Raw genomic sequence first — 57,671 nt, forward strand, 5'->3', positions numbered from 1 at the left:
CCGGACGGCGGCGCCGTATCCTGCGGAGCGGTGCATCCACGAGCTGTTCGAGGCGCAGGTGCACAAGGCGCCGGATGCGGTGGCGGTGGTCTGCGAAGATGAGCAGCTGAGCTACGGCGAGCTCAATACGCGGGCCAACCGCCTAGCGCATCACCTTATCGCCCTCGGGGTCAGGCCGGACCAGCCGGTTGCTATCTGCGTCGAGCGCAGTCCGATGATGGTGGTGGGGCTTTTGGCGATCCTGAAGGCCGGCGGGGCGTATATGCCGCTGGACCCGGCCTATCCGTCGGCGCGGCTGCATCAGGTGCTCGACGATGCGGCCCCGCCGCTGCTGCTGGCCGATGTGGCTGGCCGTGCCGCCTTCGGCGCGGATGTGCCGGCCAATGTGAGCGTGGTGGAGCTCGATGCTGCGGCGCCGGCCTGGGCCAGCCTGCCGGAAGCGGATCCTGACCGGCGCGCGCTCGGCCTGACCTCCCGCAATCTCGCCTATGTGATCTACACTTCGGGATCCACGGGCACGCCCAAAGGGGCACAGAATGAGCATCGGGCTATCGTTAATCGCCTGATCTGGATGCAGAACGCCTATGGTCTGAAGCCAACAGACGTCGTGTTGCAGAAGACGCCATTTAGCTTCGATGTCTCGGCCTGGGAGTTCTTTTGGACTTTGCTTGAAGGGGCAACGCTGGTACTGGCGCCGCCCGGTGCGTACAGAGATCCCGATGCATTGGTCGACTTGATCGTCAGCCAGCACATCACGACGGTTCACTTCGTACCATCCATGCTGGTCAGCTTTTTGGATGCGAAGAGTGTTGACCGCTGCACATCGCTGCGGCGGGTTTTATGCAGCGGCGAGGCGCTCCCTGCCGCCAGTGTGTACACGGTTCGGCGCGTATTGCCCTGGACGGCCCTGCACAATCTCTACGGTCCGACTGAGGCCGCGATCGACGTTACATCCTGGAGCTGCCCGGCTGAGTTTGATGAGGCCATCGTCCCGATTGGCCGTCCTATTGCCAACACGCGGGTCTACTTGCTGGATGGTCATGGCGGGCTGGTGCCGTTCGGTGCGGTGGGCGAGCTCTGGATTGGCGGGGCGGGGGTGGCGCGGGGCTACCTGAACCGCCCTGAGCTGACAGCGGAGCGGTTCATCCCCAGTCCCTTTGTCGAGGGCGACCGGATGTACCGGACCGGCGACCTGGCACGCTACCTGCCGGATGGCAATCTGGAGTTTTTAGGCCGCAATGACGAGCAGGTGAAGATCCGCGGCTTCCGGATCGAACCGGGCGAGATCGTCGCGCGGCTTTGCGGCCACGCCTGCGTGCGCGAGGCGGTGGTGGTGGCGCGCGAGGATGGTCGCGGCGAGCAGCGCCTCGTTGCGTATGTCGTTGCCGCCGAAGCTGAGGAATCTGATCTTGCCGGCGGTTTGCGGGCGCATGTGAGTGCGGGGCTGCCGGACTACATGGTGCCGAGTGCGTTCGTGCGGCTGGCGGCGCTTCCGCTCACGGTGAATGGCAAGCTCGATCGAAACGCGCTGCCGGCCCCCAGCGACGAGGCGTATGCGCGTCGGACCTACGCGCCGCCACAGGGCGAGATGGAGACGGTGCTGGCGCAGATCTGGGCCGAGCTGCTGGGGCTGGAGCGGGTCGGACGGCACGACAACTTCTTCGAACTGGGAGGGCACTCGCTCTTGGCGGTGCAGATGATCGAGCGTCTACGGCGGCGGTCACTGCGCATCGAGGTGCGCACCTTGTTCGTCAAGCCGGTGCTGGCTGATCTGGCTGCAAGCCTGGGCCGCCATCACGAGGTGGCGGTCCCGGCCAACCTGATCACCGAGCGAAGTGCGGCGATCACGCCGCAGATGTTGCCGCTGATCGAGCTGGCGCAGGACGAGATCGACCGGATCATCGCCACGGTGCCCGGCGGGGTTTGCAACATCCAGGACATTTACGGCCTATCGCCGCTGCAGGACGGCATCCTGTTCCATCATTTGCTGGCGGCAAAGGGCGATCCATACCTACTGGTGTCGCAGATGGCGTTTGCCGAGCGTGGGCTGCTCGATCGCTATCTTGCCGCGGTCCAGCGGGTGGTGGATCGGCACGACATTCTGCGCACCTCGTTCGTCTGGGAGGGGTTGTCGCGGCCGGCCCAGGTAGTGTGGCGGGAGGCGCGACTGGAGGTGATCGAGGTTCAGCTGGATGGCGCTCATGGCGCTGGAGCCGAGCAGCTGAAGGAGCGGTTTGACCCCCGCCGGCACCGCATCGAGCTTGGCCGGGCTCCACTGCTGCGATTTATGATTGCGCGCGAGCCCGACAGCGCGCGCTGGCTGCTGCTGGAGCTGCAGCATCATCTGATCGGGGATCACACGACGCGGGACGTGATGCATGCTGAGGTCCGGGCCGAGCTGGAGGGGCGGGCGCATGAGCTGACCGAGCCACAGCCGTTCCGCAATCTGGTGGCGCAGGCGCATCTCGGCGATGATGCCAAGGCGCATGAAGCGTTCTTCCGGGAGCTGCTCGCAGACATCGACGAGCCGACCACGCCGTTCGGCTTGAGCGAGGTGCGTGGCGACGGCAGCGGGGTTCGAGAGGCGCAGCGGATGCTGCCGTCAGCGCTCCAAGCGAGGCTGCGCGAACAGGCACGGCGGCTGGGCGTGAGTCTGGCGAGCCTGTGCCATCTGGCGTGGGGACAGGTGGTGGCGCGCAGCAGCGGCCGCGAGCAGGTGGTGTTCGGCACGGTGCTGTTAGGCCGCCTGCAGGGCAGCGCTGGCGCCGACCGCACGATGGGGCTGTTCATCAACACCCTGGCGCTGCGGCTTGATCTTGATGGGACAGCGGTCGAGGCGAGCGTGCGAACCACGCACGCCCGGCTGGCCGAGCTCTTGGCGCACGAGCATGCCTCGCTGGCGCTGGCACAGCGCTGCAGCGCTGTTGCGGCGTCGGCGCCGCTGTTCAGCACGCTCTTGAACTACCGTCACAACACGGCGCCGGCTGTGCCCGGCTCCGGGATGGATGATGTCTTGTCGGCCATGGAATGGCTGAGTGAGGAGGAACGCACCAACTATCCCCTGACCCTGTCGGTGGAGGATTTTGGCGAGGCGCTCGGGCTGACGGCGCAGGTGGCGGAGCCTATCTCTGCGGATCGGATCTGCGGCTACATGCAGCGGGTGCTCGAGGAGATGGCAAAGGCGCTGGAGCATGCCCCGGATACGCCGGTACGCGAGTTGGACATCTTGCCAGCTGAAGAGCGCACCTATCTGCTGGAGGATCTGAACCGGACGGCGGCGGCCTATCCATCGGACCTGTGCGTCCATGAGCTGTTCGAGGCGCAGGTGCAAAAGGCGCCGGAGGCGGTGGCGCTGGTCTGCGAAAACGAGCGGCTGAGCTATGGCGAGCTCAACGCGCGGGCCAACCGGCTGGCGCATCACCTGATCACCCTCGGGGTCAAGCCGGACCAGCCGGTTGCGATCTGCCTCGAACGCAGTCCGGCGATGGTGGTTGGTGTCTTGGCGATCCTCAAGGCTGGCGGTGCCTATCTGCCGTTGGACCCAGCCTATCCCAGCGAGCGGCTGCATCAGGTTGTCGACGATGCCGCGCCGCGGCTGCTGCTTTGCGACGTCGTCGGTCGCGCAGCACTCGGCCCCGAGGTGCTGACCGATGTGACGGTCATCGATGTGGAGACGGCCACGCCCGCCTGGGCCAAACGGGCGGCTTCAAACCCTGACCGGCGCACGCTTGGCCTCACATCGGGCCATCTCGCTTATGTGATCTACACCTCAGGCTCAACCGGAACCCCAAAGGGGGTCATGGTCCAGCATCAAGGGTTGGTCAATCTGCTGTCGGCTCAGGTCGGCCTCTTTGGCGCTTCTTCCAACAGCCGCGTCGTGCAGTTCGCCTCCATTGCTTTTGATGCAAGCGCTTGGGAGCTTGTTATGGCGTTTGGCTCCGGAGCCGCTTTGCACTTGCCTGCGGAAGAGATCCGTCAAGCGAGTAACAAGCTATCGGATTATCTCCAAAGCGAAGCCATCACCCACGCGACATTACCCCCAGCGTTGCTTCAGACAAACAAGGATCCGAAATGTTTGGCTGTGCAAGTTCTCGTTCTTGCTGGAGAGCTGCCGAAGCCAGAACTCATCCGAAGTCTGGCCCCAACATCAATTGTCAATGCTTACGGCCCGACCGAGGCAACAGTCTGTGCGACGATCTGGACTTGCCCGGCTGATTTTAATGGGTCATTGGTCCCGATCGGGCGCCCAATCGCCAACACGCGGGTGTACTTGCTGGATGGCCATGGCGCGCCTGTGCCGTTCGGCGCGGTGGGCGAGCTTTACATTGGCGGGGCGGGGGTGGCACGGGGCTACCTGAACCGCCCTGAGCTGACCGCGGAGCGGTTCATCGCCAGTCCCTTTGTCGAGGGCGACCGGCTGTACCGGACCGGCGACCTTGCATGTTATCTGCCGGACGACAATCTTGAGTTCCTGGGCCGCAACGACGATCAGGTGAAGATCCGCGGCTATCGCATCGAGCCGGGCGAGATCGTCGCGCGGCTTTGCGAGCACGCCTGGGTGCGCGAGGCGGTGGTAGTGGCGGGCCAGAACGGCGCCGGCGACAAACATCTGATCGCCTATGTGGTCTGCGCGCCCGAGGCCGGCTCGGACGAGGGCGATGGAGGCGGGCTTGCGGGCGCCTTGCGGGCGCACTTAAGTGCGCGGCTGCCGGACTACATGGTGCCGAGTGCGTTCGTGCGGCTAGCGGCGCTTCCGCTCACGGTGAATGGCAAGCTCGATCGGAACGCGCTGCCGGCGCCGGCCGATCAGGCCTATGCGCTGGCGGCCTACCAGTCGCCGCAAGGTGCGGTCGAGACGACGCTGGCGCAGATCTGGGCCGAGCTCCTTGGTGTCGAGCGCATCGGGCGCAACGACCACTTCTTCGAACTGGGCGGCCACTCGCTCCTCGCCGTGCAGATGCTCAGTCGAGCATTAAATCTTGGGCTGAGTTTTAGCGCCACCGACCTCTTCCAAGCCCCTGTTCTAAAGGAGCTTGCATCGAAGATTCGTTTGCAGGTGCAGCCCAGTAACACGGCGGTGATTCCCGTTCGACCGACCGGATCGCAGCCACCTCTCTTCTTTGTCCCCACAGGTTTTGGGGATTGTTCGTATGTCCTCGGTTTGGCAGCGGAAATGGATGCAGACTGCTCGGTCTACGCTCTGCAATGGCCCCCTTTCGATGACATTCGTCCACCGACTCTTGAGGCGATGGCCGCGGAGGTGATTCTTGCGATTAAACAGATCCAGCCCCGTGGCCCATACCGTTTTGCTGGATACTCATCAGGTGCAATCCTGGCTTATGCAATTGCCGAGCAGTTACTGAGTGTTGATGAAGTTGTGTCATTCATGGCGTTCATCGATGTCAGTCTACCCGCGGCTTCTTCAAACGGATCACTGAAGAATTTGGCGCGAGAATTTGTTTTGGATCGTTGTGGAATCTTGCGCGATGAGTATCACGAGGTTCTGGAACGCGACACCGAACCATGTTCCATCTCTGAGTTGCTTGAAAAGGCGCAGCAAATAGGAGCGTTAGCTCCAGATCACGATCTTCGCAGTGACGTTTCAATGTATCAAAGGGCCGCGACATTTCACCGCGCGCTACAATCGTATCGCGTTCCGTCGCTCGCGATTGAAATGCATCAGTTCTATGCGAGTGAGCCTCTCGTCAGTCGTTGGGTACCACCTGACAAGCAACCCAATAGCGACTTGCCAAACCAGGGCTGGGACCGGGTCGTGAATGCTGGGGCTATTCGTGCCGTACCGGTTCCAGGCAACCACGCGACAATGGTGAGCAATCCAGAAAACCGCCGAGTTCTGGCTCGAGCCATTTCAACAGCCTTGATCGGGACTGTTGAATAGACCGAGAGAACCTTCTCCGAAAGCTGAGGGTTCGAAGCTTCGTCTCAAGCTCCAGCGCTGCTCGGAGAAGGGCGGAAGCTAATCATTTCTTTATGTTTATGTCAGCGATTGCTGAAATCCCGAAATGTTGGCGATCGCCGACCTTTTAGGGTATCAGCGATCGCTTACACATGCGAATGGACTATGTTCATGCGCACACCTGCTGATCTCGGCGCCGTCATTCGCGACAGGCGAAAACACCTCCAGCTCGACCAGGCGACCCTGACGACGAAGATCGGCGTCAGCCGACAATGGGTGATCGACATCGAGCGAGGCCACCCGTGCGCTGAACTGCTGAGCCTGGAGTTGACCCAGGCGATTAAGAAAATAGATGAATCAGTCGTTCCCTCCGTAAGCCAAACAGGGTTATTAGGCGAAGCAAACTGCCGCGATTTCCTTCAAATGGGGAGGCGACTGGCGAAGCCGAAGAGATCGTCGATCACATCGATCCTCCGATCCTCGGCCACCTCTGTGCCATTGCTTCTGAGGCGCGCCCAGTAGTTCTCGACCTCATCTTCCTTCGCGTCCGGTCAAACAACGAGACCCGTGAACAATCCGATGCACAGACGTCTTGAAGGTCGGCCTTCCAAAGGTCCTCGTCGTGATAGAAGGACGTGATCGATGTAGGCATGGGCGGATTTTACTGCGCCTGTTTGGCATCGCTTCGGAGGGCGCTATTCGCGAAGAGTTCAAGCTGGCCGTCGTGCGCCGGTTCGAACTCCGCCGTCCGCTCCTGGTCATTGACAGTTGGAAGCAGATGCAACTGGTTGACGTGCAGGACCCTTCCCGCAACAAAAATTTGGTAGAACTCAAATAGCATCTTCGGGCTTATGCCGCCGTCTCTCTCGTTGTTTGCATCGTAGGAGGTTTCGGCGAGGATTGCCTCGGCGTTACGGTCGATGTGGTCGCACAACGCGCGAAAGCGCTTGGTGATCGTGAGGACATTGGCTGCCTCGCTCTCGAACTCGTCCACTGTCGGCTCGCCGATGCGACGCTTGTTCAGTCGTGCCCGAACCTCACGGAATTCATAATTGACGCGCGAGAGGAAGATTACAAAAGCCGTCGGCACCCTCAGATGTTTAGCGTAGAGTTCGATGTGCCAAAAATACAGGGGACTACGATTGTTCTCAAAAGCACTGATTGTCTTGGGAGAGAGAGCTTCTCTCCCGTAATCATATTTCAGCCTCGCGAGTTTTCCCGCGAAGGCTTCCAGCGTCAGAACCCGGCCTGAGAAATTCTCCCGGATCGCGCGGAGCACCTGAGCGAGACTCTGGGGATTGCTACGATTAGGTGGAGAGGCAGAATCCGTTTTGGTTTTTGCACGCACTGTCACAGACAGCCATCCACGTCATCGCCGCACTATTTGAGAATTGGTTAACATCAGCTACTATAAAGCCGCCGCCTAGGGCGACGGCTTTATGTCATCGTGAGTAGCCGCTCACGACGCCCAAGGTGGCTTAGGCCCTAACCGTTGGAGGTTGAAATGGCCGTCTACTACCCTGTTCTAAAAAGTGTGATGCGTCCTCCAGTGGATGAAATCCTCTGGATTCTCCAAGTGTTGCACCTCTTAATTGAGGTCGTAGCACGATTCTTCAATCACTAAGATAGTGCGCCCAGTTTTCTCGTAACGCAAGAAATTCTTGAGACGCGAGAAAATTGGGCGTAACGGCGAGCGGCCGGACATTAGCATCCACAGCCCGCGAATCAAGGGCGATTCGCCGCGAGGAAACGAATCAGTTCGAAGCGGCGCCCTTTTAGCTCATCCCTGGCTCGACGCAATCCTTGGGCACTGCAGATTGCGAAATGAGCCTGGGTTAATCTCGGATGCCTGAAGTGGCGCTGCTGCCCTCAAGACCGGGCATTTAGCCAGGCGTTCCTAATAAGAAACGGGTCGCCTCTCCGGCCTTCGACGCAGCGGTGAAGATCGCCCGCTTGTCGGTTTTGAGCGTCTTCAGCCAGTGCGCCAAGTATTGCGGTCACAGCGATGAGCCGGGCCGGTCCAATGGGTCAGCTCATGGAGCAGGGTGGAGTAGTAGGCTTCGGTCGCGGTTGACGTCGCTGATCCAGTGAACGTCGCGCGGTCGCATGTGGATTTGATCCAGCTTCGGCAAATAGCAGGCGAGGCTTCCGCCATGGCCGATCGTTGCCCCGGTGCGTGCAACGAAGGATTCGATGTCATGCAGCTGCTCGACAGAAGACGTCGGACTCTTACATTCTGTTCGCAAACGAAAGCGGTGAGTTCGCGGTGGATTGCCTCGCGGGGCAATACATGTCGCGGGGCCTCCGTGAGCTGATCTGCTATTGCGTTCACTCTGGCATGCCACCTTAAGAAGCCGAGTGAGTGACGGTCAGTCCCTCCTTCAAGTTATGCTCTGTCTCGTCAATTTTGCGATGAAACTGCCAATCCTACGATCGAAGGAAGGAAAGGTTTACTTTCAATAAGGCGCTGACATCTTAGTTCGGTTTTTAACAGCCCCGCTGTGGCGTCGATGCCGCGTCGAACGCAACCTGAAATTACACCTGATACTCCACTTCGCCTTGCCGATGCTGTGAAGGTCGCATTTCCTTTGGGAGGAATGACCGTCGCGGGTTTGCGTCGTGAGCGCGACCGTAATCGACTGGTTATCGAGAAGATTGCGGGCAAGGAATTTACAACGCTGGCTCATATCGGACGGATGAGAGAGCTATGCCGCGAAGAAGCAAGGGCGCCCGACTTCAGCTCAAGGCTGCCCGCCGAAACAAGAGCGCATAAATCACTCACCGGGCAATCTGGATCATCAGAGACAACGGCCGGGATGTCAGCACAGGCTGCGCTGCAGATGAGATTGCGGCCGCGGAGGAAAAGCTAGGAGATTACATCAGCTCTAAACACAAGCCAAAGCGAAGAATCCTCCACATAGACGATATCGCTATCGCGGATGTCCTCTCGATTTATTTGGACGCGCAGTTAGACAATCTTCGCGGCCGTTTCAATGTCGATAGCGAGAGCAAAGATACGATCGCCAATATCCGCAACTTTAAGAAGCAGATCGAACCGTTGAACGGGTGGTGGGGGTAAAAATGCCCAAAGCCATCCCAGTCATCGTGAATGCTTGACGCGGGGCTGGCCGGTATCGAGAGGTACGTCGATCCGCTTGCCGCTCTGGTCAGCCGCTACGATCACGTGATCGGCGTACAGGGTGCCAGTCGTGCAATGTTTTGTTGCCATTGAGCTGTAATCCGGCTTGGTACGATCGCCGGCGCCGACGCCCAACTCTGTTATCGCGACTCCGATTATCGCACTATTCGCGATGGCTCTGAGCCACCGCGCTTGGTGGCCTCATCCTTGTTCAGGCGTAAGTCCTCGAGCAGGTCGAAGTGTGTCCTCTGCGCCTGTGGCAGATTGGAGTCCGTAGGCGCAAGTGCAATGAGCAGATCGAAGGTCTGACGAAGCGATGCGCCGAGACCACCGAACTTGACCGGAACCCGCAAGGCTCCAAACCCCGCCGCTTTGAGCAGCTTTATCGCTTCGAACGGGACAACGCGGTTTCGCTCGCGCTCCACCGCCCCCGCGGCGATCCCCTCAAGCACAGGCCGGAGCGAATCGCTTCTCGAATGGAATGCATTCAGTTTTACGCATTGATCGTATCCACGTCATGCGTTCGCCGCCCCGACTCTGCGATGACCCATTTCGCGCAGCTGATTTTTTTCCTTGAATGGCGCGCCGCCTCGAACGAATGTCTTGGATCCCGCAGAAATACAGTCTGGCTCTCCAACGACAGGGGAATATTCTTCGTGAGCGTGGATTTTCGGTCTACTGAGTTGCGCGGAGAGAAGCAGAACAATGACCATTCACCACGTGGGCCCCATTTCAGCGATGGAGAACTGGAGAACGGCTGAGCGTCTATTCCAAAGGACGGGTTGCCAAAATGCTGACCGGTTGGCTCAACTGTCTGTATGATCCGGCAGTGCTTACCGGCACCGTGCGAAGGCACATCGTAGCGTTCAGGAAATAGTGCTCGATAGCTGACTGGTGCGCCTCAGAGATGCGGACCAATTTATATCTGAAAGCCGGTAGTTGCTGCGCGAGCGATCCTGGCCTCGACCGAAGGGTCTTACGCCGTCCGCGATTTAGCTTTGCAGGTCAACGCTCGCGAGCCGCTGCCGGTCCAGAATCACGATCTCGCGTTGAGTATTGCCGATGAAATCGAGGACGCCATCACTGTGCAATTGCGATACTGCACGCGAAACGGTCTCGATGGTCAGGCCAAGGTAATCCGCGATATCACGCCGAGACATTGGCAGCGAGATAACGTCAGCAGCCGTGAGCCGTTCATCCATTTCGTGCAAGAACGCGGCAACGCGCTCCAGGGCGGTTTTGCGTCCAAGCAGCAGCATATGGTTTTCGGCGTGCTGCAAGTTATTCGTAGTCAGGCTGAGCAAGGTGCGCCAGACAACCGCGTCAGTCGCGGCCACCGTCTCAAGATGTTGCCGCCTGATCAGGCGAACAGTGGTTTGGATGATTGCTTCCGCCGTGAATCGGTGGGCTACGCCGTTCTCGAGGCCAAAAATATCACCTGGCAAATGAAATGCGCCGATCTGACGGCGTCCATCGGGGAGTAACTTGCAAGTCCGTACCGCGCCTTTTCTGACCTGATAGACGTACTCGGCTGGGTCACTCTCGATGTAGATCGTCTTACCTTTCTTGTAAGTGAATTCGCTCAAGCTGACGATCGGATTTGACCCGCTCGATATGCCGAGCTCACTGAGCGAATTGATGCGGGATCTTTGGTCTGTGGTGATGCTCACAAACATGGTCCGACACTCCTAAACCAGAATATGCGAAGGGAATTGGAGCCTCGCGAATAAATTGGGTGCAATCCATGGATGCCTGCACAGTGTTTAACAATCATCTATGAAAAAGAAGTCGTGTCGTTGTGACGCAGTGCCCGCGCAACAGTCGAGGCGAGGCAATTTTGGCCTTCGATCGTCGAGGATAGGTGCCCGGCAACACGCCTCAGAGCGAATGGAACGATCCTAGATTTGACTGCTGTACGAGTGTTCTGCTGCGCGAAGGCGCCAAGTCGCGCTTAAAAGGTGCGTTTCGCCGGGCGGTGTCGCTGGAAGGCTGCTTCGAAATGCCGGCGGGTTAGCCCAGGACCGAGGACGGGTCGAATAATCCGCTCCAACCCTCTCATTGCTCCCCACCCTTATATCCAACGTCCTGCTCAAGTGTCCCGCTCGGGTCTCTGCCCACGGGTGATGGTCTTGCTGACGATAGTCCGACTGGACCCACCATCTGCCATTGATTAAGATCAAACCGCTTTATTCGGATCCTCTATCCTTCAGCGAATTGACGGAGGCAAGAGATCTCATGCGCTACGTTCTCGCTATCGGAGTGCTAACACTTCCCATCCTCGTCGGCTTTGGATCAGGCTCGACCGCCGCTTCACGGGTTCATTCGTACACCCCACCGACCCGCCAAGACGTTTATTGCTTGCAGGGCCGAGCCTGGGGATATCCGGGCAACTGCCAGTTCTCAACCTATAGCCAGTGCATGGCTACCGCCTCTGGCACATATGCCTATTGCGGTATCAATCCGATCTACGCCTTCGAGCGACAGGGAAGGCAATTCGGCTGGAGCGAACGTCGTTAGGTCAGCCAAGGACGGCGTTGGATGAACGGGCGGGCCGTCCAGGCTCTTGTTGCCGTTCGCTCGATTCCGCCTATTCTGCGCTGAATCCGTTGGGGCGTTCGTTTGATTGCGTCCAGTGCCGAGCGTGCTTGCATGTTGGACGGCAATAGCAGGTCCGACCATGCGAATTCGATGTCTCCGATCTCTTCGGCAGAGCAAGTGATCTCAGATGCCGCGAATGCGATTGGAATATTCCAGTCAGCGGCCGAAGCCGCAGTATTTGGTGCAGATGGCTATCCGATGCCGCCGTAGGGCCGTGGCGATTTGAATGACCTTCTGCGCGGCGACGAAATGATCAGCTTGCACCCACACAGCAACAAACGATGCGTTCGCCGCTAAACAAAAGGAAGCTGATTTTCCCCGCGTGGCGAAAAATAGTTCGTCTTGGACTCGCATGGTCGAACAATCTCTGAGAGGATTGATCATCAGGAGATGGTCCCACTCAGGAGCGCGGACAATGCGCAACTACGTCTTCGACAACGTTACGCATTTGATTCCGAGCAAGCTCGTCGACCAGTTGTGTTCGTGTTGCTCCTGAGCGGCGTCTTAATTCATAGAGACGATCTGGCCTGAGATCGCTCTAGCTCCTCGAAATGAATAACGCAAACGCTGGCTGAACAGCAGTGTCGGCGCCCGTTCGTCTTGATCGGCGTGGTCGCATGGTGCTGCGCGCTCAGGCCGCGCCTACCTCGCAGTAAGTGTCATTCTCAAGGGACAAACCAGGATGTCTGTAAACAACGAACCGATCAAATTCGCCTACTGGGTGCCGAACGTATCCGGCGGGCTCGTGATTTCTTCGATCGAGCAGCGTACCAGCTGGGACATCGACTACAACCGGAAGCTCGCTCAGATCGCCGAAAAGGCGGGCTTCGACTACGCACTCAGTCAGATCCGATTCACGGCGGGTTACGGAGCCGACAAGCAGCACGAGCCGGTCAGCTTCTCGCATGCGCTGCTGGCTGCGACTGAAAAGCTCAAGGTGATCGCCGCTCTCCTTCCCGGGCCATGGAATCCGGCCGTAGCGGCGAAGCAGATCGCGACGCTCAGCCAGCTTACCAACGCGCGCGTTGCGGTGAATATTGTGTCCGGTTGGTTCCGCGGTGAATTCCACGCAATCGGAGAGCCCTGGCTCGATCACGATGAGCGCTACCGGCGTTCGGAGGAGTTCATCAATGCTCTGCGCGGGATTTGGACGGAAGAGAGCTTCACACTCAAGGGGGACTTCTATCGGTTCAACGAGTACTCGCTGAAGCCGAAACCGCTCGATCCGCTGCCCGAGATCTTCCAGGGCGGCTCTTCGCGCGCCGCCCGCGACATGGCCGCTCGCGTGTCCGACTGGTACTTCACGAACGGGAATACGCCCGAGGGGCTGAAAGCGCAGGTCGAGGACATCAGGTCCAAGGAGAAGGCTTTCGGCAAGAGCTTTAAGACCAAAATCGGAATCAATGCATTCGGCATCGTCCGGAAAGCCGAAAAGGAAGCCAAGGACGTCCTGCAGGAAATCCTCGACAAGGCGATTCCCGATGCAGTTCGCGGCTTCCACCATGAGGTCCAGAACGCCGGCAACGCCAGCCCCGAGCGAGAGGGCAATTGGGCCAAGTCCACCTTCCAGGATCTCGTTCAATACAACGACGGCTTCCGCTCGAACCTGATCGGCACGCCGCAGCAAGTCGCTGAACGGATTATCGAGCTCAAGCATGCCGGCGCCGACCTGATCCTGCTCGGGTTCCTGCACTTCCAGGAAGAGGTCGAATATTTCGGCAAGCATGTGATCCCGCTGGTCCGCGAACTCGAGGCAAGGACGCCCGTACGCGTTCAGGCTGCCGAATAGGTGTAAAGCGAGGGGCAGCCACGTGATGGCGATTGCGACAGGGACGGGGGCGTATCGGTTGGAGCAGATGCTTCCACGCCGCTACGCGGATGTATCGACAGAAACGCGCGAGGAGGCGCTGGACGGGGGCGCGGGCGAGTCTGCCAAGGCGCCCGTGCGGCCAATCCTCGGACTTGCGAACATTTCGCTGACATTCGGCGGCGTCGCAGCGCTACGCAAGATCGATCTGGAGGTCGCGCGGGGTGAGATCCTGGCAGTGATCGGGCCGAACGGTGCCGGCAAGAGCTCGCTCCTCAATATCGTCAGTGGAATTTACAGGCCCGATCGCGGCGAGGTGTTGTTTGGCGAGCACTCCTTTCGCGAAGTGCCGACATCGAAGCTGGCCCCCCTTGGTGTGGCGCGAACGTTCCAAAATCTGGCGCTCTTCAAGGGACTTTCCGTTTTCGACAATGTGCTGATGGGGCTGGCGCATCGCGTGCGTGCTGGATTTCTACGGCAGATCGTCGGCTCGCCACTGGTGAGACGGATGGAGGCGGAGAACCACGCGGCCGCGGAAGAAGTGATCGGGTTTCTGCATCTTGGCGAGGTTCGTGACCGCCTTGCTGGAACGCTTTCCTATGGGCTGCAGAAGCGCGTCGAGCTGGCGCGGGCCCTCGGCATGCGGCCGAAGCTCCTGCTGTTGGACGAGCCGTTCGCGGGCATGACCCTCACGGAGAAACGAGAGCTGTCGCAGCATGTGCGCAACGCTCGTGACAGTTTTGGCGCAGCAATCGTACTGATCGAGCATGACATCGGCGTGGTGATGGGACTGTCCGATCGCGTGGCCGTACTCGACTACGGGCGAAAGATCGCCGACGGAACGCCGGATCAAGTCCGTGCCGATCCTGCGGTGATCGACGCCTATCTCGGCGTCGCACATGAGGACGATAAGGAGCTTGCGATCTGATGCTCGATTACCAGTTTCTGCTTGAGGTGCTGATCGGCGGCCTGCTCTCGGGTGTGATGTACTCGCTGGTCGCAATCGGGTTCGTGCTGATCTACAAGACCTCGGGCATGCTCAACTTCGCGCAAGGCGCGATGCTGCTGTTCGCGGCCCTGACCTTCGTCAGCCTGATCGAGCGCGGCACGCCATTCGTTGCCGCACTAGCCGCGACGCTGGTCATCATGGTCGTGCTGGGAATCGCCACCGAGCGGTTGGTGCTGCGGCCGCTCGTCAACCAGCCGCCGATCACCCTCTTCATGGCGACCCTCGGGCTCTCCTACGTCATCGAGGGCGTAGCCCAGCTTCTGTGGGGCACTCAAGTTCACGGCCTCGACATTGGCATCAGCGACACGCCGTTCGAGGTGGCGGGCGTGCTGATCAGCCGGTTCGACCTGTTTGCGGCGGCAGTCGCCGGCAGCCTGGTCGCGCTGTTTGCACTCTTCTTTCGCTACACTCGCACCGGGCTGTCGTTTCGCGCTGTCGCCGATGATCAATTTGCGGCTCTGGCGGTCGGGCTCCGGCTACCACGGGTCTGGGCCGCGGTCTGGACGGTGGCAGGGATCGTTGCCCTGGGCGGTGGGCTCCTATGGGGCGCGCGGCTCGGCGTGCAGTTCTCGCTGTCGCTTGTCGTCCTGAAGGCGCTCCCGGTCTTGGTTCTCGGCGGATTCGACTCGATCACGGGGGCGATCGTCGGCGGCCTTCTGGTAGGCGCCATCGAAAAACTGGCGGAGGTCTATGTCGGACCATTCTTTGGCGGCGGCATCGAAGCCTGGGCCGCCTATGTCGCGGCACTTGCGCTCCTTTTGGTCCGGCCATCAGGCCTGTTCGGGCGGAAGCTGGTCGAGAGGGTGTAAGGCATGTTGGCTCTCCCTTCCGCCAAATCGAGCTGGTTGTTCAGCGAGCCGCTGTGGATCGGCCTCGTGATTGTGGCCGCCTACGGCATCGTTCCGCTCGCGGGGACGGACTATCTGCTCGACGCTGTGCTCACGCCGTTTCTTGCGCTTTCACTGGCCGCCGTAGGGCTCAACGTCCTGACTGGTTATGCCGGTCAGGTCTCACTCGGCTCTGCCGCCTTTCTCGCTCTCGGCGCCTACGCCGCCTACAATCTTCATCTTCGTATCCCGGCATTGCCGCTGCTCGTCGATTTGGTGCTGGCCGGAGGCGTGGCGGCGGCAATCGGCATCGTATTCGGGCTGCCGAGCCTTCGGCTACGCGGATTCTACCTCGCCGTTTCGACGCTCGCCGCGCAGTTCTTCGTGCAGTGGGTGCTGACCAAGTTCAGCTGGTTCTCCAACGACAATCCATCAGGAGTGATCGACGCGCCGATTCTCAGTATCGGCAGCATCGCGTTCACGACCCCCGCCGAACGTTACGTATTTTCGCTGACGATCGTGGTCGTTCTGACCCTGCTGACGCTCCGACTACTGCGTTCCCAATCTGGCCGCAACTTCATCGCGGTACGCGATCACGAGATCGCGGCCAAGGTGATTGGTGTGCCGCTCTTGCGCACCAAGCTGCTCGCCTTCGCGATCTCGTCCTTCCTGATTGGTGTTGCCGGCGTGCTCTGGGCATTCGCTTATTTACGCACGGTCGAGCCGGCCGGGTTCAATCTGGATCGCTCGTTCCAGATCCTGTTCATCATCATCATTGGAGGCCTGGCCTCGCTGCGCGGCTCCTTCATCGGCGCTGCCTTCATCGTTGTCTTCCCGCTCCTATTGTCGCGGATCGGTGCCGCGTTGCTTGGCAGCGTGTTCGATTCGGGTGTTCTGGAGATGAGCCAGCGCATCGTGATTGGTGGCCTCATTATCGCTTTTCTGATCGCAGAGCCGCGCGGGCTGATTGCGCTGTGGGACCGCGCCTGGGCCGCCATCCGGCCCGCCAGGCGCTCAGTGTGTCCGACCTGAGATTTTACTTAACCCAAAGGAGCTTGCAATGAACGTGATGAGACGTCTGAAGGTTGCGCTGGCTGGGGCACTCGCCGTAGGCCTTGCCACTACGTTGGCGGCGCACGCCGACGAACAGTTCTTTCCGCTGCAAAGCTACCGTGTCGGTCCCTATGCCGCGGGAGGAACCGGGTTTTTCGGTGGCTTCATCGATTATCTCAATCTGATCAACATCCGCGATGGCGGCGTCAACTGCGTCAAGCTCACCTGGGATGAGGGTGAGACCCAGTACGAGGTCGAGCGTGGTGTTGAGGTTTACGAACGGCTGAAGAGCCGTCCGGGAATTGCGGCGTGGAACCCGCTGTCGGTCGGCATCGCCTACGCCATGATCGATCGCATCACCAAGGACAAAGTGCCGCTGATCACCATCAATCATGGCCGCACCGACTCCACCGATGGCCGCGTGTTTCCTTTCGTTTTTCCGCTGCTTCTCAACCCCTACAGCGAAACGTCGGGAATCGTGAACTACATCGCCTCCAGAGAGGGCGGTCCGGACAAGCTGCAGGGTAAGAAGATCGTCGTGCTCTATCACGGCTCGCCCTACGGCAAGGAGACGATTCCGATCTATAAGCTCTTGGCCGACAAATACGGCTTCAGCCTGGAGCAGATCGAGGTCCCGCACCCCGGCAGCGAGCAGCAATCCCAATGGCTGTCTATCCGCAGGGCCAAGCCCGATTACGTGGTCTTGCGAGGCTGGGGCGCGATGAACCCGGTGGCCTTGAAGACCGCCCAGAAGGTCGGCTTCCCTGCCGACCACATCATCGGAAACGTCTGGTCCAACTCCGAAGAGGATGTCATTCCCGCCGGTGACGCCGCCAAGGGCTACATCGCGATCACGACCCAGGCCTCCGGCGCCGAATATCCCGTGCTCCAGGAGGTGATCAAGACTGTCTATGGCCCGAACAAGGGCAATCTTGAGGACAAGAAGCGCATCGGCAGCGTCTATCACAACCTCGGAATCGTAAACGGCATCCTCAATGTCGAAGCTGTCCGGATCGCGCAGGCAAGGTTCGGCAAGCGTACGCTGACGGGCGACGAGGTCCGCTGGGGATTTGAGCACCTCCAGCTCGACCCGGCACGGGTCGAGGCGCTGGGCGCGAAGGGCCTGTTCCATTCGATCAACGTCACCTGGGACAATCACGAAGGGGACGGCCGCGTCACCTTCCAGCAGTGGGATGGCAGCAAGTGGAAGGTCGTCTCGGACTGGATCGCGCCGGATTGGGCATCCCTGCGGCCCATCATCGAGAAGTCATCGGCCGCCTATGCGAAGGAGCACAACATCAAGATCCGCGCCTCCGGCGATGATCAGGTCGGCCAGTAGCGGAATGGCAGGAACTGGGTCACTGCGGGAGCCCGGCTCCCGCAGCTTTCAGGCGGGGTGAACCGGGGCATGAGTGACGTTCTGCTTTCGATCGAAGGCTTGGCGGCAACCTACAACCACGCCATTCGCGCCGTAAACGACGTGTCGTTTGCGGTTCGCCGCGGCGAAATCGTCGCCGTCCTCGGCGCAAACGGAGCCGGCAAGTCGACGACGCTCCAGGCAATCTCGGCGCTGCTGCCGGCTCGGCGCGGTCAAGTGGCCGCCGGGCGCATCATCTTCGACGGCCGCGACATCGTGTCCGCATCGCCCGCGAAGCTGGTCCGGGCCGGGATTGTTCCGGTGCTTGAGGGCCGGCATTGCTTCCCCTCGCTGACTGTCGAGGAGAACCTTATCACCGGCGCCATTTGCCGCGATGCAAAGTCTCGCCTGATCCGCGGCGACCTTGACAAGATCTACGAGCTTTTCCCGCGACTGAAGGATCACCGCAGGTCGATCTCGGGGCTCACATCGGGCGGCGAGCAGCAAATGACGGCGATCGGCCGAGCGCTGATGTCACGTCCACGTCTCTTGGTGCTGGACGAGCCGTCGATGGGACTTGCGCCGCTCGTTGTCGAGGGCATTTTCCGAACGCTGAAGCAGCTGAACAGCGAGCAGGGGCTTTCAATCCTGGTCGCGGAACAGAATTCGACGGTGGCGCTGCGCTTTGCCGACCATGCGGTCGTGCTTGAGAGCGGCCGCAGCGTGCTGTCCGGCTCGTCAGTCGAATTGCAGAGCCGCGACGACATCAAGGCCCTTTACCTCGGCGGTTCGCCGCAAACCGACGCCGCCGAGAAACCGCTCATCCATGCCGTTGTCGCAGTTTGACGAAACACAAGGGAGAATGACCAATGGCTAACGACAATCTTGCTCGCAAGATCGATTCTGACATCTATTCTCGGCTGGATGCCGCGATTGATGCGACCGTAAAGGTCAATGCCGATCGCAATGATCTGGAAAGTCGCTTTCCAAGAGAAAATCTGAGGGCATTGGCGGAAGCCGGCTGGACCGGCGTGTTGAATGAAACACGCTTTGGGGGCCTCGCTCTTGGCCATGTTGATTTTGCCGAAGCCGCTTACCGGATCGGACAGGCCGATGCATCGACCGGCCTCGTCTATGTCATGCATGTCGGCGCGGCTCAGACGATCAGCCTGTTTGGTAACGACGACCAGAAGGAGCGCTGGCTCAAGGCGAATAATGGCGCCCTGCTTGGCACATATTCGACCAGCGAGCGCGCCACCGGTGGGCACTGGTGGTACAACCTCTCCGAGGCATCGCGCGAAGATGACAATTATCTCCTCAACGCAGAAAAGTCGTTCACAACGAGTTCCGGCCAAGCTGATTTCTATGTCGTTCAGACACGCAGCCCGGATGCCAAGGACCAGACCGACATCGTCTTCTTCATCGTCGACGGCAAGTCTGAGGGCATCGAATCCAAGCCCTGGGATGCGCTCGGGGTCCGCGGCAATCACTCAGGGCCTATCCGCTACAACAACGTGCGAGTGCCGCGGCGTGACCGGCTCGGCATCGAGGGGCAGGGCAAGGAGATCATCTACGATGGCGTATCGCCGGTCTATCTGATCGGCCTCGGCGCCGTCTGGGAAGGCGTCGCCCGCGGCGCATTGAACGCAGCCGTCAAGCACACCACGAGTTTCGTCCATAAGGACCGAAACAAGAGCCTGTCGGATTACCAGGCCATCCGGCAGGAGCTAGGTGCGGCAAAGGTACTCGTCGAGACGTTGCGGCCCTGGCGGCTGGAGCTTGCGTCAAGGCTTGATGAGCTCTGGCGGGCCGGTAAGCCGCAGAGTGAGATCCTGATTCCTTTGACCGAGTTCAAGGTGCATGCCGCCGAGGTTGCCAACAAGGTCGCCGCAGCGGCGCTTACGGTCACGGGAGGCTACGGCTACCACCGCGGACCCATCGAGCGCGCCTTCCGCGACGCGCGCGCAGCCATCGCCATGGGACCGTCGAATGTGATTGCTCGGGACTGGATTGGCAAGGCACTAGTCGGCCTTCCGCTCGAGCTATTCTACGAGGGCGGTGAGTAGTTCTAGGTCGAACCTCTGTCCTCCGGCAACCAATTGCGGTGTTCGGACCCGTGGCCGACTACCGCGAGAGCATCAGCGCGCCCGCTCGCACGGGCTTGAGTAGGTCGGCCCGCCGGGAGCGGGACGACGCACCGTCCGAAACGGATCTTTCCGGCTCAGAAGGTCTCTCGCGGGCGCGCATTCGTTCCAGTATTGTCTCAATCCGTCTCAGAGTTCAGCGCGGCGTGCAGCCGAGCCTTCTCCAACCGAGACCTGAGCCCGCTCAAACAGCCCGCCAGTTTGGCGAACTCCTGAATGCTGAGATAATCAAAGACGAACTGCTCGAGCTCTTCCTGCTGCCTTGCAATGCTCGCGAGGCTCTTGCGAGCAACGTCCGTTAGCGACAAAAGGACGTACCGGGCATCATTCGCGTCAGACTTCCGGCGCACGAACCGCTTGCTCTCGAGCTCCTTGGAATGCTTGGTGATGAAACCCGATTCAACTCTCATCAGCTTCGCGACAGCGTTGACGGGAACACCATCATCTTCTTCCAGTTCCGTCAGCGCCATCAAGATCATCATTTGCGGACCTGTAATGCCGAGCGCATTCGCCTGGTAGGACCGAAGATCGTCAAGACATATGTCGATCGATCTGATCTCCCATGTGAAGCGCCTCAGTAGATCCTGACTCACGCGCAGCTCCTTCCGGAGGCGTGTTGCTAATCCAGGCAGCTTGGGTGGCATCTGATCTCAGGAGCTCCATCCTCGAAACGATTGGCTGCTGGCCAGGCTCAACAAAGGGGACCGATCTTCGCTGATCGCTTCGACGTCCCAAGCGCCCGATCTAAAATCAATCGCCACACTCGGACGAGTTCGTTCCGATTCGATATCTAAGAGGAGGAGCCCCGGTCCAACTTGGACTGTACCACGTAACTTCACCTAATCGTCGTAATTAAATCCGTCAAATACTTGAGAATGTCCGCAGGATTTTCGTAGTTCGCGCCGCTTGTGCGCAGTTATTCTGCAGACATATCCTTGATGTCGCGAATCATAGACAGCGAGTTCGAGCTCGGGTTGCGCGCAGGAGCACCCGATCCACTGTGCCCACCAACGCCAGTATCAAACCCACTGCTTTCCAAGCCTGCTAGGATTTGGACGCATCGTCTCGCAGTGATTTGGTCCTTTCAGAGCGATGTCCGTCTCGACGAGGCAAGTCATCCTACACGGAGATTTCTGCCGGCACTTTACCCGAGTTGCCCGTCTTGCGCTCGAAGCTGATCCGGGGCGCCTCAGCAAGAGCGAGTGTAGCCCGCCTTCTCGACTGCCCTAATGTGCCCAAATACGTCGGCTTCGCCATCATCGGGCCTGATAAAGCCATAGCCCTTTGTCGCACTAAACCACTTCACAATGCCGGTTGCCACTACAATATCTCCATTTCAAACGAGGCCGATCCAAGCATGGCTTACAGAGGCATCAAGGTCTTGCGCGTAGGCCATACGCAAGTTGCCGGCACGTATGCAGCCACATCGTGGTCGCTAGTCAGCTTTACAGAAGGGCTAGGTGGACCGGCCATCACGCGTCCTCAGGCGCTTACGTCGGCGATGCCTGCGACTGGCGCTGTGGCCTTGTCGGCCCGGGGAAAGCGTGCGAAGCTTACTTGCGAGAGGTTTCTCACCGCTGCCTTCGAGCGCTCGCTCCTGAGAGGTCGGTAGGCCTGTCTGTTCCAGCAAAGCAAGAAAGGCCCGGCCTTTTTCCGTTATGATCCACTGTCCGGGTTCTCGCACAACCAGCCCTTGCCCGAAAATATTGAGATCCGGTGCCCGCTCTGCCAATCGCTTCATACGAGCCGTCCACTCCGGACCGCTGGTGTAGAACACCGCCAGGTAGTCCTTCAGGACGGCAAGACTCGCACGGCCGTCCGGTTGGCCAGCGAGAATTTTAAGTATCGAGACCTGAAAACTCACTTTCTCTAACCAAACGCGATAGCACCAACGCCGCACATCTTAGCGGCACCTGCCGGACCCCGCGCTGGACTTCAAAACAAGAACCTGAAAACAAATGCGTGATGTACGGATCATCCGACAAAGATTTGGATGAAGCTTAGACTGTCCTTTCAGATCTGGGGAGGCCCTTTTGACGCAATCTTAGGCCGTTCCTGGATGGCCTGCGGGCTGTCGAGCATCGAACTTGACTGATCGTGGACAGCCCAGAGCCTTGCGAAACAAGCTTGCGCGTGTCTCACGTCAGGTCGAAACTCGCGGGCGCGAGTTTTCGATCTAAGGTCGACCTCGCAAGAAAGCTGAAGACTACCATACGCGCGTGAATGTATCGGCGCCCTTCAGTTTGCTGGGCTTGCCGTTCTTATCAACGTAGAACAGCATCCATGATGTTGGCATTTGAGGACCGTTTATCTTTCCAACCCACCGGGTGAAAGAATTGCACTGACCAAAAGTAACAACAAAATATAGTCCGGTTGGACGGACGGCTCCCGAGACGGGATAAGGGATACCTTGGCAGGCAAACCCTTGAGCGTGGTTTGTAAAGGTCCCTTGTATGGCGCCGCCATTGGCGGACCAAACAAACAGTTCTGAGCCCCGTTGATTCTTCCAGTATGAGGGAGCAGGAAGCCCCTGCGCCCAGGCCTGACCGCCGGCCAAGAAAAACTGAGCGATCAACAAAAATGCCAGAAGTCTCTTCATATTGAAGCCCCAAAAGTGTTCGCCTAAAACTGGCAACTCGGATCACCAGTCTGATACAATCTGAGGTGACGTTCGCTGCTCTTATCTCGCGTTAAGCAAAGGATTGCGGCGCATATGCACTAGTTCGTGCTGGATCTCGACGGCGCTCCAGGCTCCGCGACTCTGCATCCGCAAGCCAGTCCGCCCAGCGGCCGAACTCCGAGCCATGATCGGTGGGTTAGCCGTCGTCATCGTCCTCGGATGGAGCTGCTTAAATACCGTAGAAAAGCCGGCCAAATGCAGGATTTGGGCGCGAATGTGCGTCTAGTTGCATTAATCGATCAAACGAAACGCCACCAATGTGAAGGTGGCACGACTTGCTCAGGTAAGAAAGGAGATTGTTCGTTCGTTGCGTACAGTGTTGCCGGAGCAAAGGCGCCCAAAGCGCTGGCAGAGTCAGTGTGCCGGCGCAGCCCGAACAGGGGCAAGCCGGATGGGAGATACAATGTTCGAACGCGATGGTGACTTGATCTCTCAACTTCTGCTCTACGCTATCCTGTTGCTTATTCTTGCGTCTCTGATGATTGCTGCATGGCAGACTGCAGGATGACCGAAACCAGATCGCCGCGAGTTGCTGAACGCTTTGACCGAGCGTGATCGTAGCTGGGATATCGGGTTCGGACGGCAACACTCCGCCTAACAATCAGTCCGCCGCCACGTAGATCCGATTCAGGTTCGTACCCGAATGTCAGCCCCAAACAAGCTCGCGCTCTTCATCGAGGGCGCCAATCTCCATGCAACCGCCAACCAAAGCTGCGAAAGCTGGCATGGCCCCATGGGTGCTCCATTGCGCTAAGCGTCCAGGCAGCCTCGTTCGCACACTTTAAGAGATGTGCATTTAGAGGGTGTCCAGCCGGGGACTGGCTCAACAAACTGTAGTGACGGGTACGCGAGCCTAACTTGCTTGCTGCTCGCAGGAGGCCGTAACTGGGAAGAGGAACCAAGGTTTGATGCTGATCCCTTTGCGAAGCGAATACATGTAAAAGATTGGAAGCCTTTGCGGAAAAAGCCCCCGAAATTCGCTTCCATTGAAGGTGATGAAAATTGAGTCAGGAAATGCACGTTCGACCGCGCGTTTTTCGACCATGTTCATCCGGTAATATTCTATTGCGCCCTCTTCACAACTTCCATTCCCACGATACCATTTCATTGCGCTGGTAAGCAGCCGCTGGAAGGTCGGCTCCGGTACGATCTCGTCGATAAAAGGACTTGTGTTATCCGCTTCCGCAGCCTTTGTGAGGTCGCCCAACCAACAGCTCTCGAAACCGCGTTCGCGGGCGCCATCCGCAACCTCATTAAAATATTGGCGTATGTCTTGTGATGAATGTCCGTTCAATTCCGCGTGGGTATCGGTGAAAATCAACCTTAGTGTCGCCCCGGGCGCATATACTTTACTGATCCGGCTGGTGAAGGCAGCCAAATAGTTCAGACATTCGAAGTCTGGCTTATCGATGTTGGACCGCGGACCTTTTCCCCAATAGAGCACAAACGGAACGGGATTTCTGACCGCAATTGATTTGGAAATGCTTTGCAACATTGCAATAGAGTTGTCAGGCTGCTCACGCTTAAATGCCCAGGTATTAAAGGCTTGCAGGACCTTTTCTGGCGCAATCTCCTTGGCTCGAGGAGTGACAGGCACCGCAATTTCGATTGATCCTTCAAATACTCCGTCAACTGCTTTGTTGCTAAAGGGTTGCGGACAAGCCGCTATTTCAGTGTTGGTTAAGGCGTCTTCTTTCGGACTAACCGCATCGCAACCCGACATATGAACTCCGAAAGAAGATCTTTTTATCGCGAGTTAATAATCCGTTATTTTTCTCAACGTCAACTCGGAAGAGCAGTGACCCATCTATTAAGGTTAACCTTCCACGCACCGGTGGCCGATCAATGAAGTTAAGTCGCCCGAAATATCCGACGAGTAAGCCCGGCCGATAGGGGGCCTGTTCTCGGCATGAATTTACAAATCCTAGAGCTGCCAAAGCTGATTGCTGAGCGTCGGAGCTCGGCAATTTTCGGCCTGGTGATCATCACCATGATGTGGGCAGGAGTTGTTGTAAAATACCTCGGCGATGTTCGGGGGGACGAAAGAGAGGCGCATCGAGACGCTCATAACTTTGCGCTGGTATTCGAAGAGAATGTTCTTCGATCAATCGGAGAAATTGATAAGGCGCTCTTATACCTACGACGGAGCATTGAGACCCGGAAAAATTCGGTTAGCTTTAGCGGCATTGCCAACACGACCGACGTGCTGAGCGACATCATCGTCCAAGTGGCCATTATTGACGACAAGGGAATTATGCGCGCGTCGAACAGCGGTCCTCAACCCGCGCCCGCCCTTGATCTGAGCGATCGCGAGCACTTTAGATTTCATCTGAACAGCATCGCGGATCAGCTTTTTATCAGCAAGCCGGTGGTTGGCCGTGCCAGCGGAAAATGGTCCGTGCAATTCACGCGGCGCTTCGTGAATAGTGATCAGACGTTCGGCGGCGTCGTCGTGGCCTCGCTCAATCCGGACCATTTGACGAAATTCTACAACAATATCAATTTTGGATCGGCGGCGGCGATCGCCCTGATCGGGAGTGATGGCGTGGTTCGTTCGAGTGGCGGGAGCGCGGTCGGTTACGCGCTTGGAGACGATCTTAGCGCAACACAACTGCTCGACCGAATGCGAGCCGGGATCGAAACTACATTTGAAAACATTGATCCCGCCAACAACGAAACGCGTTTCATTACTGTCCGCAAGGTCAAGGGCTATCCATTGTGGGTCAGCGTTAGCTTGAGCAGAAGCCAGATCATGGAAAGCTCTCGTAACGCCCTCAAGTTGAATTCGTTGGTGGGTACCATACTTACCTTGCTGGTTCTCATTGCTCTTGAGCAGCTTCTACGGATAGACGCGAAGGCAAGGCAAAAAGCGAATCAGCTTGACCTTACGCTCGAATATATGAACCAGGGAATTATGCTGGTTACTTATGATCAGCAGATTCCGATTATCAATCGTCGCTGCGGCGAGTTGCTCGATTTGCCCGCAGAGTTCATACAGAACCCACCAAGAGTCGATCAACTCGCCGAATACGAGACACCTACGGGCAAACTGACCGAGGCTTCTGTTCGGATCTTGGGAGATCTCGTCGCAGGAGAACTCGGCGTTAGCGAACGAACGATGCCCGATGGATCAATCATCGAGATTCGCAGGGAAAGTCTCCCCGACGGTGGGTTCGTCCAAACCTTCACTGACGTCACGAAAAGATCGCGCGCTGAAGCAGATGCAGTCCGCCTTAGTTCCGAGGATTCACTCACCGGTCTCCCAAACCGGCGGATGTTTCGCTCCATGCTCGACCAGATGAGCCACCGGCAACCATCGGCAGTAGACAACGGGCAGCCAGCGGCGGAATTCGCCGTCCTATTTCTTGACCTTGATCGTTTTAAAGCTATCAACGATACCCTTGGCCATCAGACCGGTGACTTGCTGCTGCAGGAGATGGCCCGGCGCTTAAAGAATACGCTCGGTGCAAATGAAGTGCTGGCACGGCTCGGCGGCGATGAATTCGCAGTTGTTGTGCCGACGGTTGAGTCTCGACCAGCGATCGCGTACCTGGCGAATAGCATGATCGAGGCGGCACAGAAGCCCTTTGAGATCGGAGGTCACCGAATCCGTTCTGGCATCAGTGTAGGTATCGCCATTGGGCCGTGCGATGGAGTAAATTGCGACGACCTTCTGATTGCCGCCGACCTGGCACTATACGCGGTCAAAGCCGAAGGACGTGGTAGCTATAGATTCTATCATGCTGCAATGAACAGGGAGCTTAGGGAACGACGGCAGCTAGAGATCGATCTGCGCGAGGCGATCGAGCAAAATGAGATGGAACTATATTATCAGCCCATCATCAATTTGCGGAGCAACATCATAACCGGATTCGAAGCCTTGGTGCGATGGCGCCATCCTGTCAATGGCATGGTACCGCCGACAACCTTCATCGCGGTAGCGGAAGATACTGGACTGATTCAACCTCTTGGTGAATGGGCGCTGAGAGAGGCGTGCCGCTGCGCCGCGCACTGGCCGAACAATCTTAAGATAGCGGTCAATCTTTCCCCGATTCAGTTTTCAGCTTCCAATCTCTCCGAGGTCGTGAGGCACGCCCTTGAGGAAACTGGACTTCAGCCGCATCGACTTGAGCTTGAAATTACCGAGGGAGTATTCATGACCAATAATGAATCGACCCTATCTACCCTGCGTCAGTTGAAGCAACTCGGCGTCCGCATTTCGTTGGACGACTTCGGTACGGGGTATTCCTCTCTGAGTTATCTCCGCAGCTTCCCATTCGACAAAATCAAGATAGATAGGTCGTTTGTTTCTGACCTTGCTGAAGGCACAGAGCACGTTGTGATTGTGCAAGCCGTGGTGAGTATTGCTCGCGCGCTGGGAATGACGACGTTGGCAGAAGGCATCGAAACCGTCGGACAGTACGATTTTCTCGCGGCGCTCGATTGCGACGAAGGGCAAGGCTATCTGTTCAGTCCGCCTGTTCCAATAGCGACAGTTCCTGAAATGATTGCCAAATGGTCGCCCGGGCGCAAATTTGTCGCCTAGAGCTTGGGACCCGCTCGTTTACCCAGCGACTTTCTGAAGGCTGGATTCTCCAGTTTGTTCACCGAAGATCGGCTTCTTGGTTGGTCTCCGAGCCTCGTGAACGAGCAGGAACAGGCCCGATGCAACAACAATGCCGGACCCGATCAGAAGAAAAAGCGTCGGTACGTCGCCCCAAACGAAAAATCCGATCGCAAGTGCCCAGACGAGCGTCAGGTAATAGAATGGCGAGACGGCGGCCGCCGGGGCTAGGTGGAGCGCCTGCGTCCAAAAATATTGTGCCGCGGCGTTTGTAAGACCGCTCAGGATCAACATGATTGCGTCAGCCGGCGCTGGCACCCGGAATCCAAACAGCAGTAAGAAGGAGTGAAAGAAGGTTACCGTAAGCATCTGCCACATCAACAGCGTCTTTGCAGACTCAGTTGCGGTCATTCCGCGAACGGCAACCGTGACGCTGCCATACATAACCGCGTTTGCCAGCGCAAATAATGCGCCAATCTGCATCGAATCTGCGCCTGGATTTACCACAACGATGACCCCCACGAATCCCGTTACCAGCGCACTCCAACGCGCGATTCCGGCACGTTCCTTAAGCCAGATCAATGACAGCAAGGCCGCCCACAACGATGCAGAAAAATTGATCGCGATCGCTCCTGCAAGGGGCATCAGACTAACGGCGATGACGGTGAACGTTTGCGAGATCGACTGCGACAGCCCGCGCGCAAGGTGGGCGCGGGGCCGCCGAGTGTTAAAGACTGACATGCCCGTTGCCGGGAGGATCAATGCGGCGCAGAGGACAAACGCAGAAACGGAGCGAAAGAACATAACCTCGCCGACGGGATAGAGAGCGGCTTGCCATTTCGATAGTGCGCTCGATAATGCGAACATCACGCTCGCGGCGATCATGCAATATATTCCGCGAACAACGTCATCCTTCCGTAAGCCGGGAATGGCCGTCGGGTTCTGTGGATGGCCGACGGTGTCCGTAAGATCGCTCATCATGCGTTTCCATGAAATTGGAAGATTGCGTCAGCGTTTGCCGCGCGACTATCGCTTGCGAGCCACTAGCAAACCCTAGTCTCGCTTAGCTTAAGTCTTAAGAAAGTGTTATTGGTAACAGAAACAATTCTTGGTTAATTTTCGCGAAGCATGGCGGCGTCCTTGCAGAACAGCCCAGCCAATCACGCCCTTGCCTAGCCGCGTGCCCCAGGTAATTGCCGAGCAAATGCCTAAAAGTGTTCATTTTCTTCCAACCAAATCTGGAGCCATTCCGGATAGGTTGCCGAGACCGAAATCTGAATTGGGTGGGAGCGGAAATAGTGAAAGTTGAGCTTAACGACCCGCGTTCCGGCAAGGGATGTAAAAGTCTCGTCTCTGCACCCTTGATATGCTTGGACGGAACGTGGTGGGCAATCGATTTCAACGATCCAGATCTAGAAGTTTATTTGAAGCGGTCGGCTCGCTGCGGCCTTGTGCCGGCAGCTGTGCGTGAACGGAAGACCATTAGTGGACCCGAACTGCCGACCATCATGCCGCGCGACGCCGCGTGCGGCGCTGGCATTGCTAGCGGAATCAATGACAAGACAGGCATGTGACCGACTTGCGATATTACCCCGCGGCATCCAAGTCCGTCACATCGTCTTGTTGTTCAGCGCCAAGGGTAACACCGATATCGATCAAATAGGTCGAAGGTCTATCGGCAGGTCCATCGGAGCCCCGAAGGCGCCGCCCTGCCGCAGCAGGGCATCCCGCAAATAGCGAACCAACTTCCACGATGATAATTTGCGCGGTTCTTTGGGGACGACTAGCAGCATCAACGTTCATCAACCAGCTTCAACCGCTGGCGTTGCGCGACTTCTGAACCTCGTCGAGTAGACCAAGCCGCGTGACTCGCGATGCGTGCCGCAGTCAAGAGGCCATCTAAGCCAGAGGCCGGAAGGGCGTCCTACCGGCTCACCTCAGGTTCGGCAATAAGCCCTGCCGCGACAATCGTTCCATGCTCTATAAGGGCCTACCGCGCCTGTTCGCCGAGCTCGCCTGGTGCGCGGCGGTCGGCATCAACGCCTGTTGCACGATCTCGGCCGCATCGAGCTTCTGCCCCTCTACCACCGCGGTCTTGAGCCGATCGATGCTGGCGCCCCTTGCCATACCCTCGAGCCGAGCGAGGTCTTCCTCATAAACCCGACTGTCCCGGACAGCTTGGACGGCCCGCTATTTCGGCGCGCTTCCCGTTACCTCGAATCCAGCCACAAGAGCTTTTTGATAAAGGCAGGCGGCTCCGTCAAGAATTGTCAACTACTAGCATCGCCAGTTGCCGCCGGGATGACGAGCAAGCGACAGCTGTCGCCCAGTCCTGCTGAGCACTGAACCGATGAAGAAGCTTCAACTCGAGATGGGGGCAACGGTTTGTACAGGGCGTTTCAAGCGGCAGGTGTCGACCATTGCTTATTTTGATCGAGCAGGGCGAAGACGCGGTCGGCTGATACCGGCCGACCGATGAGATATCCTTGGACTTCATCACAGCTCGTTTGGCGCAAACACCCGAGCTGCTCGGTAGTCTCGACGCCTTCCGCGACCACGCCAATGTGCAGATCCTGCGCCAGCGTGATTATTGATTTTACGATCGCCGCGCTATCCGGCCGTGTCAGCATGTCGCGTATAAAGGACTGATCGATTTTGATGCGGGTGTAAGGCAATTTCAGCAAATAGGTCAGCGACGAAAATCCTGTTCCGAAATCGTCGAGCGCCACCGTCACCCCCAATTGCAGGAGTGAGTTCAGGATCGATGATGCCGGCCCGTACTTTGAAATCAGCATCGACTCCGTTATTTCGATTTCGAGTCGGCTAGGGGCAACTCTGGCCTCCGCCAAGGCCTGCACGATTGTTTGCAGGATGCTGGTGTTATGGAATTGAGCTGCCGAGAAATTCACGGCGACCCTGAGATCAGAGGGCCAGTTCGAAAGCGTCGAGCAGGCGCGTCGGACCACCCACTCACCGAGCGGGTGGATCAAGCCGGTTTCTTCGGCAATCGGAATGAACTCAGTCGGCGAAATGACTCCCCGGACAGGGTGTTGCCAGCGCAGCAAGGCCTCAAAGCCGGTTACTCTGTTCTCGCGAATATCAAAGAACGGTTGGTAGACGAGAAAAAGCTCGTCTTTCCCGATCGCCTCCTCCAGATCCCGTTGCAGCGCCCTGCGATCGCGCGCTGATTTGTCGTCGCTGACCTCAAAGAAGCGAACCGTTCCGGGCCCCGCTTTTTTGGCGCGATAGAGCGCAAGGTCGACATTTTTCAGGAGCTCATGAGACGTATTGCCGTCGCGCGGGGCCAACACGATCCCGACGCTCATCGCGCCCGCGATCTCGCATCTTTCGATCAGGAATGGTTCACCGAAAGCGCCGACGAAGCGCTCGGCGATTTCCAACGCGTCTTGGACTTTGGCCAGATTGGTCACGATCAGCGCAAATTCGTCCCCGCCGATCCGCGCGACAGTATCGGTCTCACGCGCGCATCTTTGCAGTCTCGCCGCGGCCTGAACGAGGAACTCATCTCCTGCGGGGTGGCCGAATTTGTCGTTCACTTCCTTAAAGCGATCGAGATCAAGCAGAAAGACCGCGAATTCCTCTCCCGAGCGAGCCAACCGGTTGACGGCGGCTTCGAGGCTTTCGTTGAAGGCGAAACGGTTCGGCAAGTGGGTAAGGGGATCCCGCCGGACCCTCCGTTCGGCTTCCAATTGAGCAATGGTGCGTTTCGTAAATTCGAAAGAATGGGCGAAAACGCCGCGCAGAAGCACGAAGCCATAGGCCACAACGAGAATAGCGACGAGCAGATAGACGAAATCGCCATTTCTGCCGAGGCAGATTGCCGTACCCACAAAAATCGGAGCCGTGAATGAAACCGCCGCCACCGGAATCGTAGCGAAGGCGAATGCTCCGCCGGCGAGCATCCCGGAGCAAAGACATGTGATCACGAGTTGGCCGCCATTCGAGGCCTCGGCGAAGAAAGCTACCGGAACGACCGCCCAGGCGGTTCCAAGAACGAGCGCATTTCGCACCAGCCGATGCATGGCCTGTCGGGAGACGAACTGCGGCTTCGTAATCCGTCGTGATAAACTCGCCTTCAGGCCTATCGATAACGCGCCGCAAACCACGGCAGCTGCCCAGATCAGGGCATAGTTTCTGTTGGGCGAGTGCCAGAGGGAAATTGCAAGCACCGTCGCATTGCAGGCGTTGGCAAGCATTATGCCCAGGGAATAGCCGAGCACGAGGGAGATCTGCTCCGCGCGAATGTGCCCTGCGACCGTTTCATCTGTCGCAGGGCCGCCGAAAGCCGCCAGATCCCCCGCGAATAGCTTCGAGACATACGAGCTCAGATATGTCCTCATCTCGGACCCCCGCAGGACTGGCTCTAACGTTGCTGGCCAGTGCTGGAAGGTCGCGGCAAACATTTGAGAAAAGATAAATTCTTGAAGTTCGCCACGCCCGGCGGCATGGGTGGCCGAACTCATTATTTAGCGGTGGCGAAGGCGGGGCAGGGCGCCGGGCTGACCTCCCGTGTCCTCTATCACCGCGCGCGGGGCACAGTTCTATACATTGCGTACTGACCTGTGCCTGTAATCGATCGCCGAATTCAGCTAACCGGCCATGATGGCAGCTTGCGCGCTAACCTGTCGGTGCCGATCGTGGACGCCCCACATCTCGCCGCTTTCCTGCGACATATCCGATAGAACGAAGCAATGCTGCGCGTTCACCCCAAGAAACGCGCGATGCGAACGCAAGGCCAGGTCTAATATCGCCCAGGCCAATAGAGGTGATGTGTGGACGTTTGGTCATCGCCGCCTTCGTCTACGCCAGAGCCTCAGTCGCGTAGCCGCACATCATCTGCCCACCAATCGGCGCTTAAGGCAACGCTGTGGCTGCAGCGATAGTCGGCGCAAAAGACGATGACGCCGCGGACACCCATCTCGCGCACCTCGGCGAATGTGAGGAGCGGGCGACCATCGGCGTGGGTGGGAGTGTGGCGACGGACAGGGCCGGGCATGCCCGCTATTGCGCAGTAAACCCAAGCAGATCGCAAACTATCAATTACTTGTAGCCCAGGGCGCCCTCGGGCCGCTGCTCATTGTGGCTGTGGGCAAACGTAGCGCGGGCCAATTGCCTCCTGCTGGATGTTCGAGTTGGAATTCTTGCTTTGGTTGTATCGTCCACTACAATCGCAGGAAAGGAAGTCCGAAGTGCAGGGGAGGGTGCCGTGGTCAGTGTGTTCTCAGACGTTCGCGCGTACTTCCAGTCTAAAGCCGACAATGCGCCGCCGCCGCCAATAGCCACGGCGGTAAATTTGGCTGCACCTGCCGCCGACCACGGGGACGAAGTCGTCTCGCGCAAATCGCCTGGTTTGATTGAGCATGCTGAGGGCCAATCATTTGTCCTGCATTATAGAGATTCCGATGGACACTTAAGCGTTCGAGCAGTCAGCGTTTGGGCTATTCGCCACACAGACTATGGTGTTCCGGTTTTGGTCGCAAAATGCCATCTTAGGAAGGCCACACGCTACTTTCGCGTCGATAGAATTGAAGCTGTCGCAGATTTTAATGGCGTGATTATTGAGCCCACAACCAAGTTCTTGAACGACACTTTCGGAGTTGTCTGGCCGCCGTCAGATGAAGCACTTGTTCAAGCCGACGAGTTTCAAAGGAGGTGGTCGCGCTTGAGGGGAATATGCAGGGAAAACGGGGGTATTCTCCTCGCCGCGGTCGGATTGGCCGACGGTGAACTGATCCCTGATGAGGTTGGAGCCATATTAGATTACGTAAAGACATGTTGTGCGCGCATGAAGTTTGAATTTGGGGAGAACGAGGAGAATCGCTTGCGACTATACGTTGGCCGGCTTCGACCTACCGCAGAATTAATCGATCGCGAGATCGAGCGCTTGACGCAGGATGATCCCAACCGAGTCGTCGCCACGCTATCGGCGTGCGCGAAGGTGATGGAGGCGGATGGCGATATCCATCCCGCAGAAATCAAGGTTCTGGACCAATTTTCGAGGGAGATGACCGGGTTGCCGCTGCAATATCCTTGATGGTCCACTATGCCGCCCCGACTCAGGCGCGCCCTTCCGCAGCGCAATTGCGCTTTGTGGAGGCGAGCATGCCAGCGACCCTGTACAGGACCACTGATGAGACGGCGGCACGCGGTGGCTTCGCGGTCGAACTCCACAATCCGGTGGATCGAGCCTTTCGAGCGCCCGCAGCGCGGGAGCAACGCAACTGACTAATCGACGCTGGATCATGTCACGATAACCAAGCGTATCTGAAATCTCTTGCTTCGCATCCTCAACGGCGAGTTCGAACGCATCTTTTAGGGCAGAGAGCCGAAAATAAAACTGCGTCACCGACAGCAGTGTACCTGGTTCAGTTGATGCCAGCGCCCCTCAGACGCCAAGGGCGGCCTCTTGGTTGTTTCGCACGAGGGCGAAACGCGTCGCGGCTCCGTTCCAGATACTTAGCACGCGACGAAAATAACGTTTGAGGCTTCCAATCTCCTTCACAACCTTTGTCGCAGGCAAATGCAACCGTATTTAACTCCGGGACGGCGACAGCTCTATCTTTAAGGGATATCATCTCAGACATCCTGCAGACGTGGCTTCAGAAGTGCTGCATCACGCATGAAGGCAACACCCAGCGCGATGCCGATGAGGCCAATCAGGATTGATGCCGTAGCCAGGGACGTGATGCCGCTAATCTCTACGATGATGCCGCCGAGAAAAGCACCGATGGCGATCCCTGCGAAGGTGGTCGAGCTGTTCATTGCCAGGACCAGTTTCGACCTATCTCCGGCCAGACCGAGAAGCCGGTGCTGGATCGGGACCAGATACATGTAGCTCACGTTGCCCCAAAGGAAAGCGATGAGCACGGTGAGGGTCCCATGCTGTCCGAACGCAACCAAACCTACGAGCAGAATGAGTTGGGCACCTACGGCCGCGATGAGCACTTTATAGGGTCCAAAACGGTCAGTCAGAACGCCGCACGCAGCGTTTCCGGTCACGGCTCCGAAACCATAGGCAAAGAGCGCGGCCGAGAGCAGCGGCACTCCGACAAACAGAGAGCCAATGATGAAGACGCTCACATAGGAATAAACGATGAACTCGGAAACGACGATGAACAGCGTCACGGAAAGGAGACCGTAGATGGTCTTGGGGAAGCGTTTTGAGATAGGGGCGTTTTCGCGCTCCGGCGCCTTGTCAGGTATTCCAGACATCATTGGAGCGAAGATTATCAATGCGAGAAGTCCAGCAATGACGACGAAACCGAATGAGAAGCGCCAGCCGATAGCATCAGCGATCCAGCTTGTGGCGGGAACGCCCGCAACCTGTGAAACGGTCATGCCGCCGAAGATCAGGGACAACGCGAACCCTTTGCGGGCTGGCGGCAGGAGCTCCGCGGCCAGCGCGGTAGCCGCCGGGGTGAACATCGCGGCGCCGTGGGCCGAAATGACGCGACCTGCCGCAAGGGCTAGGAAGTTCGGAGCGATCGCGCAGATCAGGTTACCGATGATGAAGATCGAAACGGACAGAATCTGAACATTGCGGCGGCTCATGGCCTTGAACATCCAGGCATTCAGCGGAGCGAAGATGGCGTAACAGAGCGCGTAAATCGAGATGATCCAGCCCGCCATGCCAGTCGAAATTGCAAGATCACGAGAGATCGCATCGAGCGCCCCAATGATGACAAACGTGTCCAGCCCGATAGCGAACGCAGCAATGGTCAGAGCCGCAATGACGAGTTTCGTTCGCGCGCCGGGAGGGGATGAGGTCATGAGGGGGCTGGTACATGTCGTTGTGATGCGTTTCCAGGCAGCAGCATATGCAACTCAGGATAGGGACTGGCGATGATCGTACCTGAGTAGCGGGGACGCGGGCCGTATAGTAGCCACGTCGTCACCACCTCACCGATCTCCTGTACGATCTCAAGCTTGTCGGGATGTTCGAGCACCGATCTGCTGTAAGCAACCCCGGCATCATACACGCCTTCAAGCAGTTTTTTCTCGACAATCGGCTTTGTTGTTTCGAATATCAGCTTATTCCATGCTTTTGGGTCGATATACCCCATCGTTGGCTCAGGTAGCCCTAGCGTCCGAGGCTCCTTCACATCCTTGCGTCTAACGACCGCGATGCTCTGGGTGGGCAGTATGAAGGTGTCGACCACCTGAAGACGATCTCGAAATTTCTCGGTCACGAGATGGACATTTAGGTGCGCGCTGCACTGAAGGACGTAGCTGTCTCCGCGATCTGCGGCCTCGCCCGCCGCAGTCACAAGATCGTCGACGAGTATGATGTCGCGCGCCTCGATCCTTTGGAACTCAAGATACTTCAAGCTCGCATGATGATGACAGCTTCTCGCTGGGCCAAGCGTGTAGATGCGGACCATCAGGAGACGACTTTCTGCTCGTCTATGATCATCGCTTCGAGCTCGCAGGCTTCTCCTATGATTAGCGCATAGAGATCTTCGGTGAATTCCTTGCGCAAGCCACGTTCTGCCCCAATCTCGGCGCAACGTGCCTTTACCTCTGCAACGCGATCGGGTTGCATCATGACGATTCCACGTTCCTTCTTGTAGCGTGCGACCTCAGCGCAGACGGAGAGTCTTTGGCTAATTATCTCCACCAGTTGGTTGTCCAGCTTGTTGATAAGGTCCCGAAATGGCAGAAGACCGGCGTTGGGGCTCGAGGTGACCGTCATGTATGGCTCCTGTCTATTTCCTTGATTCCAAGTCGCAGGCCCGCGGCTAGATGCTTTGCGCAGGCCAACAACGTGTCCAGGCCGTAGCCGCCCTCCTGTATGATGCAGATCGGCTTGCCAGTAGCAGCCAATGCCAGACCGATTTCTCGGTAGATTTCCGGCGGAAGCGTCCAACCGCCATGCGGATCTCCGACGACGATATCGAAGCCCATACTGACAACGAGAACATCCAGCCTGGTGGCCCAATCGGATTGCAGAATCCCAAGAAGCGCCGACATGTATTCTGCCGGACTTGGGGCGGCCGGAAATTCCACGTACTTGTGACTGTCGAGTGCTGGTCGAAGTTGCGGGATCCAGGGAAAATTTACGTCAGTCCGGGCGTGCAGGCTGGCGAAGGCGATATCTGGATGTGCGCTCAGCACATCGCTAGTTCCATTGCCCGGGTGGAAATCGAGGTCAAGGATCGCCAGCTTCCGGAGGCCCGATTCGCGCAGGCGCAGCGCCGCGACGCCGACGTTATTCAGGAAACAATACCCACCCATGAAGCTATGGCCAGCATGGTGACCGGGCGGCCGACATAGTGCGTAACTTACTGGGCTTCGCTTTGAGGCAATTGTGGTCGCCGCTGCGAAGCCGGTAGCGGCGGACAAAAGCGCGCGCTGATAGCTTCCTGTGTCAACGGATGTGTTCTGCGGCACACCGGGCGCGGCATATCTTCTGGCAAGCTCGGTGATTTCCGGCTCTTGTGGATGTGGCCTTAGCCGGAGTGCATCAAGGTAGTCCGAATCATGAAGGGTTCTCAGGACTGACACTACCTTGTCTGGGACGTTTTCAGAGAGCGAGATAAACTGCACGCCAGGTGAGCTCTCCAATCCGGTCCGGATCTCGTTGAGACGGTCCTCGACTTCTCTTGAGGGTTTGATAGTTCCCGCCGCATGAGCGATAAGGCCCTCAGGGCTGGAGGAGGCTGGTGTCACGTGAACCGTTAGCCAGGTCACGGAAGCCTCCTTCGTCGCCGCTCTCCAGCCGATGTGAAGCCCATGCTTTCATAAAATGCGACCAGCCTCTCGGCGCCGGGACGGTCGGTCAAGGGAAGAGACACCTCGATCATGGGCCATCCCCGCGCCCGCGCCTCGCGGTCCACCGCAGCCAGAAGCCGTCTCCCATTTTGAGCCGAGCGATAGCGCGAATCAACCCAGAGCTCCTGCAGGATTCCATAATGGCCTGAAGCCCTGATCGCGGTGACCTGGGAGACGACCGCAATGCCGATCATTTCGCCGGTCAGCACATTCTCCATGATCAAGGCAAACCCAAGCCGTGAATCCGTCGCGATTTGCCCAGCGACGCTGACTGCCGCTTGCGGATCGAATTGCGACCCCGGTCCTCGTAGCTCCGTGAGAAGCGTATTGACGCATTGTGCGATCGTGTTCCGGTCCTGGAATGTCGCGAGGCGGACACGATGAGCGGAATCGGGTACAGCCTCCTCGCCAGCATCGTGATCCGCTCCATGGATCTCGGCGCTATGATCCGGGTCGCCTGTCAAGGCCTCGACAATCGCACGGATCGGCTGACGTGCCTTGAGGAGTATCTCTTCGAACTCCGCCTCGGGGTCAGACAACGCGACGACGGCCCCGCCGCAGCCGATGCTCAGGTGGCCTCCCCGGCAGATGATCGTCCGAATGACGATATTCAGGTCCAGCTCGCCGCACACAGACAAATAGCCGATCGCCCCCGAATAGATTCCTCTCGGCGCCTCCTCCAGTTCATCGATAATCTTAAGGGTACGGATCTTAGGCGCGCCCGTCATCGACCCGCCCGGAAAGCTCGCAGTAATACAGCGGATGACATCCTCGGGTGACGGCAATTCGCCACGGATGGTGCTGACCAGTTGGTGCACGGTCTTGTAGCTTTCGATGTGCATGAGGCTTGGCACATGAACACTTCCGATGCGGCAGACGCGACCAAGATCGTTCCGCATGAGGTCCACGATCATGAGATTTTCGGCCCGGCTCTTCTCGTCCAAGCGCAATTCTTCAGCGATCCGGTCGTCTTCGTCCGGGACTTCGTGTCGAGGCGCGGTGCCCTTGATAGGCTTGGTCTCGACAACGAGGTTGCGATCGATCCGCAGGAATCTTTCCGGGGAAGAGCTGGCAACGCAAATATCTCCAAGCCTGAGGAAAGCGGAGTATGGGGCCGGATTTCTCCGCCTTAGGATCCGATACAGGTTGAGCGGGTCGATCTCTGTCTCGACGGTGATCTCGTTGGTCAGACAGATCTCGTAGGTCTCGCCAGCTCGGATCTTGGAAAGGCATCTTTCGATGTTTTGCAAGTATCGGACCCGTCCCTGACGAAGCTTGAACTGAATTGGACCCCAATTTGCGTGGAGGGAGGACGGGGAGACGCCAGCAGCAGGTTCAATGCCTTGGATCTCCCGCTCGGTCTTGCTGATCCAAAGGGCAGCATCGTCGGACAATCCCGTCTCGGTGTCGGGATAGAGCGCAACGATGTGGATGCGGCCATTCTCATGATCAAAGGCGAGGAATCTTGTGCAGAAGATGAAGACTGCATCCGGATATTTCGATGGTCGTGAGCTGACGCCGCAGGTGAGTGACTTCAGTTCATAGCCGAAATAGCCCACGTGGCCACCTTTGAAGGGAATGTCTTGCACATCAGCCTGATCTTTCAGCTTGTGCGCGGCACGTCTAACGGCGAGAAATTCGAAAATCGATTTGGAGATGATCATTGGTGATGCCTCGCCGTCGCGAGTGATCCCAATTTCCTGGCGAGTTGCATCGTAGCATGCCAGATAGCTGCCCGGCCCGCCAAGCCCTCCCATGAAGGACCACCGCGACACCCCGGGCACCAGCATGCTGCTGTCCAGCCAGAAAGCAGGCTGCGCACCACCAAAGAGACGCACGAAAACATCCTCAGCGCTTGCGGTGCATGAGGCCGTTGAACTTCTCGCCCTATACGTCGCCGTCTTGAAGAGAAGGTTGCTGGCGCGCGGGACGTTCATTTCAGGACCCCGCCAGTGCTCTGAGCGAGGATGGGGGCGCGGACGAGGCGCACAGATCAGAGAGGAAGTTGGCAAAAAGTTCTCGCCCGTATTGGGAGCAGATGGATTCCGGATGAAACTGCACACCGTAGTGAGGCGCCTGCCGATGGCGTAGCCCCATAATGACGCCATCCTCACACATAGCACTACATTCAAGGCATTCCGGAAGGTCGCTTGTCACTGCCAGAGAATGGTATCTGGTCACATTGAAAGAGCGCGGCAGCCCTTCGAATAGGCCCGTTCCGGAGGTTGTGATGCTGCGGATCCGGCCATGGAGCGGCTCTGGTGCGCGGGCAACGGATGCACCATGAAAATGGGCAATGCATTGATGTCCCAAGCACACGCCCAAGACCGGAACGGCGCTCCCGGCCAAAACATCCATCGTCGAGCCGACATCCTTGGAATTTTGAGGACTTCCTGGGCCGGGTGAGAGAATGATCCGCTCATGAGGTATTTTGCGGATTTCGCTCCATGGCACTGTGTTATCCAAGACAATGACTTCCTTACCATTCACCTCGCCGACCATCTGGGCAATGTTGAATGTAAAGGAGTCGAAATTGTCGATCAGGATCACCGATCTCTCAAAGCCTCTCTCGTTTGCTGGCATCTCCATTTCCTGCTGCGCGCGGCTAATCCCATACAACGGAGAACTCCGCTGCGGTGAACGGCAGCGGCATGACCCAGCGTCGCGGTAGATGCGTGCTTCTCTGATCTGCTACGGCTCGAGAAGGCGCAGGGCGTTACTCTGCTGGATCCTACCTGAGCATGCTGTACTTTTGCCGCTGACACGTCAGCTCATTATGTCCATTGCGAGAGCCGACTTTGGTCGCTGCGAGAGTCTTTGTACCTGAGCTTGATCAGGCCAGCATTCGTTATCCGATTGTCCTCCTATCTCTCATCTCGATCAATCACCAGTGCTGGTAGTTGACGGGGGCGCAAAGCTACCGGGCTAAGATTCCGCCATATTGAAGAGGCTGCCATCGGCGCCCTCATCGTGAAGGCGAAGTAGATCGCATTCGGCGCGAATGTCGGCGGAGAGTTCTTCTCGATCGCCAGCTGTGGCAAGCGCAGCACGTTCGGAAGCCACCGCTTGTCGGCCCGCAACCGCTCGGCGGCTTCCGCCATCGCGGGCTTCTTCAAGTAGACGAGTTGCGCGACCGACATGCCTACGCGGACGGCATCGACGATAACCGCCGTATCACCGGTCCAAGGTCGTTTGCCGCGTCGGCTGCCAGTGCGGCGCCATATCCAGCGAGACCTCCTCAAAGAGTGCCTCGGCGTGCGTACGCGTCCGGTGACTTTCAATTACCCACAAATGCTTGGCTCGACCGCGATCCGATCGAAAAAACTTGAAACGGATGAATCGCTTGTGATTCGTTGTCGGGCAGCCACCGCAAACCTTTGCCATCGTTGGGGTCGAACAGCTCGCGGGTGTGAGCACCCCACGATGGCGGGGCTTCCGCCGACCTTCGTGTAGAAGATCGCACCCGGCTTGAAGCAGTACTTGAGGGCTTCCTGCAGCGACTTGCGACCCGTGACGGTCAGCGGCGCGAAGCCGCCGCGCATCTTCTCGATCCGGACCATCGGGTCGTAGTCGGCGCGAGGCTTGCCTTCCAAGCCGCGCGCAGCTTTTCAAAAGAGAGATATTCCTTGCTGCCAGGCTCGAAGTAGCTGGGGCCGACGATAAAGATGCAGTGCAGGTGCACCATGAAAAGGCCCGTCTGTCCGTTGCCTGATTTCGAGCGCGCGCAGCCAGGCAAGTAAGGCCCGCCTTATCGCAACCGTGCGCATCAAACTGCGGTAGGCTTCGGGGATCTGGTTGACCGCGACCCAGAGGTCGTATGCCGGCACAGCCCGGGTCGTGAGGGTGCCCATCAAGGGCCGTGAGCCAGGGTTCTAGCGGATGTACCCTCGATCGCGGCGCCCTTCTCCTCGACCAGCTTGGCGGCCCGGCGGCGTTGAGCCGTCGGGCAGACGAGGTGGTTGCACTCGTTCATGGCGCGAAAGACCGCCTGTGCGGCGTCGATCTCTCCGTCCTCAAGCGCGTCGGCGATGCTCGGCCAGACTTGGATCTTAGTGCGCGGAACCTGCGGTCCCGCCACCGAGTTGCGCCACGAGCCAATCTGCAAAGGCTCGTACCGCAGATCTCTGTCGGCTGGCCCGTGGGTAGATCAGGCGATGGCCGACGTAGCGGATATCGTTGGCGCGTCCTGCCAGTGGCGCAACCAGTCGCCCGCTCGCCAGTTCGCGTTCGGCCAAAAGGGTTGATTCCAACGCTACTCCCAATCCCTCCGCGGCCGTTGCGATTGCCAGAAAGCTGCGATCAAACCTCATGCCGTGCAGGGCGGGGGCTTCCAATCCGTTGGCGGTAAACCATTGGTGCCATTGCACCTGCTTCACGTCGGAGCGGATCAGCGTCTGATCGAGGAGATCGGCCGGCTTCCTTATCGATTTTGCGAGAGCAGGGGAGCAGAGCGGGGTGACCGTTTCCTCGGGGAGAGGAACAACCTCCACGCCCTCCGCCCGCGGCGGACCGTAGACGATATCGATGTCGAAATCATCGTTGCTGAAGCGAGCGTAGTCCGTGCTCGCAGCCAGCCGCACTTCGAGCTTCGGATAGGCGGCGAGAAATTGTGCGAGGCGTGGTGCCAGCCACTGCGCAGCAAAACTAGGTGCCGAATGGACGCGCACCAATTGCGGTCCGCGCGCGGCGACTTCCTCGAGGCCACGGCGGAGCTGATCAAATGCCGCTCCCGTGTGGCGCATCAGGTTTTCGCCGGCTGGCGTGAGCCGCACTGACCGCGCGCTGCGCTCGAACAGAACGGTCCGAAGCGTGTCCTCCAGTTTGCGGATGGCATGACTGACCGCACTCGGTGTCAGGTGAAGCTCATTCGCCGCATCGCGAAAGGATCCGGTGCGGGCGGCGGCTTCAAAGGCGCGAATTGCCGATATCGGGACATTCGACAGCATCCCATAAGTGAACCAGATTCATCGATCCGTGACAACTGTGCGTTTGTCTGTTGCGCGTCCGCGGTTCATTGGTCTTGCCAAGGAAAAAACATTAGTGGGAGGAACTGATGCTGCTCAGGGGTAAGACGGCCATCATTTCGGGCGCGGCCTCGCCGCGCGGCATCGGGCTTGCCACGGCGCGCCGGTTCGCTACCGAGGGCGCTCGGGTCGCCATTCTCGACATTGACGCGAGCGCGGCGGCGGACACCGCGGCATCGCTTGGCAAGTCCCACATTGGGCTGCGATGCGACGTCGCCGACAAATCATCCTGCGAGCAGGCCGTCGCTCGCGCGATCGAATCCTTCGGAAACATCGATATCCTCATCAACAATGCGGGCATCACCCAGCCGGTCAAGTTCCTGGATATCTCGCCGGCTGATTGGGATCGCATTCAGGACGTCAATCTGAAGGGCATTCTGTTCCTCTCCCAGGCGGTGATCCCGCACATGCGCGTGCGCAAGTCCGGATCGATCGCCTGCATGTCGTCGGTTTCGGCCCAGCGTGGAGGGGGAATTTTTGGCGGCCCGCATTATTCGGCGGCCAAGGCTGGCGTGCTCGGTCTCGCCAAGGCGATGGCCCGTGAGTTCGGCGCGGACGGCATCCGCGTCAATTGCGTAACGCCCGGCCTGATCGGCACCGATATCACCGCGGGCAAGCTGACCGACGAGATGACGGCGAAGATCCTGGAAGGCATTCCGCTCAATCGTCTTGGCACGGCAGACGACGTCGCCGGCATTTACACCTTCCTGGCCTCGGATCTCTCCGCCTACGTGACTGGTGCCGTGATCGACGTCAACGGCGGCATGCTCATCCACTGAGCCAGCAAGACAAGGTCCAGATCGATGGAAACGCTCACTAATACGCCCAAGCTGGCGGACCGCGCCTACAACATTCGCCGCAATGCGCTGCGCATGGGCGAGGTCCAGGGCCAGGGCTATATCGCACAGGCGCTGGACATCTCGGACGTTCTCGCCGTGGCCTATTTCCACGCGATGCGCTACCGGCCGGAAGATCCCTCCTGGGAAGACCGCGACCGCTTCCTATTATCAAACGGGCACTACGCCATCGCGCTCTATGCGGCTTTGATCGAGGCGGGGATTGTCCCCGAGGACGAGCTCGAAACCTATGGCAGCGACGAGAGCCGCCTGCCGATGTCGGGCATGGCCTCCTACACGCCTGGAATGGAGATGTCGGGCGGCTCGCTCGGGCTTGGGCTCAGCATCGCCGTCGGCATGGGCCTCGGGCTCAAGCGCAAGAAATCCGAGGCGCGGGTGTACACGTTGTTCTCCGATGGCGAGCTCGACGAGGGGGCGGTCTGGGAAGCTATTCAGTCGGCGGGCCATTACAGGCTCGACAATCTGATCGGCATCGTCGACGTCAACAATCAGCAGGCGGACGGTCCTTCCACGCAGGTGATGGCGTTCGAGCCGCTGGTCGAGAAGCTTCAGGCTTTCGGCTGGTTCGTGCAGCGGATCGACGGCAATGATCTCGATGCCGTCGTTGCCGCGTTCGATGCCGCCAAGTCTCATCCCGCGCCCAAGCCGCGGATGATCGTCGCCGACACGCTGATGGGCAAGGGCGTTCACTTCCTGGAGCAGCGCGAGAAGAACCATTTCATCCGCGTCGAGCAGCACGAATGGCAGCTCGCCCTGGCCGCGCTGGAAGCCGGGAGGCAGGCATGAAGACCGTCAGATCAGCACCCCAGCCGGGCAAGCCGCGCCTGACGACTTCAGCCATGATCGCTTCGATCGCGGCGGAGGGGCAAAAGACGAAACCGGCGCCGTTTGGACACGCGCTCGTCGAGCTCGCGCGCAGCCGTCCCGATGTGGTCGGCATGACGGCCGATCTTGGCAAATACACGGACCTGCACATCTTCGCGAAGGAATTTCCGGACCGCTATTACCAGATGGGCATGGCCGAACAGCTTCTGTTCGGCGCCGCTTCGGGCCTCGCCGCGGAAGGCTTCATGCCGTTCGCGACCACCTATGCCGTGTTCGCCTCGCGGCGCGCCTACGATTTCATTCACCAGACGATTGCGGAGGAAGAGCGCAACGTGAAGATCGTCTGTGCACTGCCCGGCCTGACATCGGGCTATGGCCCGAGCCATCAGGCCGCGGAGGACCTTGCGCTGTTTCGCGCCATGCCGAACATGACGGTCATCGATCCCTGCGATGCTCATGAAATCGAGCAACTGGTGCCCGCGATCGCGGCGCATCAGGGCCCGGTCTACATGCGCCTGCTGCGAGGCCAGGTGCCGGTCGTGCTGGACGAATACGACTACAAGTTCGAGCTCGGCAAGGCCAAGCTGATCCGTGACGGGAAGGATGTTCTAATCATCTCGTCCGGCATCATGACAATGCGTGCGCTCGAGGCGTTGCAAACTCTGAAGAACGACCGCGTCGATGCCGCGGTGCTCCACGTTCCGACCATCAAGCCACTCGACGCCGAGGCGATACTGCGTGAAGCCGGTAAGTCAGGCCGGCTGGTCGTCGTTGCCGAAAACCACACGACGATTGGCGGTCTCGGCGAGGCGATCGCCGCACTCCTGATGCGTTCAGGCGTCCATCCGCCTTTCCGCCAGATTGCATTGCCGGACGAATTCCTTGACGCCGGCGCACTTTCGACGCTGCACGACCGCTACGGCATTTCCACCGCCGAGGTCGCAAGGCAGATCAAGCAGTGGCTTTAGCGGACCGGCACTAAACGCCAGTCAGGCTCCGAGTGAAGAGTTCCACCCGCTGCAGATTGCGGCGGGCGAGCGATGGCTGTTGCCCGAATTTGGGCGGTCGAAGAGCCCGGACAGCTGGAAACCAGCGCAGGCCCATGCAGCCGGCACAACGTCAATACAGGATCAGGAGGAAAACATGACTGTCTCGAAGCCCGGAAGCATCAGCCGCCGTTCGCTATTAATCGCGGCGAGCGCCGTACCTCTCTGCGGGATTCTGACCCGTCCGGCCTCTGCCGCCGAGTTCGTCTACAAGTTCGCAACCGGACAGGACCCGACCCATCCGGTGAACATCCGCGCGCAAGAGGCGATCGAGCGCATCCGAGAAGCGACGAGCGGCAGGCTCGAGATCAGGCTGTTCCGGGCCAATCAGCTCGGCTCCGACACCGAACTACTGACCCAGGTTCGCAGCGGCGGCGTCGAGTTCTTCAACCTATCGTCCTCGATCCTCGCCACTCTGTTGCCGAGCGCCGGCATCGTGAACACCGGCTTCGCATTCACCGACTACGACAGCGTGTGGAAGGCGATGGACGGCGAGCTCGGCACCTACATCCGGGCGCAGATCGCCAAGACATCGATCATGGCGGTGTCGAAGGCCTGGGATAACGGCTTCCGCCAGGTGACCTCGTCCGGCCGCGAGATCCGCACCCCGGATGATCTGAAGAATTTCCAGATCCGCGTTCCGCCCGCGCCGCTGCTCACCTCGCTCTTCAAGGCGCTCGGCGCCGGGCCCACCCCGATCAACTTCAACGAGGTCTATTCCGCGCTGCAGACCAAGGTCGTCGACGGCCAGGAGAATCCGTTGCCCATCATAGCGACCGCGCGCCTCTATGAGGTGCAGAGCACGTGCAGCCTGACGGGGCATGTCTGGGACGGCTACTGGATCCTCGGCAACAAGCGCGCCTTCGAGCGCCTGCCCAAGGACGTACAGGAGATCGTGACGCGCGAGCTCGATCGCTCCGCGGTCGATCAGCGTGCCGACATCGCAAAGCTCAGCCAGTCGCTGCGCAACGATCTCTCGGCCAAGGGTCTCAAATTCATCGACGTCGATCGCGCCGCCTTCCGCCAGGCCCTGGCGAAGACCAGCTTCTACGCGGACTGGAAAGGCAAGTTCGGCGAGGAAGCATGGTCGCAACTCGAAAAAGCCGCGGGCCAATTATCATGACCAGTGTGAGTCATACGCCCCACGTCGAGGTCGGTGCGGCGGCCAGCGCGACGCAGGCTGGCCGGCGCAGTTGGGTGCTGACAGCGAACACCGTCCTCGGTCATCTCGTCGCTGTCCCGGCAGCACTGCTCGTGCTGGCGGAGATCGCGGTGCTATCCGCGGGCATCGTGGGCCGATACGTCTTCCGCTCGCCGCTTATCTGGTCTGACGAACTCGCCAGCATTCTCTTCCTCTGGCTCGCCATGCTGGGATCCGTGATTGCGTTCCAACGCGGCGAGCACATGCGCATGACCGCCATTGTCGGTGTGCTGCGTGCGGAAGTTCGCGCATTCCTGGACACGGTCGCGGCCGCAGCATCGCTGGCCTTCCTGGTGCTGGTCGTCTGGCCGGCCTATGAGTTCGCGGCCGACGAGGCCTTCGTGACGACGCCGGCCCTCGAGATCGTCAACAGCTGACGCGCGGCGGCGTTGCCGATCGGGATTGGATTGATGCTGGTCGCAGCGGTCCTCCGCCTCATCCGCATCGCGAGCCCGCGCAGCTTGCTGGCTTCCTTGGCGCTCGTTGCAGGCATCATTGCGACCTTCGTTCTGCTCGCTCCCGTCTTGAAGCCGCTCGGCAATCTGAATCTTCTGATCTTCTTCGTTTTCGTCGTCGGCGCAATGGTCTTCGCGGCCGTTCCGATCGCGTTCGCATTTGGCCTTGCGACGGTCGGCTATCTCGCCTTGACGACCAGCACGCCCGACGTGGTGATGATCGGGCGAATGGACGAGGGCATGAGCCACCTGATCCTGCTCGCCGTGCCGCTCTTCGTCTTTCTCGGCCTCCTGATCGAGATGACGGGCATGGCGCGCGCCATGGTCAGCTTCCTGGCGAGCCTGCTGGGCCACGTGCGGGGCGGGTTGCACTACGTGCTGGTCGGAGCGATGTATCTGGTCTCGGGCATTTCCGGCTCCAAGGCAGCGGACATGGCTGCGGTGGCTCCTGTGCTGTTTCCCGAGATGCGGCAGCGCGGGGCCAAACCGGGTGACCTCGTTGCGCTTCTGGCGGCAACCGGAGCGCAGACCGAAACGATCCCGCCCTCGCTAGTCCTGATCACAATCGGCTCGGTGACCGGCGTGTCGATCTCGGCGCTCTTCACTGGCGGGTTGCTCCCGGGCGTGGTGCTCGCGGTCATGCTCGCGGCCGTGGTCTGGTGGCGATATCGCCGCGAGGACCTGTCTCACGTCAAAAGGGCGAGGGCCCGGGAGATTAGCCGCGCCTTCGTCATCGCGATACCGGCCATCGCGCTGCCTTTCGTGATCCGGACCGCGGTCGTCGAAGGCGTCGCGACTGCAACGGAGGTCTCGACCATCGGCATTCTTTATTCGGCCTGCGCGGGTCTCTTCGTCTATCGCCAGTTCGACTGACGTCGCATCTATCCGATGCTGGTCGAGACAGCCTCGCTGTCAGGCGCGATTCTGCTCATCATCGGCGCGGCGACAGGCATGGCCTGGGCACTGACCCAATCGGGATTTTCTGCCTCTCTGGCCAAATTCATGACCAGCCTTCCCGGCGGGGTCCCCGTCTTCCTGGCCGTGACGATCGTGACTTTCGTGATCCTCGGCAGCGTGCTGGAGGGAATCCCGGCTATCGTCCTGTTCGGCCCGCTGCTGTTCCCGATCGCGCGGCAGGTCGGGGTGCACGACGTCCACTACGCGATGGTGGTCGTTCTCGCCATGGGCATCGGCCTGTTCGCGCCGCCGTTCGGCGTCGGTTACTATGCCGCCTGCGCCATCAGCCGCATCAACCCGGACGAGGGCATGAAGCCGATCGTGGGCTACATGATCGCGCTGCTGATCGGCACCCTGATCGTCGCAGCCGTGCCCTGGTTGTCGATCGGCTTCCTTTGACGAGCTCGGCAGGAGCCTCGCGGAAACCCGTGCCTCCTGCTCGGGCGAATTTCGGCAGGTAAAGGGGCAGGCCGTCGCAAGGCATATCGATCTGCTCGACCTGGCCCTTGCCAACCTCCGTCACCCGGAGCTTCTTGCCTCCGAGCGTGAAGGCACAGTTCGTCGGCTGAGGCCCAGTTTGCAATTGTTGCCGAATCTGCTGAAGTGAGACTTGTTGATCTTCGAGGACCGAAATGGTTGACGTGACCTGGCGCGCGCGATTTCGTTTGAAACCAGCGCCACCTTCGGGCAGCGTCAAGAGGTCATATTTCGCGACGACCGCCGGCTTCTTCGTGAAGATGATGCTCAAGGTCTCGTCGAGCTGATAATACCCTCCCAGTGTGAGAAAATCGGTGCCTGGCGGGAATGTGTAGGTGTAGCTCGCGGTTCCATTGAATTTCACGGCGACCTGAGCCGTGAATTTGGGGTTGTCGATGGCCGAGCCTGCGAGAGCCGTGGCCTGCACGGAACGATAGAGCCAATCCTTGATCGCCAGATTCTTTGTGAGCGAATGGTACGAAATCGTTTCGCACTCGCAGGGCAGGGCACTATCGAGGATAGGTTTTTCAGAGTCGAAATTGATCGACGCTTCCGGTATGGCTGCCCCTCATATCAAGGGTGACGCCGTTACCACCGCCGATGACCCAGTTCGAGAAGGGTGTCGTCGCCGTAGCGGGCACCTTCCGCGTCAAGCCGACACCAGGAACGATATCCGCTTCTGATTTTGGATTGAGTGTGACCGCGATCTTCCAGTTTCGTGCATTGAACAGTTCATGCGGCACCTCGCGGTCAAGCGTGCCGAGCGCATCCTGGAGCTCGCAGGCCGAATGGAGCATGATCTCCCCCATCGGCAGAGCCCAGTCCGGAGCAATGTCGGGCACGATGACGCATCCGCCGAGCCCGCCTGCCAGCACAAGCGCTAATCGCCGCGATCCTGTCACGTTCGTCCCCCTGCCTCGTTCGTTCCCCGCTGCATGCGAAATCGCTTCCCCTCGCGATCCTGCCTTATGCAGCTACCCGCTCGCACTATTGCAGGCCATCCCCCGCAATGCGCTCCTGCCGCAAAGTCACGTAACCGGCCCACCATCCGCGCCAGCGATCGACAGCGGGCCCACTTTCCAACCGATACGCAAAGACCGCCGAACCGCCACCGCTATCGATACTGCAGGTGATATCGTGTGCATTATTTTCGCTCTCTGCCTTCGGCACACAGGCTACAACCTTGTAGCCGGGCTCTGCAGCAAATCGGGACTGGTAGTTGCGGGAATGCGATGCCAGGGCGACGGGGTGATCGTCCTTGGTCTCTGAAACCGTGTAGCTTCTCTCAAGCTTGGCGGGGCCCAGGGGCGCTTTCGACGCCGTCCCGTCGACCGCAATGGTGGTGTTCGCGTCGACCACGAGATCGTCCTGAGCCACGCGCCAACACCGCTTGTCCTCGGCAATGTCATACAAAGGACTTGCGATTAGCTCCGACGCGGGGATGAAGTAATTCACACCGTTTACTTTGCGTGTCTCGCCGCCGAAGGTCCACTGGACAATGCCGCCTGCCGCGATACCCAACAGAAAGCCGTGATCTTCGAAAACCGGGCCCCCGCTGTTGCCCGGGTTCATCACAGTGTCCGTCTGCCACCGCAGTTCCTTGGGTGGGGAGCCGTGATTGCTGATCAGACCGCCCGACAAGCTCAGGTCCTGATTGAGCGGAAAGCCCAGTACGAGCACCGAAGTGCCCATCGGAGCCTGGGACGGTTTTAAGACAATGGGGATAGGGCAGCGCTTCCCGCCCGCGTCGGAAACGGGTGTGCTCAGCTGGAGCAGCGCTAGATCACGATCCGGATGGAGAAGAGAGGAGTGGGCGGACAAGTGCCTCGCGCCGTCTGGGCTCATGTCGAACCGCGCGACACTTTTGCTCTCGCTGCGGTCAGTCCAGGGGGGCTGGCGATTGCCAAGGAAAAGCATCCGATCGTAACCAGCTACTGACATCGAACCAACCCTTGGGACAACCCCACGAGCCAGACGTCTCTCATACGGGGGCTGACCTCCAGTATGTCGCTCTGCTACCGCCGATTCATCCGCAGGGTGCCGATCTTGAGAGGCTCCGCCGCAAGTGCGAAGGTGAGATTTTGCTGGGACTTTTTCTCGTGGCCGCGAAGCGCTTTCATGATGGATGGGTGATCCGTCGTGAAGAGAAGCTTCTCATCGAGGCACGCCTCAACTTCCTTCTTAGGCCGCTTGTCGGATACGAGGCCGAGCATCAGGATTGGGCGGATCGTCGGCTTAACATTAATGCCGGGCGAGGTAGCTCGCGCGTCACCCATGACGGGATCCGTTTCCCAATACTTATCGGGATCGAAGAAAATCATGGGGGTCACTTCGTCGAGGGTCTTCGCGTAGTAGTTCCGCTCCACGTCCTGGTAGACCTCCCGCATGGTTCCGCCGCCGCCTCGCCCATAGACGATGCCGGCACGCGAATTGTTGACGAGGGCCTCTTCCCTTAGGCTGTTCTGAAAATACTTTGCATAGTGTGTTGCGAAGGGCATAGTCGGCTCGGCACCGTAGAGCCAGGTCGGGATAGCGAGGCTGACGGGGAGAATTTCGGGCGCCTTGGCTCGCGCCTCGAGCGCTACTTTCAGCCATCTGCGTGCGTCGTCAATGGCGCCGAGCTTTTCGTCCTTGATGGTCCAGGTGTGAGTAAAAAGGTCATCCAGAATGGGCGCCTTCGGTACAGCGCTTAAAAGGCCGATCGCTTCGTCGAGCGGACCTACGCTCTCGAACGATGAAAAAGCCACGCCCAGATGAGCGGCCTCCATCACCCCCGGCCCTCCGCCCGTGACCAAGAGAAAGTGCGCGCGGGCAAGTTCGCGCGCCAAATAAGCAATGGCTTTATAGGCCGCATGGTCTCGCGGAAGACTGTGACCTCCCATCACGCCGACCAGCGGCCGTTGAACCGTTTTCAGAAAGATGCGTAGGGCATCGGCGATGGCTGCGTCGTGCGCGGCTTGCGCGGCGCGGACGGCGAGTGACGTTGGCACCGGCCCGCCGTCGGTTGCGAACTCACGGTAGATCGCAAAGTCCCGGGAGAGCGTGAAGCCCATGGGGTCCCATGGGTTGAAGCCTCCGAGCAACTCCTGAGCGGTGTACAGTTGGCTAGGCACAATGACGCCCATCGCAAAGCCTCCGGCGAAAATGACAAAAGTAATTCAGCGTGAGACGTTTCGACGGGCGTTATACACCCGCCGCACGTATTGCGCGAGCGTCGTATTCGTGCATGATGCGCCTCGAAGCGGGGGAGCGATCATGGTCGCGGCGGTGACAGTCAAAGCCTATGCTAGCCCGAGCTGCGTGCTCTTGACGTTCGATTGGAAAGACGGCGCCGAACACGAAGATTTCCTTGGGTTCGCCATCCAGCGCAATCCGGGTTATGGGCGCGACAGAAAGCCGCAATTCTTATTCAACAAGCTCGACTTTGTGCCCCTCGCGGAGGACGCCCGCCCAAAGGGAAGCGATAAGGCGCCGATCCAAAAGTTCAACTGGTGGGACGGCGGGATCAACCTAGACGATCAAGGCCAGACGTTCGAGTATACAGTTATTCCTGTGCTTGGCACCAGCCCAGGCGATCTGCAGCTCCAGGACGCGGCGGCCGGAAAAAGAACCGTGACGGTGCCAAGGCCCCTCGAAGGACAGATCGCCACCTACTTCAATCGCGCCGTCGTCAGCGCGCAGAGCTTTGCCAAGCAAAAGGACAAGCCGCTTGAGAAGCGGATGGACTGGCTGGCCAACGGCCTGCAAAACGCCATTCCTCAAATCCTCAGCGAGAGCGACGCATTTGAATGCGCCATCTATCATCTGTCGGACGACCGGTGGATCATCCCGGCTTTCGAGGCCTTCAAAGGGCGCGGCTCGATCATTTATTTCGAGAAAGCTGACGACACCAAGTCCCGCGCCGCCGCGCATCGGATCGCGGAGGCACGACCCAACATCTCGATCCATAAGCGGGATGCCATATCCAAGCTAATGCATGATAAGTTCATCATCTCCTACCGGAAAAAGCATGAGCAGGCCGTCTTGATGGGCTCGACCAACTTTACGCCTGAAGCCCAAACGATCCAGGCCAACCTCCTTCATATCATCCATTCCCGCGAACTTGCCGCGCTTTACGCCGAGCGCGCGAACGTGCTGGCCAAAAATCTCGGCAAGAAAGATATGGACCCGCCGGACTGGAACGACGTCACGGACGTCGACGGCACCGAAATGCGCGTCTTCTTTTTGCCCGAGCCCGGCGAAAGCCGAAAGTTTCTCGACACGGTGACCGAGGCGGTCAAGAACGCGAAGTCCTCCGTGCTGTTCTGCATGTACACGGCCTCCGACAAGGATCTCATGGAGGCAATCTTTGCCAAGGGAGACTCGTCGAAGCACTTGATCTACGGGCTTCTCAACAGCATCGATGATCCCGACAAGCCGACCAAAAAGGGCGAGAAGCGCAAGCTTCCGGAGATCGCCGCGACCATTTTCCATCGCTCGCAGAATAACCCGGACACACTTCCCTACGCCGCTTTTAGCGCCAATGCGCCACGCGGCTTCCTGCCCGAGCTCAAGACCATCGATACCTCACCGTTTGATGCCTCCGCCGCAAAAGGCAAAGCAAAACCGGCAAAGAAAGCCACAAAGAAGAAATCGAGTGGCCCGCCGCCTATCCACGTGCATCACAAATTCATCGTGATCGATGGGGATACGGAGACGCCCACCATTTACACGGGCTCGCCGAACTTCAGCAAGGCATCGGAAAACTCAAACGACGAGAATGTCCTTGAGATCAAGGGCAACACGCATCTGGCCCAAGCCTATGTTGCCGAGTTGATGCGCCTCTACAATCACTACCGTGCCCGCGCGATCTGGAACAAGACCCACGAAAAGACAGGCACGAAACCGAAGCCGGGCTCGGAGGCCGATCCTCTTGTCCTCAAGCAAACGCGGGATGAGTGGGTGAAAGACGCCTATAAGAAAGGCACAAAGGCCGCTCTCGCCAGGGAGCGCGGCTTATAGGGGCGCTCTGATGTTTTCGTTTCTCAGACGTTGCTTGAATTTTGTTTTTTGTACTCGAACAAACCATTTCCGATCGAACCTATTCAATTGCAATCATGGCCCAGACCCCACGATCCTCAGCCCTTCTCCGTCTTTCCAAACGCTATACCATCATCGCTGTCGCGGCCTGGACCATCGCCGGCGCTGTGATCGCCGGGGTCTGGAAGGTCTACGAGTTTCAGACCGAGCAGGCCCGGCTCCTTAGTGAATCGCTTGCGAAGCAGGCCGAAGTCATTGCCGAGCGCGACGAGGCACGCAGCCAGGCCGCGCTGACCCGAAGGATCGAGGCGCAGAAGCCCTTCTTGCAGAAGAAGCTCGATCTCTTCTTCGAGACCATTCAGCAGGCTCAGCGCCTGACAGAGTGGGAGCTCGACCCTAAAGATGAAACCTGGAAGCAGGCGACCAAGCGCTTTTGGGAATTGCGTTGGGGCGAATTGGAGATGGTAGGCGATGCCGGCGTCCGGAACGCCGCGCGGCTTGTCGGCCAGCAGATCACAGAGACGGAGGAATTTCCAAGCCGCGACAGGCACGATCTCCGTTGGGCGGTTGAGTGCTTGGCGGACGAGCTTCGCTTTGCCATCGAGCACGCGTGGGGGATCGATCGAAATGCCACGCGCGAGAGCGTGCTGCGCGGGGAGGGAGCCACCGGTAAGCTTCCCAATGGCTGTGTCGCTGGCAACCGCGATCCCATCCGCCCGGCCGGCATGCAACCCCTCAAGGCAAAGGGAAACCTTCACCAAGTACGGTCGCCCCAAACTGAATAGGGCCGGTCTGTTGCAAACGTCTGGAGCACTACATGATTCTTCGCCGATCTGTCCTGTTCGCCCTCGTCTTGTTGCTCGGCACAGCGCCGACGGCCCACGCGCGTGACATCCGAATTGCGACATGGAATCTGGGCTGGCATCTCAGCCAGGTCGAGGCGAAGGAGTGGATTCGTGATTGCGGTCAACCTTTCGCCCTCAATCCAGCGAGTGGATTGTTTGAACTCTCGACGGCAGGGGCCACCAAGCCGGGCTGGGAGCTCAAATGGGGACGAAACGCAAAGATCAAATGGGACATCGCGGCAAAGCCGCCATGCGACGTTTACCAGGCCAATTTCAAGATCGTGCCGGTGACCGAAGCCGCCTACCAAAAGCGCTCGCAGCAACTCCAGGATTTCATCCGAACGAACCTCGATCCTGACATCATCACTTTTCAGGAGGTTAGCGGCGCCACCGCCGTTCGCGAGGTTCTGCCCAACAACGGTGCTGATTACGAGATTTGTTCGTTCGACACGTTCAAGGTCCAGCGGCTCGCGATTGCTTGGAAAAAGAACCTCGGGACGGGCTCCGATTGTGGGGTCGTTGCGCCCCTATCACTCCCGGATCTAGCCGCCGTAGATCAGGTGCGCCCGGGCTTATCACTGACGCTGCAGATCGACGGCAAGCCGTTGCGTGTTATGACCGTGCATCTCAAATCCTCCTGCGTCAGCCCGCTCGAAGACCGCGGCAAGCTTGACGGCGGGGGCGATGCGTGTGCCATTCTGCAGAAACAGGTGCGCCCGTTGGAGGATTGGCTGGAAGCGAGCTCTGCCAGCATGCCGGTCGTTCTGATGGGAGACTTCAACCGCAATCTGTCGCACGAGAAAAATTCGATCGGAAAATCAGATATTCGCTCGGACGGAAGCGATCCCGCTTCCTCCCTTCCGAGTGGCGTCCTCGTTCGCAGCCTCTATGGCGAGGTCAATGATGGGGCCCCCACTTCCAGCGCCCTTTCCCATCTGGAGCCGGAATGCCCGGTCAACCCTGTCGCCAAGCAACTCTGCGAACGCTCGAAGCGTGAGCTCTTCGATCAAGAGGCCGTCAAGCCGCTGACAAAGGCCGATAGCCTTGGCTGCCGCAATCCCCTGGGCCTTGATCAGATGCTCGTGAGCGCGAGCCTTTCGATTCCAGATCCTGCCATCAAGGTTGCGATCGGGCGCTTCGGCGGGACGCGCCCGGCAGGCCAAGGCCATCCGGATCCTTTGCTGGCCATTTCAGATCATTGTCCCTCCAAAGCGACGCTTCGTTTCTAGTGCAAGGGCGACTGAGCCGATCCAAAAATGCCTCGCCCGGTTAGTCCGGGCGGGGCATTACCTTGCGCAGGAGCCGGCCGCGATCTTGCGGCAGCGTCGCACCACGATCATGCGAGCTTCGCAGGATGGACGCACTGATTCTGTTAAGGAGCGTCAGTCGCAAGCAACCGAGGGCGCGTTGTCGTGCTTGAGGTGTCGCTTTCGGACATTGTAACTCACCAGCCAGATCACGCCGACTGCGATCGGCACGAAGGCTGCGGTCAGGAACGAGGGCTCTACTCGCAGTCCGACGTCATGCGCGCCCTTGGCAAGATAGCTAAACAAGCTGACCACATAATATCCTATCGCTCCGACCGACAATCCTTCGACCGTGCACTGCAGCCGAAGTTGCTGTCTGGCGCGCTCGTTGATAGCCTGCAACAGGTCACGATGTTGTCGTTCGATTTCGACGTCGACACGGGTTCGCAACAGATCGGCGGCACGCGCGAGCTTGACCGACAGAGCCGCCTGACGATCCTCTACGGTCGCGCAGGTTCGCATTGCGGGCGCCATGCGGCGCGCCAGAAACGACGACCAGGTTGGATAACCCGAGACATCGTTGCCTTCAATGATGGACAGTCGCGATTGGACCAGCTCGTTGTAGGCTCTGCTGGCGCCGAAGCGAAACAGGCTGCCGGTCGCGCCTTTTTCGAAGCAGGCGGCCAGCGCCGTCAACTCGGCAAGCAGATGGTTGTTGAACTGCAGCCCCTCACCGCTTTGCATTTTTTCGAGCGCCTCAACAAGACGGCGGTCGATGCGATCAACGGAAGGTGCAAGCTCAAGGGCGGCCGACAGGCCAAGCAGCGCCAGTGGACGGTAGGTCTCGATCTCCAGGAGCCGTTGCACCAGCGCTCCGAGATCCTGCGACGTCAATCCGAGGTCGCAGACGAGGATTTTCGTAAAGCCTTTTTCGTCTACGCGGAAGTCTGAGGCGGCAACGCCTGCGCCGTTCTTTGTGGCAACCATGGCCAGGCTGTTTTTGTCAAAAACCTGTTCGGCGCGCCTGGTCGGCGAGGCGTCCTGCTCCACTTCTAGCCTGATCGCGACCAGCAACTGTCCGGTCTGACGCAACGCGCGGATCAGCGATCGGACGGTACCATCAACTTTGTCAAATCGGTCTGCGGCGGAAACATTTGTGTTACTCCAGATCCAGGTAAATGTTGTGAATTCCGAATGCTGCTCCCAACGTAGCGTAGCGGTCCCGATGACAATCTGATGAAGTTTCGCCGATTGCTCAGGTGGCGGAAGATTGCGCTCGAGGCAAAAATCGATAAAGCGGCAGCGATCGCTTGTGGCCGCCTCACCCTGCGCAAGAAAAGCCAAGTGGATCACGCTGAATGGCGAAACAAGGCGCGTGAAAGGGCGTGCGTGCACTTCGCCGAGCACGGCGTCGCGTTGCGGATGTTGCGTGAAGGTTCGCAGATCCAATTCATCGACCATGTATTGACATCTCTCTTCAGGGTGAGCAAGCAACCGTCAGCCGCGCGAGGCCGTGGCAAGCAGGAGCGTCTTCCGTTCCCCCGGCGGGGTGCAGACAGGCAACCTCCGGTGCGGCAACCACACTGTCGATTGACAGATCGAGGCCCAAACACGACTCCCATCTTGCTGCCGCCGCCCTGACGCGGAGAGGCGGTGCAGGATTTGGGCCAGCACTGCAGAAGGGGCACGCTTGTGTCCTTTGGCGCAATGTGGCTTTCGAAGACAGTTGGAGGCGGCTTTCAGACATGAAGCGCGCGGTTGTATTCTGACAGGATGCGTACGTGGCGCAGGCCACAGGAAATTGCCTGCTTCGCACGGTGATCGCTCGCCAGGCGGCTGAGACGCCATGCTGTGGACGGATTTGTCCATGCAGAGACCGGCGACTGACCGTGCCCGGACCAGCCGGGCAAGGCTTGGCCGATGGGCTGATAACGTCACGTCGCGTGAGGATGACGTGATCACGCAGCCGGAGCGCACGCTGTCATAGTCTTTTGAGGTGACATTCAGGGCAGTGCAAGCGCCGCGGCTCGACCGCAGTGAGACAGATACGTGGCGAATGTCGTGAGCGATCGACCGAATAGCGGCGGATCACAAGTACGGCCGACTCGACTTGGCGGGCGTATTGCTCAAGTGCGCTCGCGGAGGTTTTGATCCGTCTGTCGCCACGCGGCCGAGAGCCAATCTCGGTCAAACTCGCTCGCCGGTCTTTGCAGGACGCGAGGATCGCCACGTTCTCGTTGATGTCAGCTCTGTTTCGGATCGAGCGCACGAAGCGGCCTCTTCGATGGGTGGATCTGGCCGAAGGCCGGCTAAGCAGCCTCGATCGCCTATGGCGCAACAGCGGCGTCACAACGCTCATCCCCTGCCGGCTGCGCCGTCATTCCTCGCCAAACAAGAAAGTTCCTCCTCTGCTGTCGAGCCCCTGCGGGGTGCGCCGTCGATCACCTCCGGCCTGTCGATCACCATCGAGGCCGCAAGGTGCGGGCTCGGAAAACAGAGATCAAGGAGAACTACCATGGCGACCATCGGCACCTTCAAGACGACCGGCAACAACGAGTCCGGGCGCTCTATCTGCCAAAGGAATGGACGGACGACCCCGCTCGCCTGAAAGCCGCGCATGTCCCGAGCGATGGGCTTTGCTACGAAGCCCAAGATCGCGCGTCGAATGGTCGCTCCGCGATCGCCGCAAAGGTGCCGTTCTCGTTCGTAACGGCGGACAGCGTGTATGGCACAGGTGAGATCGAAACCCTGCTGCGCAAGGCGGGAAAAGGCTATGTTCTGGGCGTTGCTTCCAATCACGTGTTCCGTTCATGGGGCAAGCAGCAGCCGGT

General features: G+C 59.0%; 41 protein-coding genes and 5 pseudogenes (1 of these 46 running past the window's edge). 23 read left to right on the top strand and 23 right to left on the bottom strand.

The genetic code is table 11. The features are described 5' to 3' along the window. Nucleotides 1–58: 58 nt before the first annotated feature. Nucleotides 59–5,899 carry a non-ribosomal peptide synthetase gene (locus I6F09_RS34730; protein WP_225190027.1) on the top strand — a complete coding sequence of 1,947 codons (5,841 nt, stop codon included), beginning with the start codon at nt 59–61 and terminating at the stop codon, nt 5,897–5,899. Between the two features lie 189 nt (nt 5,900–6,088). Next, the gene (locus tag I6F09_RS34735; RefSeq protein ID WP_225190028.1) at nt 6,089–6,439 is read left to right on the top strand and encodes a hypothetical protein; all 351 of its coding nucleotides are present in this window, start codon (nt 6,089–6,091) and stop codon (nt 6,437–6,439) included. 139 nt (nt 6,440–6,578) lie between these two features. Here I6F09_RS34735 and I6F09_RS34740 read toward each other — a convergent pair whose 3' ends face one another. Together I6F09_RS34740 and I6F09_RS34750 are read right to left on the bottom strand one after the other, a co-directional pair. Continuing rightward, the gene (locus tag I6F09_RS34740; protein ID WP_225190029.1) at nt 6,579–7,271 is read right to left on the bottom strand and encodes a hypothetical protein; all 693 of its coding nucleotides are present in this window, start codon (nt 7,269–7,271) and stop codon (nt 6,579–6,581) included. Nucleotides 7,272–7,800: 529 nt separating this feature from the next. Continuing rightward, nucleotides 7,801–8,117, bottom strand: a pseudogene (locus tag I6F09_RS34750) (zincin-like metallopeptidase domain-containing protein). A 1,178-nt stretch (nt 8,118–9,295) separates the two neighbouring features. Between I6F09_RS34750 and I6F09_RS34755 the strand changes: the two are divergent. Next, the gene (locus I6F09_RS34755) at nt 9,296–9,817 is read left to right on the top strand and encodes a hypothetical protein (RefSeq protein WP_225190031.1); all 522 of its coding nucleotides are present in this window, start codon (nt 9,296–9,298) and stop codon (nt 9,815–9,817) included. 231 nt (nt 9,818–10,048) lie between these two features. Here I6F09_RS34755 and I6F09_RS34760 read toward each other — a convergent pair whose 3' ends face one another. After that, complete coding sequence (locus I6F09_RS34760; RefSeq protein ID WP_225190032.1) at nt 10,049–10,732, bottom strand: helix-turn-helix domain-containing protein; 684 nt, start codon at nt 10,730–10,732, stop codon at nt 10,049–10,051. A 559-nt stretch (nt 10,733–11,291) separates the two neighbouring features. Between I6F09_RS34760 and I6F09_RS34765 the strand changes: the two genes are divergently transcribed. Beyond that, a complete protein-coding gene (locus I6F09_RS34765) occupies nt 11,292–11,573 on the top strand; it encodes a DUF3551 domain-containing protein (RefSeq protein WP_225190033.1) in 282 nt (93 codons plus the stop codon). Between the two features lie 237 nt (nt 11,574–11,810). On the opposite strand, the gene I6F09_RS34770 is transcribed toward I6F09_RS34765, so the two are convergent. Next, nucleotides 11,811–12,038 (bottom strand): hypothetical protein, encoded by a 228-nt coding sequence (locus I6F09_RS34770; protein ID WP_225190034.1) that lies wholly within the window; start codon nt 12,036–12,038, stop codon nt 11,811–11,813. A gap of 298 nt (nt 12,039–12,336) precedes the next feature. Between I6F09_RS34770 and sfnG the strand changes: the two genes are divergently transcribed. From sfnG to I6F09_RS34805, 7 genes are all read left to right on the top strand, one after another. Continuing rightward, entirely contained in the window at nt 12,337–13,443 is a 1,107-nt protein-coding gene (gene sfnG, locus I6F09_RS34775) for a dimethylsulfone monooxygenase SfnG (RefSeq protein ID WP_225190035.1), read from the top strand. A 25-nt stretch (nt 13,444–13,468) separates the two neighbouring features. Beyond that, nucleotides 13,469–14,389 carry an ABC transporter ATP-binding protein gene (locus tag I6F09_RS34780; protein ID WP_225190036.1) on the top strand — a complete coding sequence of 307 codons (921 nt, stop codon included), beginning with the start codon at nt 13,469–13,471 and terminating at the stop codon, nt 14,387–14,389. After that, on the top strand, nt 14,389–15,279 hold the full coding sequence (locus I6F09_RS34785) for a branched-chain amino acid ABC transporter permease (RefSeq protein ID WP_225190037.1): 891 nt from the start codon (nt 14,389–14,391) through the stop codon (nt 15,277–15,279). Before I6F09_RS34780 ends, I6F09_RS34785 begins: the two co-directional genes overlap by 1 nt. A 3-nt stretch (nt 15,280–15,282) precedes the next feature. After that, nucleotides 15,283–16,329: a branched-chain amino acid ABC transporter permease gene (locus tag I6F09_RS34790; protein ID WP_225190038.1), complete on the top strand. Its 1,047-nt coding sequence runs from the start codon at nt 15,283–15,285 to the stop codon at nt 16,327–16,329. 28 nt (nt 16,330–16,357) lie between these two features. Next, entirely contained in the window at nt 16,358–17,689 is a 1,332-nt protein-coding gene (locus I6F09_RS34795) for an ABC transporter substrate-binding protein (protein WP_225190039.1), read from the top strand. Between the two features lie 69 nt (nt 17,690–17,758). Beyond that, nucleotides 17,759–18,553 carry an ABC transporter ATP-binding protein gene (locus I6F09_RS34800; protein ID WP_225190065.1) on the top strand — a complete coding sequence of 265 codons (795 nt, stop codon included), beginning with the start codon at nt 17,759–17,761 and terminating at the stop codon, nt 18,551–18,553. A 23-nt stretch (nt 18,554–18,576) separates the two neighbouring features. Further along, the gene (locus I6F09_RS34805) at nt 18,577–19,773 is read left to right on the top strand and encodes an acyl-CoA dehydrogenase family protein (RefSeq protein WP_225190040.1); all 1,197 of its coding nucleotides are present in this window, start codon (nt 18,577–18,579) and stop codon (nt 19,771–19,773) included. Nucleotides 19,774–19,970: 197 nt separating this feature from the next. Here the strand turns inward: I6F09_RS34805 and I6F09_RS34810 are convergent, their stop codons facing one another. The 4 genes and pseudogenes from I6F09_RS34810 to I6F09_RS34825 all read right to left on the bottom strand — a co-directional run bounded on the left by I6F09_RS34810 (nt 19,971) and on the right by I6F09_RS34825 (nt 24,254). Then, entirely contained in the window at nt 19,971–20,444 is a 474-nt protein-coding gene (locus I6F09_RS34810; RefSeq protein WP_225190041.1) for a MarR family transcriptional regulator, read from the bottom strand. A 526-nt stretch (nt 20,445–20,970) separates the two neighbouring features. Continuing rightward, nucleotides 20,971–21,172, bottom strand: a pseudogene (locus I6F09_RS34815) (cold-shock protein). Between the two features lie 885 nt (nt 21,173–22,057). Then, the gene (locus I6F09_RS34820) at nt 22,058–22,450 is read right to left on the bottom strand and encodes an avidin/streptavidin family protein (protein WP_225190042.1); all 393 of its coding nucleotides are present in this window, start codon (nt 22,448–22,450) and stop codon (nt 22,058–22,060) included. Between the two features lie 934 nt (nt 22,451–23,384). Beyond that, the gene (locus tag I6F09_RS34825; RefSeq protein WP_225190043.1) at nt 23,385–24,254 is read right to left on the bottom strand and encodes an isocyanide synthase family protein; all 870 of its coding nucleotides are present in this window, start codon (nt 24,252–24,254) and stop codon (nt 23,385–23,387) included. 186 nt (nt 24,255–24,440) lie between these two features. Between I6F09_RS34825 and I6F09_RS34830 the strand changes: the two genes are divergently transcribed. Continuing rightward, the gene (locus I6F09_RS34830) at nt 24,441–27,077 is read left to right on the top strand and encodes an EAL domain-containing protein (RefSeq protein WP_225190044.1); all 2,637 of its coding nucleotides are present in this window, start codon (nt 24,441–24,443) and stop codon (nt 27,075–27,077) included. Nucleotides 27,078–27,095: 18 nt separating this feature from the next. Here I6F09_RS34830 and I6F09_RS34835 read toward each other — a convergent pair whose 3' ends face one another. Further along, nucleotides 27,096–28,073 carry a DMT family transporter gene (locus I6F09_RS34835; RefSeq protein WP_225190045.1) on the bottom strand — a complete coding sequence of 326 codons (978 nt, stop codon included), beginning with the start codon at nt 28,071–28,073 and terminating at the stop codon, nt 27,096–27,098. A 1,107-nt stretch (nt 28,074–29,180) separates the two neighbouring features. Here I6F09_RS34835 and I6F09_RS37805 point away from each other — a divergent pair. Further along, nucleotides 29,181–29,313: pseudogene (locus I6F09_RS37805) on the top strand (S26 family signal peptidase); the annotation flags it as partial. 181 nt (nt 29,314–29,494) lie between these two features. Here I6F09_RS37805 and I6F09_RS34840 read toward each other — a convergent pair. Continuing rightward, nucleotides 29,495–31,456 carry an EAL domain-containing protein gene (locus tag I6F09_RS34840; RefSeq protein ID WP_225190066.1) on the bottom strand — a complete coding sequence of 654 codons (1,962 nt, stop codon included), beginning with the start codon at nt 31,454–31,456 and terminating at the stop codon, nt 29,495–29,497. 866 nt (nt 31,457–32,322) lie between these two features. On the opposite strand from I6F09_RS34840, the gene I6F09_RS34845 reads away from it, so the two are divergent. After that, nucleotides 32,323–33,150 carry a WYL domain-containing protein gene (locus I6F09_RS34845; protein ID WP_225173065.1) on the top strand — a complete coding sequence of 276 codons (828 nt, stop codon included), beginning with the start codon at nt 32,323–32,325 and terminating at the stop codon, nt 33,148–33,150. Between the two features lie 542 nt (nt 33,151–33,692). Here the strand turns inward: I6F09_RS34845 and I6F09_RS34850 are convergent. From I6F09_RS34850 to I6F09_RS34890, 9 genes are all read right to left on the bottom strand, one after another. Next, entirely contained in the window at nt 33,693–34,886 is a 1,194-nt protein-coding gene (locus I6F09_RS34850) for an MFS transporter (RefSeq protein WP_225190046.1), read from the bottom strand. Then, a complete protein-coding gene (locus I6F09_RS34855) occupies nt 34,883–35,497 on the bottom strand; it encodes a hypothetical protein (RefSeq protein ID WP_225190047.1) in 615 nt (204 codons plus the stop codon). Before I6F09_RS34855 ends, I6F09_RS34850 begins: the two co-directional genes overlap by 4 nt. Then, the gene (locus I6F09_RS34860; protein ID WP_225190048.1) at nt 35,497–35,808 is read right to left on the bottom strand and encodes a chorismate mutase; all 312 of its coding nucleotides are present in this window, start codon (nt 35,806–35,808) and stop codon (nt 35,497–35,499) included. Before I6F09_RS34860 ends, I6F09_RS34855 begins: the two co-directional genes overlap by 1 nt. Beyond that, nucleotides 35,805–36,806 (bottom strand): hypothetical protein, encoded by a 1,002-nt coding sequence (locus tag I6F09_RS34865; protein ID WP_225190049.1) that lies wholly within the window; start codon nt 36,804–36,806, stop codon nt 35,805–35,807. Before I6F09_RS34865 ends, I6F09_RS34860 begins: the two co-directional genes overlap by 4 nt. Beyond that, a complete protein-coding gene (gene pabB / locus I6F09_RS34870; RefSeq protein WP_346730140.1) occupies nt 36,803–38,725 on the bottom strand; it encodes an aminodeoxychorismate synthase component I in 1,923 nt (640 codons plus the stop codon). Before pabB ends, I6F09_RS34865 begins: the two co-directional genes overlap by 4 nt. 100 nt (nt 38,726–38,825) lie before the next feature. Then, nucleotides 38,826–39,437 (bottom strand): aminodeoxychorismate/anthranilate synthase component II, encoded by a 612-nt coding sequence (locus tag I6F09_RS34875; RefSeq protein ID WP_225190051.1) that lies wholly within the window; start codon nt 39,435–39,437, stop codon nt 38,826–38,828. Between the two features lie 314 nt (nt 39,438–39,751). Beyond that, nucleotides 39,752–40,027 carry a hypothetical protein gene (locus I6F09_RS34880; RefSeq protein ID WP_225190052.1) on the bottom strand — a complete coding sequence of 92 codons (276 nt, stop codon included), beginning with the start codon at nt 40,025–40,027 and terminating at the stop codon, nt 39,752–39,754. A gap of 141 nt (nt 40,028–40,168) precedes the next feature. Beyond that, entirely contained in the window at nt 40,169–40,480 is a 312-nt protein-coding gene (locus I6F09_RS34885) for a protein rep (protein WP_225143516.1), read from the bottom strand. Nucleotides 40,481–40,936: 456 nt separating this feature from the next. Beyond that, nucleotides 40,937–41,833, bottom strand: coding sequence for a LysR substrate-binding domain-containing protein (locus I6F09_RS34890; RefSeq protein ID WP_225190053.1), 897 nt, complete (start codon nt 41,831–41,833; stop codon nt 40,937–40,939). A 107-nt stretch (nt 41,834–41,940) separates the two neighbouring features. Here I6F09_RS34890 and I6F09_RS34895 point away from each other — a divergent pair, with 107 nt between their 5' ends. From I6F09_RS34895 to I6F09_RS34915, 5 genes and pseudogenes are all read left to right on the top strand, one after another. Further along, entirely contained in the window at nt 41,941–42,690 is a 750-nt protein-coding gene (locus I6F09_RS34895; RefSeq protein WP_225145651.1) for a glucose 1-dehydrogenase, read from the top strand. Between the two features lie 24 nt (nt 42,691–42,714). Then, nucleotides 42,715–43,554 (top strand): transketolase, encoded by an 840-nt coding sequence (locus I6F09_RS34900; RefSeq protein WP_225190054.1) that lies wholly within the window; start codon nt 42,715–42,717, stop codon nt 43,552–43,554. Continuing rightward, nucleotides 43,551–44,561, top strand: coding sequence for a transketolase family protein (locus I6F09_RS34905; RefSeq protein WP_225190055.1), 1,011 nt, complete (start codon nt 43,551–43,553; stop codon nt 44,559–44,561). Before I6F09_RS34900 ends, I6F09_RS34905 begins: the two co-directional genes overlap by 4 nt. A gap of 175 nt (nt 44,562–44,736) precedes the next feature. Continuing rightward, nucleotides 44,737–45,762, top strand: a complete 1,026-nt coding sequence (locus I6F09_RS34910; RefSeq protein WP_225143506.1) for a TRAP transporter substrate-binding protein — start codon at nt 44,737–44,739, stop codon at nt 45,760–45,762. Continuing rightward, a pseudogene (locus I6F09_RS34915) lies at nt 45,759–47,651 on the top strand (TRAP transporter large permease subunit). The gene I6F09_RS34910 and the pseudogene I6F09_RS34915 overlap by 4 nt, the downstream one beginning before the upstream one ends. 605 nt (nt 47,652–48,256) lie before the next feature. Here the strand turns inward: I6F09_RS34915 and I6F09_RS34920 are convergent. The 3 genes from I6F09_RS34920 to I6F09_RS34930 form a co-directional block, all read right to left on the bottom strand. Beyond that, the gene (locus tag I6F09_RS34920) at nt 48,257–48,571 is read right to left on the bottom strand and encodes a hypothetical protein (RefSeq protein WP_225190056.1); all 315 of its coding nucleotides are present in this window, start codon (nt 48,569–48,571) and stop codon (nt 48,257–48,259) included. Nucleotides 48,572–48,716: 145 nt separating this feature from the next. After that, entirely contained in the window at nt 48,717–49,670 is a 954-nt protein-coding gene (locus I6F09_RS34925) for a serine protease (RefSeq protein WP_346730141.1), read from the bottom strand. Nucleotides 49,671–49,744: 74 nt separating this feature from the next. Next, nucleotides 49,745–50,854 carry a hypothetical protein gene (locus I6F09_RS34930; protein WP_225190057.1) on the bottom strand — a complete coding sequence of 370 codons (1,110 nt, stop codon included), beginning with the start codon at nt 50,852–50,854 and terminating at the stop codon, nt 49,745–49,747. A gap of 130 nt (nt 50,855–50,984) precedes the next feature. Between I6F09_RS34930 and I6F09_RS34935 the strand changes: the two genes are divergently transcribed. The 3 genes from I6F09_RS34935 to I6F09_RS34945 are packed head-to-tail and all read left to right on the top strand — an operon-like array spanning nt 50,985 to nt 54,822. Then, a complete protein-coding gene (locus I6F09_RS34935) occupies nt 50,985–52,730 on the top strand; it encodes a phospholipase D-like domain-containing protein (RefSeq protein WP_225190058.1) in 1,746 nt (581 codons plus the stop codon). 41 nt (nt 52,731–52,771) lie between these two features. Then, nucleotides 52,772–53,533, top strand: a complete 762-nt coding sequence (locus I6F09_RS34940) for a hypothetical protein (protein WP_225143501.1) — start codon at nt 52,772–52,774, stop codon at nt 53,531–53,533. Between the two features lie 32 nt (nt 53,534–53,565). Continuing rightward, nucleotides 53,566–54,822: an endonuclease/exonuclease/phosphatase family protein gene (locus I6F09_RS34945; protein WP_225190059.1), complete on the top strand. Its 1,257-nt coding sequence runs from the start codon at nt 53,566–53,568 to the stop codon at nt 54,820–54,822. A 153-nt stretch (nt 54,823–54,975) separates the two neighbouring features. On the opposite strand, the gene I6F09_RS34950 is transcribed toward I6F09_RS34945, so the two are convergent. Then, the gene (locus I6F09_RS34950; protein WP_225190060.1) at nt 54,976–56,301 is read right to left on the bottom strand and encodes a DUF3422 domain-containing protein; all 1,326 of its coding nucleotides are present in this window, start codon (nt 56,299–56,301) and stop codon (nt 54,976–54,978) included. A 1,098-nt stretch (nt 56,302–57,399) separates the two neighbouring features. On the opposite strand from I6F09_RS34950, the pseudogene I6F09_RS34955 reads away from it, so the two are divergent. Continuing rightward, nucleotides 57,400–57,671, top strand: a pseudogene (locus I6F09_RS34955) (IS701 family transposase); its annotated part runs 461 nt beyond the window's last position; the annotation flags it as partial.

Origin of the sequence: Bradyrhizobium sp. IC3195, from assembly GCF_020193585.1 — a bacterium.
Lineage (GTDB): Bacteria > Pseudomonadota > Alphaproteobacteria > Rhizobiales > Xanthobacteraceae > Bradyrhizobium > Bradyrhizobium yuanmingense.

Excerpts from the sequence above, each read along its gene's own strand:
- I6F09_RS34735 (WP_225190028.1), top strand. The coding sequence starts at position 6,089 with ATGCGCACACCTGCTGATCTCGGCGCCGTCATTCGCGACAGGCGAAAA.
- I6F09_RS34760 (WP_225190032.1), bottom strand. The coding sequence starts at position 10,732 with ATGTTTGTGAGCATCACCACAGACCAAAGATCCCGCATCAATTCGCTC.
- I6F09_RS34765 (WP_225190033.1), top strand. The coding sequence starts at position 11,292 with ATGCGCTACGTTCTCGCTATCGGAGTGCTAACACTTCCCATCCTCGTC.
- I6F09_RS34770 (WP_225190034.1), bottom strand. The coding sequence starts at position 12,038 with ATGATCAATCCTCTCAGAGATTGTTCGACCATGCGAGTCCAAGACGAA.
- sfnG (WP_225190035.1), top strand. The coding sequence starts at position 12,337 with ATGTCTGTAAACAACGAACCGATCAAATTCGCCTACTGGGTGCCGAAC.
- I6F09_RS34780 (WP_225190036.1), top strand. The coding sequence starts at position 13,469 with ATGGCGATTGCGACAGGGACGGGGGCGTATCGGTTGGAGCAGATGCTT.
- I6F09_RS34785 (WP_225190037.1), top strand. The coding sequence starts at position 14,389 with ATGCTCGATTACCAGTTTCTGCTTGAGGTGCTGATCGGCGGCCTGCTC.
- I6F09_RS34790 (WP_225190038.1), top strand. The coding sequence starts at position 15,283 with ATGTTGGCTCTCCCTTCCGCCAAATCGAGCTGGTTGTTCAGCGAGCCG.
- I6F09_RS34795 (WP_225190039.1), top strand. The coding sequence starts at position 16,358 with ATGAACGTGATGAGACGTCTGAAGGTTGCGCTGGCTGGGGCACTCGCC.
- I6F09_RS34800 (WP_225190065.1), top strand. The coding sequence starts at position 17,759 with ATGAGTGACGTTCTGCTTTCGATCGAAGGCTTGGCGGCAACCTACAAC.
- I6F09_RS34805 (WP_225190040.1), top strand. The coding sequence starts at position 18,577 with ATGGCTAACGACAATCTTGCTCGCAAGATCGATTCTGACATCTATTCT.
- I6F09_RS34820 (WP_225190042.1), bottom strand. The coding sequence starts at position 22,450 with ATGAAGAGACTTCTGGCATTTTTGTTGATCGCTCAGTTTTTCTTGGCC.
- I6F09_RS34825 (WP_225190043.1), bottom strand. The coding sequence starts at position 24,254 with ATGTCGGGTTGCGATGCGGTTAGTCCGAAAGAAGACGCCTTAACCAAC.
- I6F09_RS34830 (WP_225190044.1), top strand. The coding sequence starts at position 24,441 with ATGAATTTACAAATCCTAGAGCTGCCAAAGCTGATTGCTGAGCGTCGG.
- I6F09_RS34835 (WP_225190045.1), bottom strand. The coding sequence starts at position 28,073 with ATGAGCGATCTTACGGACACCGTCGGCCATCCACAGAACCCGACGGCC.
- I6F09_RS34840 (WP_225190066.1), bottom strand. The coding sequence starts at position 31,456 with ATGAGGACATATCTGAGCTCGTATGTCTCGAAGCTATTCGCGGGGGAT.
- I6F09_RS34850 (WP_225190046.1), bottom strand. The coding sequence starts at position 34,886 with ATGACCTCATCCCCTCCCGGCGCGCGAACGAAACTCGTCATTGCGGCT.
- I6F09_RS34855 (WP_225190047.1), bottom strand. The coding sequence starts at position 35,497 with ATGGTCCGCATCTACACGCTTGGCCCAGCGAGAAGCTGTCATCATCAT.
- I6F09_RS34860 (WP_225190048.1), bottom strand. The coding sequence starts at position 35,808 with ATGACGGTCACCTCGAGCCCCAACGCCGGTCTTCTGCCATTTCGGGAC.
- I6F09_RS34880 (WP_225190052.1), bottom strand. The coding sequence starts at position 40,027 with ATGTCGGTCGCGCAACTCGTCTACTTGAAGAAGCCCGCGATGGCGGAA.
- I6F09_RS34890 (WP_225190053.1), bottom strand. The coding sequence starts at position 41,833 with ATGCTGTCGAATGTCCCGATATCGGCAATTCGCGCCTTTGAAGCCGCC.
- I6F09_RS34895 (WP_225145651.1), top strand. The coding sequence starts at position 41,941 with ATGCTGCTCAGGGGTAAGACGGCCATCATTTCGGGCGCGGCCTCGCCG.
- I6F09_RS34900 (WP_225190054.1), top strand. The coding sequence starts at position 42,715 with ATGGAAACGCTCACTAATACGCCCAAGCTGGCGGACCGCGCCTACAAC.
- I6F09_RS34905 (WP_225190055.1), top strand. The coding sequence starts at position 43,551 with ATGAAGACCGTCAGATCAGCACCCCAGCCGGGCAAGCCGCGCCTGACG.
- I6F09_RS34910 (WP_225143506.1), top strand. The coding sequence starts at position 44,737 with ATGACTGTCTCGAAGCCCGGAAGCATCAGCCGCCGTTCGCTATTAATC.
- I6F09_RS34925 (WP_346730141.1), bottom strand. The coding sequence starts at position 49,670 with ATGTCAGTAGCTGGTTACGATCGGATGCTTTTCCTTGGCAATCGCCAG.
- I6F09_RS34930 (WP_225190057.1), bottom strand. The coding sequence starts at position 50,854 with ATGGGCGTCATTGTGCCTAGCCAACTGTACACCGCTCAGGAGTTGCTC.
- I6F09_RS34935 (WP_225190058.1), top strand. The coding sequence starts at position 50,985 with ATGGTCGCGGCGGTGACAGTCAAAGCCTATGCTAGCCCGAGCTGCGTG.
- I6F09_RS34945 (WP_225190059.1), top strand. The coding sequence starts at position 53,566 with ATGATTCTTCGCCGATCTGTCCTGTTCGCCCTCGTCTTGTTGCTCGGC.
- I6F09_RS34950 (WP_225190060.1), bottom strand. The coding sequence starts at position 56,301 with ATGGTCGATGAATTGGATCTGCGAACCTTCACGCAACATCCGCAACGC.